The sequence below is a fragment of the Aeribacillus composti genome, assembly GCF_007827555.1.
Lineage (GTDB): Bacteria > Bacillota > Bacilli > Bacillales > Aeribacillaceae > Aeribacillus > Aeribacillus composti.
The window spans coordinates 57,672-115,342 of record NZ_VISS01000006.1; the positions used below are offsets into that span (position 1 = coordinate 57,672).

At 35.6% G+C, this 57,671-nt stretch carries 50 protein-coding genes and 1 pseudogene (1 of these 51 only partly in view); 42 read left to right on the forward strand and 9 right to left on the reverse strand.

What is annotated here, in order from left to right:
• Positions 1 to 211: 211 nt before the first annotated feature.
• The 4 genes from FB379_RS04775 to FB379_RS04790 all read left to right on the forward strand — a co-directional run bounded on the left by FB379_RS04775 (position 212) and on the right by FB379_RS04790 (position 3,028).
• On the forward strand, positions 212 to 796 hold the full coding sequence (locus tag FB379_RS04775) for a CalY family protein (RefSeq protein ID WP_094245059.1): 585 nt from the start codon (positions 212 to 214) through the stop codon (positions 794 to 796).
• A 66-nt stretch (positions 797 to 862) separates the two neighbouring features.
• Entirely contained in the window at positions 863 to 1,732 is an 870-nt protein-coding gene (gene tapA / locus FB379_RS04780) for an amyloid fiber anchoring/assembly protein TapA (protein WP_144597196.1), read from the forward strand.
• A gap of 63 nt (positions 1,733 to 1,795) precedes the next feature.
• Positions 1,796 to 2,383: a signal peptidase I SipW gene (sipW, locus tag FB379_RS04785; RefSeq protein ID WP_094245061.1), complete on the forward strand. Its 588-nt coding sequence runs from the start codon at positions 1,796 to 1,798 to the stop codon at positions 2,381 to 2,383.
• A gap of 12 nt (positions 2,384 to 2,395) precedes the next feature.
• Positions 2,396 to 3,028 (forward strand): LPXTG cell wall anchor domain-containing protein, encoded by a 633-nt coding sequence (locus tag FB379_RS04790; protein WP_144597198.1) that lies wholly within the window; start codon positions 2,396 to 2,398, stop codon positions 3,026 to 3,028.
• Between the two features lie 229 nt (positions 3,029 to 3,257).
• On the opposite strand, the gene FB379_RS04795 is transcribed toward FB379_RS04790, so the two are convergent.
• The 5 genes from FB379_RS04795 to FB379_RS04815 all read right to left on the reverse strand — a co-directional run bounded on the left by FB379_RS04795 (position 3,258) and on the right by FB379_RS04815 (position 5,745).
• Positions 3,258 to 3,605 carry a helix-turn-helix domain-containing protein gene (locus FB379_RS04795; protein ID WP_094246424.1) on the reverse strand — a complete coding sequence of 116 codons (348 nt, stop codon included), beginning with the start codon at positions 3,603 to 3,605 and terminating at the stop codon, positions 3,258 to 3,260.
• Between the two features lie 87 nt (positions 3,606 to 3,692).
• Complete coding sequence (locus FB379_RS18950; protein ID WP_094246425.1) at positions 3,693 to 3,887, reverse strand: transposase; 195 nt, start codon at positions 3,885 to 3,887, stop codon at positions 3,693 to 3,695.
• A 163-nt stretch (positions 3,888 to 4,050) separates the two neighbouring features.
• Entirely contained in the window at positions 4,051 to 4,365 is a 315-nt protein-coding gene (locus FB379_RS19175; RefSeq protein ID WP_144597200.1) for a transposase, read from the reverse strand.
• 174 nt (positions 4,366 to 4,539) lie between these two features.
• Positions 4,540 to 4,656 carry a transposase family protein gene (locus FB379_RS19180; RefSeq protein WP_144597273.1) on the reverse strand — a complete coding sequence of 39 codons (117 nt, stop codon included), beginning with the start codon at positions 4,654 to 4,656 and terminating at the stop codon, positions 4,540 to 4,542.
• Positions 4,657 to 5,397: 741 nt separating this feature from the next.
• On the reverse strand, positions 5,398 to 5,745 hold the full coding sequence (locus FB379_RS04815) for a bh protein (RefSeq protein ID WP_094245065.1): 348 nt from the start codon (positions 5,743 to 5,745) through the stop codon (positions 5,398 to 5,400).
• 335 nt (positions 5,746 to 6,080) lie between these two features.
• Here FB379_RS04815 and FB379_RS04820 point away from each other — a divergent pair, with 335 nt between their 5' ends.
• The 18 genes from FB379_RS04820 (at position 6,081) to FB379_RS04905 (ending at position 23,516) form a co-directional block, all read left to right on the forward strand.
• Positions 6,081 to 7,328, forward strand: coding sequence for an NAD(P)H-dependent oxidoreductase (locus FB379_RS04820; RefSeq protein WP_144597202.1), 1,248 nt, complete (start codon positions 6,081 to 6,083; stop codon positions 7,326 to 7,328).
• Between the two features lie 37 nt (positions 7,329 to 7,365).
• The gene (locus FB379_RS04825; protein ID WP_242009285.1) at positions 7,366 to 7,791 is read left to right on the forward strand and encodes a transcriptional regulator GutM; all 426 of its coding nucleotides are present in this window, start codon (positions 7,366 to 7,368) and stop codon (positions 7,789 to 7,791) included.
• 25 nt (positions 7,792 to 7,816) lie between these two features.
• Positions 7,817 to 8,344 (forward strand): PTS glucitol/sorbitol transporter subunit IIC, encoded by a 528-nt coding sequence (srlA, locus tag FB379_RS04830; RefSeq protein ID WP_066246929.1) that lies wholly within the window; start codon positions 7,817 to 7,819, stop codon positions 8,342 to 8,344.
• A 51-nt stretch (positions 8,345 to 8,395) separates the two neighbouring features.
• On the forward strand, positions 8,396 to 9,430 hold the full coding sequence (gene srlE / locus FB379_RS04835) for a PTS glucitol/sorbitol transporter subunit IIB (RefSeq protein ID WP_063386336.1): 1,035 nt from the start codon (positions 8,396 to 8,398) through the stop codon (positions 9,428 to 9,430).
• Between the two features lie 28 nt (positions 9,431 to 9,458).
• The gene (locus FB379_RS04840) at positions 9,459 to 9,818 is read left to right on the forward strand and encodes a PTS glucitol/sorbitol transporter subunit IIA (RefSeq protein ID WP_063386335.1); all 360 of its coding nucleotides are present in this window, start codon (positions 9,459 to 9,461) and stop codon (positions 9,816 to 9,818) included.
• A 68-nt stretch (positions 9,819 to 9,886) separates the two neighbouring features.
• On the forward strand, positions 9,887 to 10,810 hold the full coding sequence (locus FB379_RS04845) for a sugar-binding transcriptional regulator (RefSeq protein WP_232515658.1): 924 nt from the start codon (positions 9,887 to 9,889) through the stop codon (positions 10,808 to 10,810).
• A gap of 355 nt (positions 10,811 to 11,165) precedes the next feature.
• Positions 11,166 to 12,146, forward strand: a complete 981-nt coding sequence (gene pdhA, locus FB379_RS04850) for a pyruvate dehydrogenase (acetyl-transferring) E1 component subunit alpha (protein ID WP_066246927.1) — start codon at positions 11,166 to 11,168, stop codon at positions 12,144 to 12,146.
• Positions 12,147 to 12,166: 20 nt separating this feature from the next.
• Positions 12,167 to 13,150, forward strand: coding sequence for an alpha-ketoacid dehydrogenase subunit beta (locus tag FB379_RS04855; RefSeq protein WP_063386333.1), 984 nt, complete (start codon positions 12,167 to 12,169; stop codon positions 13,148 to 13,150).
• 17 nt (positions 13,151 to 13,167) lie between these two features.
• Positions 13,168 to 14,499, forward strand: a complete 1,332-nt coding sequence (locus FB379_RS04860) for a dihydrolipoamide acetyltransferase family protein (RefSeq protein WP_144597204.1) — start codon at positions 13,168 to 13,170, stop codon at positions 14,497 to 14,499.
• 14 nt (positions 14,500 to 14,513) lie between these two features.
• Positions 14,514 to 15,896 carry a dihydrolipoyl dehydrogenase gene (gene lpdA / locus FB379_RS04865; protein ID WP_063386331.1) on the forward strand — a complete coding sequence of 461 codons (1,383 nt, stop codon included), beginning with the start codon at positions 14,514 to 14,516 and terminating at the stop codon, positions 15,894 to 15,896.
• A gap of 230 nt (positions 15,897 to 16,126) precedes the next feature.
• The gene (locus FB379_RS04870; RefSeq protein ID WP_144597206.1) at positions 16,127 to 16,594 is read left to right on the forward strand and encodes a PTS sugar transporter subunit IIA; all 468 of its coding nucleotides are present in this window, start codon (positions 16,127 to 16,129) and stop codon (positions 16,592 to 16,594) included.
• A gap of 54 nt (positions 16,595 to 16,648) precedes the next feature.
• The gene (locus FB379_RS04875; protein WP_066246919.1) at positions 16,649 to 18,034 is read left to right on the forward strand and encodes a PTS galactitol transporter subunit IIC; all 1,386 of its coding nucleotides are present in this window, start codon (positions 16,649 to 16,651) and stop codon (positions 18,032 to 18,034) included.
• A gap of 25 nt (positions 18,035 to 18,059) precedes the next feature.
• Positions 18,060 to 18,344 carry a PTS sugar transporter subunit IIB gene (locus FB379_RS04880; RefSeq protein WP_066246917.1) on the forward strand — a complete coding sequence of 95 codons (285 nt, stop codon included), beginning with the start codon at positions 18,060 to 18,062 and terminating at the stop codon, positions 18,342 to 18,344.
• A gap of 77 nt (positions 18,345 to 18,421) precedes the next feature.
• Positions 18,422 to 18,850, forward strand: a complete 429-nt coding sequence (locus FB379_RS04885) for a hypothetical protein (RefSeq protein WP_133309084.1) — start codon at positions 18,422 to 18,424, stop codon at positions 18,848 to 18,850.
• 14 nt (positions 18,851 to 18,864) lie between these two features.
• Positions 18,865 to 19,890: a zinc-dependent dehydrogenase gene (locus FB379_RS04890; RefSeq protein ID WP_144597208.1), complete on the forward strand. Its 1,026-nt coding sequence runs from the start codon at positions 18,865 to 18,867 to the stop codon at positions 19,888 to 19,890.
• Positions 19,891 to 19,911: 21 nt separating this feature from the next.
• Positions 19,912 to 20,607, forward strand: coding sequence for an SDR family NAD(P)-dependent oxidoreductase (locus FB379_RS04895; protein ID WP_158640165.1), 696 nt, complete (start codon positions 19,912 to 19,914; stop codon positions 20,605 to 20,607).
• Positions 20,604 to 21,356: an SDR family NAD(P)-dependent oxidoreductase gene (locus FB379_RS04900; protein ID WP_066246911.1), complete on the forward strand. Its 753-nt coding sequence runs from the start codon at positions 20,604 to 20,606 to the stop codon at positions 21,354 to 21,356. Before FB379_RS04895 ends, FB379_RS04900 begins: the two co-directional genes overlap by 4 nt.
• A 1,212-nt stretch (positions 21,357 to 22,568) precedes the next feature.
• Entirely contained in the window at positions 22,569 to 23,516 is a 948-nt protein-coding gene (locus FB379_RS04905) for a sugar-binding transcriptional regulator (RefSeq protein ID WP_066246910.1), read from the forward strand.
• Positions 23,517 to 24,128: 612 nt separating this feature from the next.
• On the opposite strand, the gene FB379_RS04910 is transcribed toward FB379_RS04905, so the two are convergent.
• Positions 24,129 to 24,821, reverse strand: coding sequence for a response regulator (locus FB379_RS04910; protein WP_257790166.1), 693 nt, complete (start codon positions 24,819 to 24,821; stop codon positions 24,129 to 24,131).
• A 21-nt stretch (positions 24,822 to 24,842) separates the two neighbouring features.
• Positions 24,843 to 26,420 carry an ATP-binding protein gene (locus FB379_RS04915; protein ID WP_144597212.1) on the reverse strand — a complete coding sequence of 526 codons (1,578 nt, stop codon included), beginning with the start codon at positions 26,418 to 26,420 and terminating at the stop codon, positions 24,843 to 24,845.
• Between the two features lie 133 nt (positions 26,421 to 26,553).
• On the opposite strand from FB379_RS04915, the gene FB379_RS04920 reads away from it, so the two are divergent.
• The 3 genes from FB379_RS04920 (at position 26,554) to manA (ending at position 30,730) form a co-directional block, all read left to right on the forward strand.
• Positions 26,554 to 27,603: a DctP family TRAP transporter solute-binding subunit gene (locus tag FB379_RS04920; RefSeq protein WP_063386325.1), complete on the forward strand. Its 1,050-nt coding sequence runs from the start codon at positions 26,554 to 26,556 to the stop codon at positions 27,601 to 27,603.
• Between the two features lie 704 nt (positions 27,604 to 28,307).
• Complete coding sequence (locus tag FB379_RS04925; RefSeq protein ID WP_063386324.1) at positions 28,308 to 29,594, forward strand: dicarboxylate/amino acid:cation symporter; 1,287 nt, start codon at positions 28,308 to 28,310, stop codon at positions 29,592 to 29,594.
• 185 nt (positions 29,595 to 29,779) lie between these two features.
• Positions 29,780 to 30,730 (forward strand): mannose-6-phosphate isomerase, class I, encoded by a 951-nt coding sequence (gene manA, locus FB379_RS04930; RefSeq protein WP_063386323.1) that lies wholly within the window; start codon positions 29,780 to 29,782, stop codon positions 30,728 to 30,730.
• 100 nt (positions 30,731 to 30,830) lie between these two features.
• Here the strand turns inward: manA and FB379_RS04935 are convergent, their stop codons facing one another.
• Positions 30,831 to 31,691: an alpha/beta hydrolase gene (locus FB379_RS04935; protein WP_082829352.1), complete on the reverse strand. Its 861-nt coding sequence runs from the start codon at positions 31,689 to 31,691 to the stop codon at positions 30,831 to 30,833.
• 196 nt (positions 31,692 to 31,887) lie between these two features.
• On the opposite strand from FB379_RS04935, the gene FB379_RS04940 reads away from it, so the two are divergent.
• Positions 31,888 to 32,418, forward strand: coding sequence for a competence protein ComK (locus FB379_RS04940; protein WP_144597214.1), 531 nt, complete (start codon positions 31,888 to 31,890; stop codon positions 32,416 to 32,418).
• A 100-nt stretch (positions 32,419 to 32,518) separates the two neighbouring features.
• Here FB379_RS04940 and tagU read toward each other — a convergent pair whose 3' ends face one another.
• A complete protein-coding gene (tagU, locus tag FB379_RS04945; protein WP_144597217.1) occupies positions 32,519 to 33,469 on the reverse strand; it encodes a polyisoprenyl-teichoic acid--peptidoglycan teichoic acid transferase TagU in 951 nt (316 codons plus the stop codon).
• A 193-nt stretch (positions 33,470 to 33,662) separates the two neighbouring features.
• Here tagU and FB379_RS04950 point away from each other — a divergent pair, with 193 nt between their 5' ends.
• From FB379_RS04950 to FB379_RS05025, 16 genes and pseudogenes are all read left to right on the forward strand, one after another.
• A complete protein-coding gene (locus FB379_RS04950) occupies positions 33,663 to 34,451 on the forward strand; it encodes an SGNH/GDSL hydrolase family protein (protein ID WP_144597219.1) in 789 nt (262 codons plus the stop codon).
• 747 nt (positions 34,452 to 35,198) lie between these two features.
• Complete coding sequence (gene wecB / locus FB379_RS04955) at positions 35,199 to 36,326, forward strand: non-hydrolyzing UDP-N-acetylglucosamine 2-epimerase (protein WP_375338798.1); 1,128 nt, start codon at positions 35,199 to 35,201, stop codon at positions 36,324 to 36,326.
• A 329-nt stretch (positions 36,327 to 36,655) separates the two neighbouring features.
• Entirely contained in the window at positions 36,656 to 37,051 is a 396-nt protein-coding gene (tagD, locus tag FB379_RS04960) for a glycerol-3-phosphate cytidylyltransferase (RefSeq protein ID WP_066246898.1), read from the forward strand.
• Positions 37,044 to 38,273: a CDP-glycerol glycerophosphotransferase family protein gene (locus FB379_RS04965; protein WP_144597223.1), complete on the forward strand. Its 1,230-nt coding sequence runs from the start codon at positions 37,044 to 37,046 to the stop codon at positions 38,271 to 38,273. The genes tagD and FB379_RS04965 overlap by 8 nt, the downstream gene beginning before the upstream one ends.
• 4 nt (positions 38,274 to 38,277) lie before the next feature.
• Positions 38,278 to 39,429, forward strand: a pseudogene (locus FB379_RS04970) (CDP-glycerol glycerophosphotransferase family protein); the annotation flags it as partial.
• Between the two features lie 201 nt (positions 39,430 to 39,630).
• A complete protein-coding gene (locus FB379_RS04975; protein ID WP_144597226.1) occupies positions 39,631 to 40,455 on the forward strand; it encodes an ABC transporter permease in 825 nt (274 codons plus the stop codon).
• Positions 40,456 to 40,469: 14 nt separating this feature from the next.
• Positions 40,470 to 41,267, forward strand: a complete 798-nt coding sequence (gene tagH, locus FB379_RS04980; protein WP_066247023.1) for a teichoic acids export ABC transporter ATP-binding subunit TagH — start codon at positions 40,470 to 40,472, stop codon at positions 41,265 to 41,267.
• A 415-nt stretch (positions 41,268 to 41,682) separates the two neighbouring features.
• Positions 41,683 to 44,940 carry an N-acetylglucosaminidase gene (locus FB379_RS04985; RefSeq protein ID WP_144597228.1) on the forward strand — a complete coding sequence of 1,086 codons (3,258 nt, stop codon included), beginning with the start codon at positions 41,683 to 41,685 and terminating at the stop codon, positions 44,938 to 44,940.
• Positions 44,941 to 45,058: 118 nt separating this feature from the next.
• Positions 45,059 to 47,569 carry a GW dipeptide domain-containing protein gene (locus FB379_RS04990; RefSeq protein ID WP_144597230.1) on the forward strand — a complete coding sequence of 837 codons (2,511 nt, stop codon included), beginning with the start codon at positions 45,059 to 45,061 and terminating at the stop codon, positions 47,567 to 47,569.
• Between the two features lie 192 nt (positions 47,570 to 47,761).
• Positions 47,762 to 50,392 (forward strand): CDP-glycerol glycerophosphotransferase family protein, encoded by a 2,631-nt coding sequence (locus FB379_RS04995; RefSeq protein WP_144597232.1) that lies wholly within the window; start codon positions 47,762 to 47,764, stop codon positions 50,390 to 50,392.
• Between the two features lie 513 nt (positions 50,393 to 50,905).
• Positions 50,906 to 52,012: a polysaccharide pyruvyl transferase CsaB gene (gene csaB / locus FB379_RS05000; RefSeq protein ID WP_144597234.1), complete on the forward strand. Its 1,107-nt coding sequence runs from the start codon at positions 50,906 to 50,908 to the stop codon at positions 52,010 to 52,012.
• 26 nt (positions 52,013 to 52,038) lie between these two features.
• Entirely contained in the window at positions 52,039 to 53,547 is a 1,509-nt protein-coding gene (gene murJ, locus FB379_RS05005) for a murein biosynthesis integral membrane protein MurJ (RefSeq protein ID WP_130158272.1), read from the forward strand.
• A gap of 156 nt (positions 53,548 to 53,703) precedes the next feature.
• Complete coding sequence (locus tag FB379_RS05010) at positions 53,704 to 55,113, forward strand: O-antigen ligase family protein (RefSeq protein ID WP_158640166.1); 1,410 nt, start codon at positions 53,704 to 53,706, stop codon at positions 55,111 to 55,113.
• A gap of 10 nt (positions 55,114 to 55,123) precedes the next feature.
• Positions 55,124 to 56,302 carry a glycosyltransferase family 4 protein gene (locus tag FB379_RS05015; protein WP_144597238.1) on the forward strand — a complete coding sequence of 393 codons (1,179 nt, stop codon included), beginning with the start codon at positions 55,124 to 55,126 and terminating at the stop codon, positions 56,300 to 56,302.
• A gap of 61 nt (positions 56,303 to 56,363) precedes the next feature.
• Complete coding sequence (locus FB379_RS05020) at positions 56,364 to 57,116, forward strand: WecB/TagA/CpsF family glycosyltransferase (RefSeq protein ID WP_144597240.1); 753 nt, start codon at positions 56,364 to 56,366, stop codon at positions 57,114 to 57,116.
• Positions 57,113 to 57,671 carry the 5' portion of a glycosyltransferase family 4 protein gene (locus FB379_RS05025; RefSeq protein WP_066246874.1) on the forward strand. Its footprint extends 551 nt past the window's final position, so the window shows 559 of its 1,110 coding nt (coding positions 1-559); the start codon lies at positions 57,113 to 57,115; the stop codon falls past the right edge of the window. Before FB379_RS05020 ends, FB379_RS05025 begins: the two co-directional genes overlap by 4 nt.

Here is a 57,671-nt window from a genome sequence, read left to right on the forward strand (position 1 = left end):
TTTACTGATATACTTCTAATTTAATAGTTTTATTCAAGAGATAACTGCATTATTCTAACAATTCATTATAAAGAACGATTTATTTGTAAAAAAAAATAAAAATATTTTTAAAAAAGGGGTTTACAACATGATAGAGTTCAATTATATTTAAGTTGTGTTCGTTATAAAGAACACAGTCTTAATTATATTTCTTATGAGGAGGATTTAAAAAATGGGTATTAAACAAAAGTTGGGAATGGGTGTAGCAACTGCGGCTTTAGGTTTATCTTTAATCGGGGGAGGTACATATGCCTACTTTAATGATGTTGAAACCTCCAATAACACATTTGCAGCAGGTACATTAGATTTAACTCTTGATCCGCAAACAATTATTAATGTCAACAACTTAAAGCCTGGGGATTGGATGGAGCGTGAATTCACATTAAAGAACAGCGGAAGTTTGGGTATTTCTAAAGTTCTTCTTGAGACAGATTATACTGTAACGGATGCGAAAAATGACAATAACGGCGATGATTTCGGCAATCATATTAAGGTGCAAATTTTAAAGAATGTGAGCAATAAGGAAGTTATTGTTTATGAAAAAACGTTGGCACAGCTTAAAAATCTAAAGCCGGATTTAGTGCAGGATGAATGGCTCTGGTGGAATATTGGCGGTTTAGATCCAAATGAAACGGATAAGTTCAAAGTTAAATTCGTCTTTGTAGACAACAATCAAGATCAAAATCGTTTCCAAGGCGATTCTTTAAAACTAACTTGGAAATTTGACGCGAAGCAAGAAGCAGGTGAAGCAAGATAGCTATCAATATAGGGGAGAAGGCGGGGAACTGCCAACTTCCCTTGATTGCTAAAAGTTGAAACGGTGGTGAGAGAAATTCGGTACTCACGAGTAAAAAAATTTGGGCAAAAGAAAATGCATTTGATAATAATGTTCAAAATCGTCGCAATTTGTTACTTTCTTTTCATAACATTCAACTTTGCTAGTTCCTACACCGGGGCCAGTTTTAATAAAACAGTAGCCATAACCGGTTTTCTTGCTGCAACAATTCCTGAAGAGGACAAATCCATTCTGCTGCGCTTTGTGGACGATAAAGACAAGGTCATTCAATCGTGCGGGAAAGTTCGAATATCTTCTGTTGCTCAAAATGAAGGGGATGATTTAGCGGAAGCATTGCATTATGAAATATATTTCATTGCTCAAGGAGATCCAATGAATGGAGAAAAAATAAGTCAAGGAAAGATTCCAGCATTAAAAAGTAAGAGTCAATTCCAATTAGCATACAATGCCGAAAAACCTGGAAATTATAAATTTAACGTTTTAATGAATACAAATGATGATGTTTGGAGCAAAAACATTCAAGTAATTTGCAAAAAGAACGAACAACTTGATCAACCTGCGAATGACTCAGATCAAAACCTTAATGAAGATAAGGCAGCTCAACCATCCGAACATTCGAAACAAGAACAAAAACAACTTCCAGTGGAAGAACCTATACGGGAAAATAATGGGAAAGAAAACGAAGTAAAGAAAGAGCAATCCAACGAAACGTTAATGAAAGAAAATGAGAATCAAGAAAATCATTCAAAAGATGAAATGAAAGAAAATGGAGCGCAACAAATAGAACAGAATAAAACCGAAACAAAATCAAATGACATTCACCTGAAAGAACAGCAATCAGCAAAACAAGAACAAGTTTCAAATGCTTTAGAGCAAAACGAACCACCTTTACAGTAAAGTGATTACAATTATTTCATTACGTTTTGTGTCTTGAGCAAAGCGAAAGGAATGGGTAAAAAAATGAAAAAAGTTGTTAAATGGATCAGCAACACGATATCGGTCATGCTGCTGGCTTCATTAATCATCATGTTATTCACAGTCATTTCGTCAAAAGCTTCAGGCGGGGAGCCTAAATTTTTCGGACATCAATTAAAAATTGTTCTTTCAGGATCAATGGAACCTAGTATACAGACTGGTTCCGTGATCGTTGTAAAACCTGAAAAAGAAACGGAAAAATACAAAGAAGGCGACATCATTACATTTCAAGCAGATGAAAACGTGTTTGTAACACATAGAATTATAAAGGTTGTCAAAAATGGCAATGAAGTTATGTACCAGACAAAAGGGGATAATAATGAGGAAGCAGATTCCGAACTTGTGTTAAGTAAAAATGTTGTTGCTAAATATACAGGCATTACCATCCCATATATTGGCTATTTTATGAATTTCGCCAATTCTAAACAAGGAAGCGTTATTCTTTTAATCATACCAGGCATTATTCTGTTCAGCTACTCATTAATCAGCATTTTTCGGGCACTTGCAGAAATTGATAAAAATTTGAAGCAATCAACTGCAAAAGAAGACTTCAACCATTCTCAAAATCAATAATGGAGGAAATACATGGTCAAATCAATTGGACGATGTTTCATATGTTTTTTATTTGTCTGGCTCATAATGCAAGTTCAAAATTTCAGCGCTGAAACACAAATAGGTATCGCTTTAAAAAATCTTCATTCAAACCATATGCTATTTCAAGCAGAAAACATGAAACCAGGCGATTGGGCTGAAAGAACGGTCATTATCGAGAATGTTGAAAATGCTGATATACAATATAATACTTTAATTGAAAATATAAAAGGATCAAAAAAATTATTTGATGCTTTAACTTTAGAGGTTAAAGATGGTCAAAAAAATCTTTTGTTTAAAGGATTGTTAAAAGATTTTAAAGGTTTTACACCGCGAAATATCCAAAGTTCCAAAGAAGACCAGTTGACATTTTTAATCACATTTCCTGAACAGTTAGGAAATGAATATCAAGGGTTAGAAACTTCTTTTAAAATTGTTTTTCAGGCAAATTCTTCTTTAGGCAGTATTCAAACGTATGGCAGCGGGAATAATGAAGGTTTACTTTTGCCAAATACTGCGACAAACTTTTATGCATTTATTCTTGTTGGGATAATGTTTTTCGCGATGGGAGCCATTTTTTTCTTTCAAAAACGAAATAAACATAAAGATCAGCTTCATGAGTTATGAAGCGCTTGGAGGAAGCGGTGTACAAAAAATATTGTCCTAATTGTCTGCGTTTTTCATATAGCAGCTGCTCTGAAAGAAAATGGTTGTGCCCATCATGTCGTTCTGATCTTACTTCCATGGAAGGAATATTCTGTCGCAATGTATTAAAATATTCTGCCGCCCTTGCGGAATATAAGCAAAAAAATCATAACCGAAGAGAGGTTCATTTTTCTAAACAAATATAAAAATTTTAGTTAACATTTAGATCTTTCTTTTCCTGTAATTTCCATTTTTTTGTAAATTCTAAAAACTGACGGAATTCTTCTTTCGATACTCCGGAATTCATTGCTTCCTGTACTAATAACATCCATTCAGGATCAAGAACATTCGTATTTTCTTCATTTTCCCCATTTATTAATGTATTAACAGGAACATCTAAAACGGATGATATTTTTTCCAAGAAATGGACAGAGGGATTTGATTGAAGATTCCGTTCGATAGAACTTAAATAAGATTTTGCCACCCCTGCTTGTTCAGCCAGTTCAGATAGCGTAAGACCTTTGTTTTTTCTAAGCTGCTTTATGCGATCACCAATCATCATGATCATTTCACCTTCCTTTAACGGTTCTATGTCAATTATTGGGTGTACTTGATGTGAAGAGCACCTCTTTTATATGTATGAAAGTTAGATAAGTGAGCATAATATCTTATTTCTGAGTCGATCAAAGTTGCGAATACCATAAGAAATTCGTTTCATCACTTTAATTTTATTGTCAATCCCTTCTAAATAACCGTTGGTGTAGGGATAAATAAATGAATGGATAATTTCTTTTTCCCAGCTTTTAAAGATTCGTTTCTCATTCAGTCCCGATTTATCAATAGCTTAATACAGCAGTTCTAAGTTTGACCTTGCATTTCGCTCATTATTTTGTGTCATCTATTTTTTAAAGACTTCTATCACTTGGTAAGCTTTCCTTAAATCGGGGGCAACTCTAAATAATATTGAGAGTTCCTGTTTACGTGTGATGAGCTTCTTTTTCGATTTATGGAAGAGAAACCGCAACTTTTTCATCGAGTTTCGATCTTTGTCTTGGTTCGAGTGCCCAAAAGTTTTGGCGCGCATAATGGAATTGGTCCACGATGATAATCGAATTTTGAAAGAGTTGTTGGGCCAAAATTTTATACGGCTGCCACATATCCATGACTACCATTTGAATACGATAAATCGGTAAAGAGCGAAAATAATCTTTTAACTTGGACCAACTTTCAGTCTTGAATGACATCCAATACCTTGTAGCCTTGAGGGTCACCAATGACACATTGATATGTTCCTTTTTCGGTTGTCCACTTGATCTCATCAAGGGCTAAAATTCGTGGTAATGAGTGGCTTTCATAAGTATCATAACGGTCAAAATATCGAATAACCGTTGAGTATCATCATCCAATATCTTTAGACACTTCCTTAAAATTGGCCGTTCTCCTTTTGATAAGAAGAGCTTGAAGGACAAATTTCGTATGACGCTGATAACGCCCTAAAAGGCATATAATTCAAAGAAACGTTTTCCGCAAGATGTACATTTATAACGACGCTTTTTCAGAATGAGGTACGCATACATTCCACGAAACTTGATATCTCGAATCTTCTGCAGACATAATCATGAATGGATCTTGCCTCTTCCAGCATTGAGGGCCATGTTGATAACAAGGTTTGGTTTCGAGAAAAATTCAAGGTGCGTATCTGTCTCCACAATCTTTGACGCCATTACATTTTCCAATCCAATCAGCTCTGGGATGCAAATAGTCTTGCATTTACGAAGTCTCCTTTTTAATGAGGTTTTGCCACTTTCATTATAAAAGAGAGCATTTCGTAAATGCTTTTTTATTTTTTAAGAAATTTCTTCTACCTCAACATTTGGTATAGAACCCTTTTAACCCAAATGTTTGTTTTTATTTAGAAACAACATAATCGCAATTAAAAAAAGTAAACGTAAAAGTCCAATTTTAAATCAAATTCATTTGCAAATGCATGAAAATACAAAATATTAATAAGGGAAAGCTCCATTCCGAAGAAATGACTAGAAAACATGTTTCCCCTATTCAGAATCATTTTACATCACTAAGTCGAACCATGTCTACTTATGCCGAATAAATCTTTGGCTATTCATACTTATTATATTCTCTTCTAAAAGCTGCTACCCCTTTTTTATTAATTCAAAATTAACGTTTTCTGCTCGTCAAGCTAAATGGGGGAAAATGGAGAAAAATTTCGTTGAAATTGCCGTATTGCTTTTTTATTAACTACCGGCAATTAATCGGCATAAATCCAGGTAAAGAGGCTGTAAACATTTAAGGGATTCGGAGATTTAAACTGCATGGAAAGCCGAAAAAAGCTACTTTTTCCGTTTTTGCTTCTCTTTAAATGTTTTAAAAACATCTCGTGTTTGCTTCATATATTTATAAATGCTGTAAGGCTTTTTTATGATCCGGATCGGAAGGGAAAGCAAAAATTTACTGAGGTCATTCCGGTATTCTTCTGTAATCTCAGCTGGTTTATGAACAATTTTTTCATACACCTCATGGTAAAATTCGTTTAATAAGTCAATCTTTATTTCAACTGAGTGATGGCAGTTTGCACATTCAATCCTTGAAATTTTATCGTTAATGTAAGTAATGATATGATCTTGCTCCTCATTGCAATGAATGCAAAACAACGTTGCTTCCATTTCTTTTATTTCCATGTTTCTTCACCTCTTTTTATGAAGGATGAAATTCCCAAGATCTTTCTCTACACTAAGTATATTATTCAAACCTGCATTCATTTCCTTCTATAAAAATGTTTCCAACGCCAACAATTGATAAAACATCTTCGACGATTTAAATCATTATAACCAAATTTTAATATGTATTTCAAAGTATAAAAAGTTTGAAAAATACTTTCAAGAATTTATTGACTTTTTAAACATCTGGAATATAATAATGATTACAAACGATTAACAAATGTTATAAGTCGTAACAAATGTTACAGGAAACGTGCACATACGACGAAAAAAATTGCCTAGAAGGAGCTGGAAACATGTCTATTTATCAAGAATTGCTTTCACGGGAACGTGACGGCCAGCCAATTAAAGTAGGTGTTGTTGGTGCAGGTCAAATGGGATTCGGTCTGATTTCCCAAATCTCACGCATACCTGGCATGGAAGTCAGAGGGATTTGTGATGTCAATATTGAAGCGGCAGAAAGAGCTAGCAGCTATTATCAATCGAAATTAACGAAAAAACATCCTGTTCTTGTCAGCAGTGATTACCGAAAAGTGATTCAATCTGATGAAGTAGAAGTCATTGTAGATGCTACAGGGGTTCCTGAAGTTGGTGCAAACATTTCACTGGAAGCATTAAGATCTAGAAAACATTTAGTACTGCTTAACGTTGAAGTAGATATTACAATTGGATCAATTATGCACAATTTGTTTACATCAGCCGGATTAGTTTATACAGGATCTGCGGGAGATGAACCGGCAGCAACGCTTGAACTGTATGAGTTTGCGAAGACAATGGGTCTTGAAGTGCTTGTTGCTGGGAAAGGGAAAAACAACCCGTTCATACCAAACGCCAATCCGGATACATGCAAGGAAGAAGCTGCTCAAAAACATATGAGCGCCCATATGCTTGCAGCGTTCCAAGACGGCACAAAAACAATGGCTGAAATGAATTTATTAAGCAACGCTACAGGTCTCATTCCAGATAAAATTGGTATGCACGGCGTGGAAGCAAATTTGGAAACGGTTGCCGACAAGTTGAATTTACAAGAAAACGGCGGTGTTTTAAGTCAATTCGGAGTAGTTGAATATGTAAACGGATTAGCACCGGGCGTGTTTGTCATTGTGAAAAGCGAATTAGAACCTGTAGATGCAGAATTAAGATATTTGAAAGTTGGCAAAGGTCCTCATTACGTTCTTTACCGGCCTTATCATCTAGCAAGTTTAGAAACTCCTATTACGATTGCAAAAGCAGTATTGCATCACGATACATCGATTCATCCATTAGGGGCGCCAGTTTCAGAAACAGTCGCTGTTGCCAAGCGCGATATTCAAGCAGGAGAAGCCATTGATGGCATCGGCGGCTACTCTGTAAGAGGCGTGCTTGAAACTCATCAAGAGATGAAGAAAAATTCACACATCCCGATCGGTTTAATCAGTGGAAACATTGTTGCAAAACGTTCCATTAAACAAGGTCAATTTTTAACATTAGATGATGTTGAGCTAGATCCAACCACAACCGTTTGGAAATTAAGATCTCTTCAGGATCATCTATTTTCTAACTAAAAAATGCATTTGTGCAGCGCAAAGGGGGTGATTCTTTTTGAAGCTTGCAATCATTTTATCCATGATTTTGCTAGTTCAATATGTGGCGACAATTATACAAGTCAGACATTATAAAAAATATGTTGACAAAATTGTAAGCCATTACAAGGGTAAAGAAGGGTATTTTTTGTACTCAGGCATGAATCGGCGAAAATTTAGTCCCGGCGCTATGGCAATGATTGTAGTGAACAAAGATTATGTTATAGAAGATTGCTATATTCTAAAAGGTATTTCAGTTTTCTCAAAGTTTAAAAAATATGAAAAATACATTGGCCATCATGTAGCCAAAATTTTGGATGATCACCATGAATTCACAGAAAATGCTGCAGGAAAAAAGAGGCAAATCCCTTCATTTTTGGCGGCTTTATCAATGGCGGCCGAAAATGCTATCGTTTCCATTTCAAAGAAAAAGCTTTCAATATAAAATGCGCTGAAAGGAGAAGTGAAAGATGGAATGGTTGAAATGGATTGGTGAACATTTTATCGGAATGTTCCAGGCTGGCGGAGAAACGTTTATGGGTATGTTTACAGGCATTATCCCGACTTTGGTTGTTTTGCTTACATTTACTTATGCAGTTATTAAATTTATTGGTGAAGAGCGGGTTAATAGAGCGATACAATTTGCTTCGAAGTATATGCTGTTACGATATACTGTCATGCCGATATTATCAGTATTGCTGTTAACAAACCCGATGTGTTATACGTTCGGACGCTTTTTGCCAGAAAAACAAAAGCCGGCGTTTTATGATTCAGCTGTATCGTTTGTTCATCCGGTGACGGCGTTGTTCCCGTATGCAAACGCAGGAGAATTATTTGTCTATTTAGGAATTGCCAACGGAATAAAAGAAGCGGGCTATTCTATGTCAGAGCTTGCTGTTCGTTATTTTCTCGTAGGGATCGTAGTTATTTTATTGCGGGGAATTATTACGGAATATATAACAAAATTTTTGGCGCGCAGAATGGAAGCGAAATCTTAAATTTTGGACAAAGATGAAAGCGAGTTCAAATTTTAAAGAGGAGGAGAACATATGTCAAAACGAGCTGTTTTTGTTGCAAAAGGTTCTGGCGGCTGGGGAAAAGGCTTGCGCATTGAACCGAAAGGAAAGAAACAAAAAGTTGTATCCATTACAGGCGGCGGCATCCATCCTGTAGCAGCGAGAATAGCAGAATTAACAGGCACTGAAGCTGTAGATGGTTTTAAAAATTCAGTTCCGGAAGATGAAATGATGTGTGTCGTGATTGACTGCGGCGGAACAGCCAGAATTGGTTTGTATCCAATGAAAAGAATCCCGACCGTTGATATTCTTCCTTCTTCACCTTCTGGTCCATTGGCGAAACACATTACAGAAGATATTTTTGTATCGGGTGTTACTGTGAAGGATATTTATCTTGCGGACGAAGCAGAAGAACAAAACATTCAGACGGATGCTTCGGAAACGGAGCAGCAAGAAGACAGTCCAAAATTCAATGTGAATGATAAGGAAGCATTTAAAGCTCAATACGAACAAGTAAAAAAGGAACACCGTGAAAACAATGAAAATATATTAATGAAGTTTTCAAGAGGAATAGGAAAAGTAACTGGTACTTTTTATCAGGCGGGACGCGATTCTGTTGATATGCTGATTAAAAATATTATTCCATTTATGGCTTTTGTTAGTATGTTAATAGGTATAATTAATTATACGGGAATCGGTGATTTGATCGCTAATACTCTTTCTCCTCTTGCCAGTTCTTTATGGGGATTGATCGTCATCGTTATCGTATGTACAATCCCGATTCTGTCACCGGTGTTAGGTCCTGGAGCTGTTATTGCGCAAGTCATTGGGGTATTAATTGGAAGCCAAATTGCAGCGGGCAACATTCCGCCTCAATTTGCTTTGCCGGCTCTATTTGCCATTAATGGCCAAGTGGGTGCGGATTTTGTCCCTGTCGGTTTGTCTCTTGGAGAAGCGAAGCCAGAAACGATTCAATACGGTGTGCCAGCTGTATTGTACAGCCGTTTAATCACAGGAGTTCTTGCAGTTTTAATCGCATATGCCGCAAGCATCGGCATGTATCAATAATGAATAGGATTTCAAGGAGGATCATAAGATGTCGAAAACGATTATTCGTGAAATCGGTACTCTAGTCCCATCATTTGAAGAAGAAAAAGTTTTAATTCTCTTTGGACCTAATGCTCCTCAAGAGCTTAGAGAAGTATCTGTTATTCATGAATTTGAAGGCGATGTGTCGGATGAGCCGCTTGTTGAGGGCGGAAAAATTATATGGGGCGATCAAGAATATTTCATCACAGCAGTCGGCTCGGCAGCAAACAAAAATTTAAAGGAATTAGGCCATATTTCGATCTATTTTTCCAAACCAAATGAACATGTGCTTCCAGGAGCTGTTTTTGTCGAGCCTTTTACATTCCCACATATCGAAGTTGGAAAAGAAATTCGCTTTGAAAAATAACAATTTTCTTTCTGTTACCATTATAATTTAATACGAACCTAGATTTTATAGAAAGAAGTGGGGAATTATTGGAAGATAGAAGGCTGCTTGTGAAAATTTCTCATATGTATTATGCGGAAGGAGCTACTCAATCAGAAATTGCAAAAGTGTTCGGTGTAAGCCGGTCGCTGATCTCAAAATATTTATCAAAAGCAAGAGAATTGGGAATTGTTGAAATTAAAATTCATGACGGCTCCCATCATCCTCTCATGAATATAGAAGCAAGAATTGAAAAAAAATATGGACTTCGGGAAGTCATTTGCGTTCCGAATCTAGGAAACGGACCGGATTTGGAAAATATCGGGGAATATGCGAGCAAATATTTATTAAGGATATTGAAAGACGGACAAATTGTCGGGGTTTCTTCTGGCACGACATTGCTTTCTGTTGCGAAGCAGATGCCAGCTAACCTTAATTATTCCTCCACGACCTTTGTTCCGATTGTAGGAGGAATGGGGGATGAACGGGTCGATATACATGCCAATGTTCTTGTTTCGATGTTTGCTGAAAAATTGAAGGCAAATTATAAGCTTCTCCATGCCCCTGTGATGGCTGACAGCAAAAAAGATAAGGAATTGTTTATGACCCAAACATCTATACAAAGCATTTTTAACCTTGCCGAAAAAGCGGATATCATCCTTGTAGGAATCGGCGGTTCACCTAAACACTCAACCATTACGAGATCAGAGCTGGGAAAAAAATATAGACAATATTTTAATGAACTCGATGCTGTTGGCGATATTTGCTATAAGTTTATCGATGAAAACGGAAGCGCCCCTTCAAATATTTGGAATGATAAAATCATTTCTTTTAATATTGAAAAATTAAAAGAAATTCCGTTTGTGATTGGAGTGGCAGCAGGACTGGAAAAAGTCGATGCGATCAAAGCCGTTTTAAAAGGGAAGTTAATAAATGTGTTAATTACAGATGAAAAAACAGCGGAAATGCTTTGACCTAAAAAAATTAATCATATGTGTAAGATGGTGTTTGATAAGTCCCAAAATAAATCAAGTAAAAAACAATAAACCGTTTTTCTCTGCTTGATTTCGTATGTTTTCTATTTTGTCTAAAAGAGCTGAGCTGCCATAACTACAAATTGGCAGCCATTTTTTTTGCATAAAACATGGTTGCAGCCCCTCGATTATCTTTAGTTTACCAAACAAAAGAAAGAAGCTTGAGTACTTCCACTATTTTGAAAGACTCCAATAAATAAGCTTATATAGATATTCCTTGACTATTTTCGGAAAAAACTCTATATTTATTACAAAAGTAACTATAAAGAACAAATGTAAAGGAGAGGTGGAAGAAATGAGTAATCATGCACTTCCAGCATTTATAACGGATGAAAGATTAGTTGAATTGTATAAACAAATGTGGCTGATTCGATATTTTGATGAAAAAGTCGACCAATTTTTTGCAAAAGGGATGATTCATGGAACGACTCACCTTTGTGTAGGACAAGAAGCAACAGCAGCAGGATCAATTGCCGTTTTGCAAGAGAAAGATAAAATTACCAGCACACACAGGGGTCACGGCCATTGCATTGCTAAAGGTGCAACAGTCGATAGAATGATGGCCGAACTGTTTGGCAAAGTGACCGGATACTGTAAAGGGAAAGGCGGTTCCATGCACATTGCAGATGTAGAGAAAGGAAACCTAGGGGCAAACGGAATTGTTGGCGGAGGCATTCCTTTGGCAGTCGGTGCGGCATTAACTTCAAAGATGAAAAATGAGGGGTATGTTGTATTGTGCTTCTTCGGAGATGGTGCAGCAAATGAAGGAAGCTTCCATGAATCATTAAACCTTGCTTCCATTTGGGATCTTCCAGTTGTGTTCATTTGCGAGAACAATCAATACGGAATGAGCGGGTCTGTAAAAGAGATGTTCAATATTGAAAATATAGCAGATCGTGCACAGGCTTACGGTATTCCAGGCAAAGTAATCGATGGAAACGACATGCTTGAAGTGATGAATACAGTTTATGAAGCTGTTGAACATGCCAGATCAGGGAAGGGCCCTGTGCTGATTGAAGCAAAAACATATCGATGGAAAGGCCACTCAAAAAGCGATGCAAAAAAATACCGCACTCGTGAAGAAGAGCAAGAGTGGAGAAAAAAAGATCCGATCAAACGGTTTAAAGAGTACTTGATTGACAAAGGAGTATTAACAGAAGAAAAGGCTGAACAGCTGAGAGAAGAAGCATTCCAGGAAATTGAAGACGCTGTTAAATTTGCGGAAAACAGTCCAGAACCGTCTGTTGATACATTGCTTGAAGACGTTTATGCGTAAATTTAGGGAGGGGAAAAGCGATGAGAGAGATCACTTATTTAGAAGCAGTTCGAGAAGCAATGAGTCAAGAAATGAGAAAAAATGAAGATGTTTATATATTAGGCGAGGATATCGGGGTTTACGGCGGTGCATTTGGTGTCACGCGGGGGATGATCGAGGAATTTGGTCCGGAACGCGTGAGAAATACGCCAATTTCTGAAGCGGCCATTGCAGGTGCGGCTGTCGGATCAGCGCTGACAGGCATGCGGCCGATTTTGGAGCTTCAATTTTCAGATTTCATCACAATCGCTATGGATCAGCTTGTGAACCAAGCTGCAAAGCTCCGATACATGTTCGGAGGTAAGGGGAAAGTTCCGATGGTTGTAAGAACTCCTGCCGGATCAGGTACAGGCGCAGCTGCCCAGCATTCTCAAAGTTTAGAAGCTTGGATGGCGCACATTCCGGGGCTGAAAGTCGTACAGCCGTCAACAGCTTACGATGCAAAAGGATTATTAAAAGCAGCGATTGACGATGATAATCCAGTTATTTTCTACGAACACAAACTCCTTTACAAAACAAAAAGCCACGTTCCAGAAGAACAATACTCGATTCCATTAGGAAAAGCGGATATTAAACGGGAAGGTAAAGATGTGACGATTGTTGCAACAGCGATTATGGTGCATAAAGCATTAGAAGCGGCAAAAGAGCTTGAAAAAGAAGGAATTGACGTCGAAATTGTCGATCCAAGAACGCTTGTCCCGTTGGATGAAGAAACGATCGTCGAATCTGTGAAAAAGACAGGTAGAGTTGTAGTCGTCCATGAAGCTGTAAAACGCGGAGGATATGGCGGTGAAATCGCTAGTGTCATTGCAGAGAGCGAGGCCTTCGATTATCTCGATGCCCCAATCAAACGTCTTGGCGGGCTGCCTGTCCCTATTCCTTATAATCCGAATCTTGAAAAAGCAGCTGTCCCGCAAGTACCGGATATTATAAAAGCAGTAAAAGAAACGGTTCAATTTAAATAAAAAGGGGGGGAGAACCGATGGCAAAAGAAATTTTTATGCCGAAGCTGAGCAGTACGATGGAAGTCGGCACACTCCTTCAATGGTTTAAAGAAGAAGGAGAATCCGTTGATATCGGCGAACCGTTATTTGAGATAATGACCGATAAAATCAATATTGAAGTTGAGGCATATGACAGAGGAATATTGTTGAAAAAATATTTCCAACCGGATGACCAAATTCCGGTCAATCAAGTGATCGGATATATCGGCGAACCGGGGGAAAAGGTTCCTGACGAGCCGCCGGCTTTATCAGAGGAATCAAACGAACAATCCGGTGAAAAGACTGAACAGTCTGAAACAAACGAAGACGCTGTCGAAGTAAAAAGCAATGAGAATGGTAAAGTACGAGCCACACCTGCCGCAAGACGTTTAGCAAAAGAAGCGCAAGTGGATCTTCGAAACATTGTAGGAAGCGGGCCAAAAGGACGCATACACCTTAAAGATGTGAAGCAATATTTAGAAACAGAAAAGGCACAACCGAAAGCATCGCCGCTGGCAAGAAAAATTGCAGAGCATGAGAATATAGATTTGAAGGCGCTTCAAGGCTCAGGTGCAGGAGGCAAGGTGATGAAACAGGATGTTATCAACGCCATTCAAGCATCAAGTCAGAAAGCTCAGCAGTCTGAAGTTCGGAAGAAACTATCCGGATTGCGGAAAGTGGTTGCCGACAGAATGGTGCAAAGCGCATTTACTGCTCCACATGTTACATTGGCCAGCGATATTGATATGACAAAAGCAATCGAAATGAGAACAGCGCTTCTTCCGGTTGTCGAAAAACAAACTGGATTCCGCTTAACTTATACAGACATTATTATCAAAGCAGTCGGTACAGCTTTATCACGATTCCCTGAAGTGAACGTTCATTTGGAGCATGATGAAATCATTTATAAAAATGAAGTTAATGTTGGAGTGGCAGTTGCGGTAAAAGACGGTTTAATGGTGCCGGTAATTAAACAAGTTGAGCAGAAAGGATTGGCCGCTATTTGTGCAGAAGCAAAAGATTTAAGCAAACGTGCAAGGGAACAAAAACTCCGGCCTGACGAGCTTAAAGGCTCTACCTTTACGATCAGCAATCTCGGCATGTATCCGATAGATGTATTTACACCGATTATTAATCAGCCGGAAATAGCCATTTTAGGTGTTGGTAGAACCCAAGAAAAAACTGTAGTAGTCAACGGGGAAATCGTCATTCGGCCGATGATGACAGCCAGCCTGTCTTTTGATCACCGTGTAATAGATGGAGCACCTGCTGCAGAATTTTTGGCTGAAGTAAAACGCATTCTTGAAAACCCGTATGAAATGATCTTATAAGGAGGGGGCTCAATTTGACAAAATCGTATGATATTGCAGTAATTGGCGGTGGACCAGGAGGCTACATGGCAGCACTTCATGCAGCTCGGTTTGGAAAAAAAGTAATGCTAGTCGAAAAAGATTTTTTGGGCGGCACATGTTTAAATAGAGGCTGCATCCCTTCCAAAACATGGTTGAAAAACGCTGAAATTATTGAGGCAATTGAATTATCAAGAGAATGGGGAATTCAAACGGACAACATCACGATTTCATTAGACAAAATGAAAAAGCGCAAAGACGAAGTCATCTCCCGTCTCAGAAACGGTGTTATGTTTTTGTTAAAGCAAGGAAAAATTGATGTATATGAGGCAGAAGGCTTTGTAGAAGAAGGAAATATTGTAAAAGTAGTTTCGGATAAAAAAGAGGAACGTGTTCAAACAGACAAAATTATTGTGGCAACCGGTTCATCTCCTTCCGTTCCCCCAATAGATGGACTGGACTCTGCGTCTTTTTATACAAGCGATACCATTTTTGATATTGAAAAAATACCAAGCTCCCTAACCATAATTGGCGGCGGAGTCATTGGGGTGGAGTTAGCTACTATTTTTTCCAGTCTAAAAACAAATGTAACGATCATTGAAATGGGCGGACGGATTATTCCAACTGAAGATGCTGACGCCTCCAAAGCGCTTGCTAAATCGCTGCAGAAAAAAGGAGTCCAAATTTTAACAGATGCGAAAGTAACAAGCGTGAAACAAAACGGAGACAAAACCATTGTCGAATGTCTAAATGAAAAAGGCGAATCGGTATCGGTAGAAGGGGAGGCGCTTTTAGTAAGCGTTGGAAGAAAACCTAATTTATCTGCCGTTCAGGCATTAAAGCTAGAACAAAACGGGCCTTTTATTAAAGTGAACGAAAAAATGGAAACGAGCTATCCGAATATTTATGCTGTCGGCGATGTCATAGGAGGATATCAGCTGGCGCATGCGGCATATATGGAAGGAATTGTTGCCGCATCGAACGCAGCAGGCTGTGAACGGAAAATGGATGAAAAAGTTGTTCCCAGGTGCATTTTTACGCTTCCAGAAGTAGCTAGTGTTGGCTTGACAGAAGAGGAGGCCGAGCGCAAAGGGCTGCAAGTAAAGGCTGAAAGATTTGATCTTGCCGGAAATGGAAAAGCGCTTGTTTCTGGCGACACATCAGGATTTATAAAAATAGTGTATGATGAAAAATATGGAGAAATAATTGGAGTCACAATGGTTGGCCCACACGTGACTGAAATGATTTCAGAAGCTTCCTCTTTCATATCCCTGGAAGGCACTGTAGAAGAGCTGGCCAATATGATCCACCCTCACCCAACCATATCTGAATCGTTTTTTGACGTCGCAAGAAACATTATAGACAAAAGTAAAAAATAATAGCGTGATGTAAAAAGGGCTTATTTACAATTGTTATACTAATTAACATTTAGTAAAACAAATTTGTAAATAAGCTCTTATTTTTTCTAATTTAATTAAAAAGTATTGACTCGATAATTCGAACAATTTAAAATATTATTAACAAATGTAATATTAAAGAACTTTTGGAAAGGGGATGAGAATGTTCCAAATGATTGTCTTTCCTTATAAAGCAATAGGGAGATGGTTTTATGGAGAAGTTTGTACATCTAGATGAAGATATCATTTGCTTGGATGTCGACAAAAAAACGAATGAAGATGTAATTACTTATATGTTTGAAAAAATGAAAAAAAAGAATTATGTGAAGGAATCGTTTCTTAAAGCTGTTTTAAGTAGGGAAAAAGTATATTCTACTGGTTTACCTCTTGAAAATATGGGGGTAGCGATTCCACATACGGATCCCGAACATGTTAACATTCCAACTGTTGGTGTTGCAGTTCTTCGTGAACCTGTGACTTTTCAAATGATGGGAAATCCATCTCAATCTGTAGAAGTAGAAATAGTTTTTATACTAGCAATTAAAGATCCTAGTAAGCAGTTAACAATGTTAGAAAAATTGATGGAAATGTTTCAAAATAATGATGAAATGTTTAAATTAAAAAATGCTAGGGAAAAAGCTGAAATATACAAAATATTAGATAATAAATTCAATTTATAAAATTTTAAAATGTAAGCGTTTTAAATACCTTATTTATTACAGGGGGTGGGTGAAATGATTAAACAAGCTGTTGATTTTATTCTTGATTTAGGACCATCCATCATGTTGCCTATCATAATGACAATTTTCGGATTGATTTTAAAACAAGGATTTAAAAAATCATTTCGGGCTGCTTTGACAATTGGAATTGGTTTTGTTGGAGTAAACCTTGTCATTACTCTTTTAACTAATTCATTAGGTCCAGCTACAGAGGCAATGGTCAAAAAACTTGGTTTGGAGTTGGGAATTTTAGATGTTGGCTGGCCGATAGGTGCAGCTATTTCATTTGGTACTCCAGTCGCTCCACTTATGATTCCTTTAGTACTAATTTTAAATGTTATTTTATTGTCGATTAATTTTACTAAAACTTTAAATGTTGATATTTGGAACTTTTGGCATTTAATTTTTGCAGCTTCTGTTACTTATTATGCTTATGACAATATGATACTTGCATTGTTTGTGGGTTTAGTGGTTTCTGCGATTACATTAAAACTAGCCGACTGGACAGCACCAGCTGTTGAACACCATTTTGGCTTAAAAGGCGTGTCTTTAGCACACTCGGAAACGGTCAATTTTGCCCCAATCACTTACGCAACAAATAGAATATTGGACAAAATACCGGGAATTAACAAAATTCATGCAGATCCTGAAACTTTAAGTAAAAGATTTGGAATATTTGGGGAACCGTTGATGATGGGGCTAATTTTAGGAATGCTAATTAGTATCCTTGGAGGCTACGATTTAAAGGGAATTTTAACACTTGGCGTACAAATGGCAGCTGTGTTAGTTCTTTTGCCTCGGATGGTATCCCTCCTTATGGAAGGGCTGATCCCTATCTCTGAAGGCGCAAGAGATTACATTAATAAAAAATTTCCTGGAAAAAACGTATATATTGGATTAGATGCTGCTATTGTAATTGGTAATCCAGCAAATATGGCAGTAGCTTTAATTATGGTTCCTATAACGATTCTTTTGGCCGTGATTCTTCCATACAATCAAATGTTACCATTTACAGATTTAGCGGTTCTGCCTTTTACCGTCATTTGGGCTGTAGCAGCAGCTAGAGGAAATATTGTTAGGGGATTAATTAATGCTATCATTACGATCATGATTGTTCTTTTTATAGCAACGAATTTAGCGGAATTGGCAACAACAATGGGAAGAGCAGTAGGTTTTGATTTTCCTGAGGGAGCTTCGTTGATTTCTGGTATTGATTTAGGATCTCATGTTATTCCTTGGATCATCGTTCGTTTACTGGACCCAACAAATCCTTATTTTATTGCTGCAATTATATGCGCAGTACTATATGGGTTGATTTGGTATTGGGTGAGAAATGATATCAAAAAGCAATTCGCAAAGGAAATGGGAATCTTGGAAGAGAATAATAAAAATATAGAATAGCAAAAAATATGAGGGAGGAATAAATTTGGCACAGAAAAAAATTTTAGTATGTTGCGGAACAGCTGTTGCCACTTCTACTGTAGTTGCCAAAAAGATTGAAGAAGTTTTAAAAAATAAAGGATTCAATGTAGCTGTTGAACAATGCAAGGCTGCAGAAGTGCCTGTAAAAGCTGAAAATGCTGATGTAATCGTTACGACAACACCAGTAAGTAATGTTGGGGATGTGCCAGTTATTCAGACTGTCTCTTTTTTAACGGGTGTTGGGATTGATGATGATATTAACAAAATTATTGAATATTTAAACAAGTAACATGTATCAGGAAAAAGAGTTAGATTTCAAATTCCTTAAAAAAGAAATCTAACTCTTCTTTCAATTCGGAGGTTGTTATGAAAAAGTATAGGTATAGTAAATGGATGGTTTGCAGTAAAAATTTTGTTCCTTTGATTTTAATGGTTGGTTTGTTTGGTTATGGGATATATGGCTATCTTATTGATGAACATAATGAATTATATAAACTATTAATCGTTGTTATGCCTTTTTTAATATTATCCTCCGTTATTGGTTTACAATTTCCTTCTTCTATCACGGTAACGAAAGAAGGAATTTTATTTGAAGGATTTGGCAGACAGCATAAATATGATTGGAGTGAAGTTAAAAATGAAATGAAAATAAAAAAATATGATTTTGCTGGCCAAATATACATTCGCATAGGTAACCCGCGAATATTTGGCGGAAGATATTGGATTTCATATAAAATGGACGGTTACTCTGAATTATTAAGTGAATTAATAAATAGAGGTGCTCGCGTACTTTAGTGGAGGAGATCAATATGAAAGCTGCTGTCTTTTATGATAGGGAGGATATAAGGTATGAAGAAAGACCAATTCCTCAAATAGGTGAAAATGAAATTCTATTAAAAATGAAGATATGTGGTGTATGTGGAACTGATATTCATAAAGTAGTCGATAGAACTGTACCGCCTAATACAGTATTAGGGCATGAAGTAGCAGGGGAAATTGTACAAGTTGGTAAAAATGTTACACAATTTGAAGAAGGAGATCGTGTTTTTGTTGCCCATCATGTACCATGCTTCACCTGTCATTATTGTAATAGAGGAAATTACAGTTTATGTACTCAGTTTAAAGCAACAAATCTAGATCCTGGTGGTTTTTCAGAATATATTCGAGTCTCTGCTGTTCATGTAAAACATACAATGGGAAAATTGCCATCTGCTATGAGCTTTGAAACAGGAGCTTTTGTAGAACCAGTTGCTTGTTGTTTGCATGGATTTGAGTCCATTGCATTAAATCCTGGAGATACAGTTTTTATAATGGGGGCAGGTCAAATAGGGTGCATTCAAATTCAATTGGCAAAATATTTCTTAGCTGACAGAGTAATCGTAAGTGATATTAACCCATTTCGGTTAAACAAATCATTAGAATTTGGTGCGGACTATATCATAAATAGCAAGAATGAACATGTGAGGGACAGAATAATGGAAATAACAGATGGCCAAGGGGCAGATGTAGTTATTATTTCAGCTGGTGTTAATCATCTGTTGACGGAAGCAATGGAATGTGTAGGCAAAGGTGGGACAATATTAGTATTTGCTCCGTTTAAGAGGGACCTTGTCCCATTACGGGCGGATAGGTTTTTTCAAGACGAAATTAAACTTGTTGGCTCCTATTCATCCAATCCATATAATTACGATAAAGCATTACAACTACTTAAGATGGGTGTTGTAGAAGCGGATAAGATGATCACACATCGTTTCCATTTATCACAGCTGAATGAAGCCATTCAATGTGCACACAGTACTAAAGAGAATGTCCTAAAAGTATTGATTAAATCGTAATAAATGGTGGTGAAAAATCCTTTGGAAATAAAGTTAAAAAATAAAGTTGCGATCGTGGTTGGAAGTAATTTTATTTTTGGGAAAGAGATATGTTTAGCACTTGCTTTATCTGGCGCTGAGGTATGGATTCATCATTTTAACGAGGAGGACAAAATTGAGCAAATTTCTAAAGAAATCTCCTCACTCGGCGGAACAGCAAAGGTCATAACCGATGATTTAAGAAACCCGAAAGAGGTTCAAAATGTTATTTTAGAAATTGCAAAGAGTAGCGGCAAGATTGATATTTTGGTCAATAATATGCACGTTTTATCCAAGAAAACCATTGTGGATTTAGAACCACAGGATTGGATTGAAACATTGGAGTTCAACCTTGATATTCCGTTCTTATGCAGCAAGGAAGTGATTCCACACATGCTAAGAATTGGGGAGGGAAACATTATTAACATTTCAGCAACTGCGGCAGTCACCGGTGAAATCGGCCCCCATTATGCAGCGTCGAAAAGCGCATTAAATTCAATGACTAAAGGATTGTCTAGGGAATTCCGTGAATTTGGAATACGTGTAAATAGCATTTCTCCTGATATCGTTCAAACATCAACATCATTGTCTTCTCTCAGTAAAGCAGTTGCAAACACAGTTTTGTTTTTATGCTCTCCATATGCGACACATTTAAAAGGCGAAATAATTTTCCTTGGAGAGGAGGAAAATATTCATTGAATAGAGAGAATGTATTGGTAATTGGAGGAGCGGCGGGCATTGGAAAACAGATTGTTTTAGACTTTGCCGGAAGGGGAAAAAAAGTAGCAGTAGCTGATATTAATAAAAAAGCACTTGATCAACTAATCAATGAAAGCGGAAGACCAAATGACATTTTTAGTTTTGAAGTAGATGTATCGAACTGGGAAAGCGTTCAAAATATGATGACAAAAGTTAAAGAAACTTTAAATTCGATTGATATTTTTGTTTATTCTGCAGGGATTACGAAACAAGTTTCTTTTTTGAATATTGATTGGGCATCGTGGAAAAAAACAATAGCTGTAAATTTACATGGACTTTTTTTCAGTACAAAAGCAGTGTTGCCATTAATGAAAAATAAAAATGGGGGTAGTATTATAATCATTGGATCTGGTTCTGCCATAACCGGTTCAGGCGGAGGTATCCATTATGCTGCTTCAAAAGGTGGTGCTTTTGGATTTATGAGATCTTTAGTAGGAGAGCTAGGTAAAGAAGGAATTAACATAAATGTGATTGCTCCTCGTGTAATTGAATCGGACATGCTTGACCGCTTGTATCCTTCAGAGGGATCCAAAAATACTCTAAAAAAAGAAATTCCGATAGGCAGACTAGGTAAACCTTCTGATATTTCAAATCTCACTAATTTTTTGTCTAATGAAGAATCAGCATATATTCATGGACAAATCATTATTGCAGATGGCGGGAGAACATTTAGACCAAAAAGCGGTTAAGTTCACTTGATTAGTTTTGAACTTGATCATCTATTTCTTGAGCTTTACAAGAACCATTTTTTCATCTTAAAAATAATGGTCAATATTGTATTGGGGCAACTTTATGTTCAAAAAACAATAGCTATATGTGTTTTTCGTTCATAATTGTTTTTGCTCACATAAAATTGAGCCACTTCGCTCATGAAAACGTGAACCACTCCATTTCCATCTAAAAACACCATCTTGATATGGAGTGAGAGGCATGATAGGCTTGTTGCCTATCGAAACACTTTGATGTGTCGCGTTTCGAGTGAAATCATGCCTCTGGAGGCTCCATGTCAAGACACTCCAGATTTACCATTTGCCAATTTCGAAGTGACTCACAAGTATGTAATCGGAGTGGCTCAAAATTCAATTATCAAATACAATAATAAAAAAGATTAATAAGAATTTATATGGAAACAAGGGGAATGATAGTTAAATAGTCTAGATGGTCCCAGTTCACCTTCGTTAAATTGTTGTTAAAACATGGCGGATTCTTTTTTGTGTTTGACCTTTTTGATTAAAGAAATTGAATAAAGGAAAAGTCCTTTGTTTATTTCAATATAAAAGTGTGGAGAGGAATAAAGTGCTTATGCAGTGATATACACTGGGCTTTACATGGAGGAAGGCAATAAAAGTTTAACTGTTTTAACTGGTGATTGTTGGAAGAATTAAGCTGCAGCGGCTCCATGTCAAGCCTTTTATAACTGAATCGTTGAGTTATATTATTGCAAATTTTTAATGTTGACTCCACACTCTGCTTTTTTTCTTGCAGAAATAGTCCTTCTCAGCTCTGGCAACAACTTTCACCATTCCCCATTTTAGATCTTTCGTATGCTTTTCATTTAGGCTATCTAACTCAAGTGTAGAAACTTAAGGCCGTTAGTTTCTTAACGTGTTTGATGAATCAAATTGAACAACTCAGAAAATTCTTGCTTATTCATTTTACTTATTAGTTCATTTGTTGTGTTTTTTGTGTTATCCTTATCCATGGGAATTATCCTTATAATTAGAAATTCTAATTATAAGGATTTTTTATACTGATTAAAGACCATGTATTTTCCATATATTTAAAAATATTACAAAATTTTTTGAATATAACAACTTGAGGAATAAGATTAATTTAAGTCAAAGGTTAGTTAATATAAGTTATTTTTAACAATGCTGATGGTTAAATAAAGAGGTGAAGAAATGTTAACGTGGGAAGAAAGGAGACAACTTGTCAAGATAGCGACTTTATATTACACAGAAGGATGGACACAAGAGCAAATTGCCAAAAAGATTGGCGTGTCTAGACCGATTGTTTCGAAAATGATACAAAAGGCAAAAGAAGCAGGAATTATTGAAATATATATAAAAGATGAGAGTATCCATACAGTTGAATTGGAACAGAAGCTGGAAAAATATTTTAATTTAAAGGATGCAGTTGTTGTTCCTTCTGTAGGTTTAACTCCTGATTTGGTAAAGAGTGCAGTAGGACGAGCAGGTGCTTATTATCTTTCTAAAAATTTAAAAAACGTAAAACGTCTCGGAATTTCCTGGGGAACTACACTTGCCGAACTTGTAAAGGAATTTCCATATGTACGTAATGAAGATATACATATAGTTCCGCTCGAAGGTGGTATGGGAAGAAAATACGTTGAAATTCATGCAAATCAACTGGCATATGAACTGGCAAAAAAGTTAAATTGTACATGCTCTTATTTATACGCTCCTGCGATTGTAGAGACAGAAGAATTAAAAGAAAGATTATTAGCAATGCAGGATATAGAAGCAGTGCTTGAAGAAGGACGAAATGTCGATATAGCAGTCATCGGAATTGGTAACCCGCATAGGTCATCTACATTGCGGAAGTTAGGTTATTTGAGTGATGAAGATTTAAATTATTTACGCAAGCTCGGTGTAGTCGGAGATATCGGATTTCGTTTTTTTGATGATTTTGGAAATGTTATTATCGACTCTTTTACGAACAAAGTAATTGGCGTTACTTTAACAGAACTGAAAAAAATTAATCAAGTAATTGCTGTTGTTGAAGGGATACACAAACTTGAAAGTATAAAAGCTGCATTAAACGGTGGATTTATAAATGTTTTAATTATCGATGAACAGACTGCTGCAGCAATTGTTGAAAACTGGTAATACCCTGTTAATTCAATCCCATGGGCCGATTTATAGAAAAATTAAATAAAAATACTATGCTCCAACTCTCAAATCTTAAGTTTTGAAGTTGGAGTTTTTTTGATTTTGCTGAAATATTTTGCCGATTTAAAACGTCGACGCTTACTTAAAAAAATCACGCGTCTTTGTTTAGCATGGGGCATTTTGTAACGGATCATTACAAGGCAGTTATTCCACTAAAAAAAGTGGGGTAAAAAATTTAAAAGCAAAGTTGAAAATGGTAATGGCGAAGGAACAGATAAAGAGCGGACAATAGGTTGAAGGAAAGCAAGGGAGGAGAGGCAAAAGTTGAAAATTCAACGCATTGAAAGGCAAAGTCGGCGAAAAATTCTGAACTCGTTTTTAGAATAATCGTTGTTATTGAGAACTCATAATGTAGGTTCGAAAGCCTTTCTATGTCCCGATTAAAAAAGAAAATGTCCGTAAGAGAAAATTGACACCATTAGTATTCAACGTGCGATGACTGTTCCCCTGATAAAGCCAACATAGCATTTATTTGTCCTAGCAATTTAAAAATGAGAAAAGTGGTCCAGCTCAATGATTTTTTCGTTTGTTTTTCACCTCTAGCCAAGCTTAATCAGAATGAAACATATATCGATTGACAGGTCTTCCGATGCTGCCATACTGAACATGGATTGAGACTTTTTTGATTTTCGCCAGGTAGTCTAAATATCTTCGTGCAGTAACGCGTGCAATACCGATTCCTTCCGCAACTTCTTCAGCGGAAATCGGTTCTTTTTGATTTTGGAGGAAACGGATGATCTTATCAAGTGTTACTTGGTTCAACCCTTTAGGCAGGTCTGGATCCTCTGGCTTGTTCTTGAATTTATTGTTTAACAACATAGTGTCTACATCTTTTTGCGTTAATTTTTCTTTTTCCTTCAGCTGGCTATGATAAAGCAAATAGTTTTTTAATGATTGTTGGAGCCGTTCAAATTTAAACGGTTTCATAATGTAGTCAAAAGCGCCGTTTTGCAGGACACGGCGAACAGTTTCCATATCTCTCGCAGCGGTAATCGCAATGACATCTACGGAATGACCCTCTGACCGGATTTGCTTAAGCGTTTCTAATCCATCCTGATTAGGCATGTAAATATCTATAATAACTAGTTCAGGTTTCAATTCTCGAACAAGCTCTATGCCTTCTTTTCCGTTCCCTGCGATTCCAATCACAGTAAAGCCGTCGACTTTTTGGATAAATTGTTTATTCACCTCTTGAACCATGGGATCATCTTCAATCAACAATACACTAATTTTTTTGTTCAAATTTTTTGCCCCCTTTGTTTTTTACATATCAAATGTGATGATAAATGTAGTTCCCATACCTTTTTGCGACTCAACCTGAATGTGACCGTTTGTTCGGTCAACAATTTGTTTGACCAGATATAAGCCTATTCCATGATTTTGCTTGTTTTTTGTGGAAAAACCCTTTTCAAAAATGTTCGGTAATACAGAATCGTCTATGCCAGAACCGTTATCTTCAACTAATATCGTGCAAATTTCTTTATTTTGATCGATGCTGACGAATATTTCTTTGTCAGGATCAGTCGACTCTTGAAAGGCATCAAAAGCATTTTCAATTAAATTCCCAATGATGATCACCAGGTCGTTATGATCGATATTTTTTGGAAATCGCTCCAAATGGCTGTTTCTGTCAATGACTACTTTAATTCCGAGCTCTTTGCCCCGGCTGATTTTGCTGAGTAAAAGGCCCGATATGCTTTCATCTTTAATATGTTCAGTTAAAAAGTTTGTCAGCTCTTCTTGCTCTTCCGTTATTTTGAATACATATTCTAACGCTTTTTCTTTATGTCCAAGCTGAATGAGACCTGCTATCGTGTGCAATTTGTTCATATGTTCATGATTTTGAACACGAAGCGCGTGGACAAAAGCTTTCACTCCGGTTAATTCTTCTGCAAGCTTTTTGATTTCAGTTCGATCCTGGAAAATGGCGACAGCTCCGACCGTTTCGTTATTCACTCTGATCGGGATGCGATTGCTTAAAATGCTTAGATTCCTTACCTGCAATTCTTTGTTATAAATAGGACGGTCAATTACTAATATTTCCGGGAGTCGGGTGTCGGAAATAACGTCACGAATCGGCTTTCCGATCACATCTCCTTCAATGCCCATCATTTGTTTGGCACGGTCATTAAAAATAGTTATACGTTCATTTTTATCAATGGCAATGACTCCTTCGTGCATAGCATTAAATGTTTCAGTCCGTTCAACTAGCATTTTAGCTATTTCAAAAGGCTCCAAGTGAAACATCTGCTTTTTTATATGTCTTGCCAGGAGCCAGGCCCCCAAACCGCCTAATAGTAAGACAAGAAAAGAAATCGAAAAAATTTGCGATTTTAAATTTGCAAGCAGCTCATATAAGCTTGGAAGCTTATAGGCTGCGATGACGACTCCAACTTGTTTATGTTCTTTATTCATGACAGGTACAAAGGCGCGGATAACAGTGCCGATTTCTCCATTTGCTTTTGACGTATATGTGTGTTCGGCAAAGGCAGGACCTTCATCTTCTCCTTCCGATTTTGTTCCGATTAACGATTTGACCGGATGGGAAAGGCGGGTACGATCCATATCGAGCACAACAATATATTCTGTTCCGTTAATGATTTGAAGACGTTCAATCATCGAAGGAATCAGCTGGCGATCTTTCAAGCTTCCATTGAGCCCGTTTCTGACTTCAGGCAGCGCCGCAACCGTCCTCGCAGCTAATATAGATTGCTGTTTAAGCTCTTCTTCTTTTTGGTTTAAATATTCGTTTACAATAAATAATCCTCCGAAAAAAAGCGATAAAAAGACAATAATAAAAATTAAACCTGTTATTTTCCATATGATTGGTAATCGCTTCATAAGGCAACCTCTTTTAGCTAAACGTTCATACTTGCTTTATTTTATCACAGATTTGCTTTCCTTTACTTTAGAGAAAGAGCATGCTTGGTATAATTTATGTTAAAATGATCAAAAACAAATGGTGTGATGAATCATGAAGAAAAAAATCGTGAGGTATTTGGCTATAGTATGTGCCGGGTTAGCCTTTGCGTTATTTTCCTATAATATCATTATACAATCTCAAAATGATCCACCGGTTTACGATGATGAGCAAGAGGGGCTAAAAGAGCAAATTAAAATCTATTTCAGCCATGTAGTGGCGGAGGATACGCCAAAAGGCTTGGCTGCACAAAGGTTTGCAGATTTGGTCGAGGAAAAGACGAAGGGCCGAGTAAAAGTGATTGTGTTTCCAAACGGTTCATTATATTCAGATAAAGATGAAATAGAAGCTTTAAGAAAAGGCAAAGTGCAAATGATTGCTCCTTCCTATTCAAACGTGGCAGAATTGGTTCCGGAATGGGAAGTGTTAGATTTACCGTTTATTTTTCAAAACGATGATAATGTTGAAAGGGTTTTAACAGGAAAAATTGGCGAAGAGCTGCTCAGTATGTTAGAACCGAAAGGATTTAAAGGACTGGCTTTTTGGGGAAATGGATTCAAACAAATGGTAAATAGTCAAATGTTTATGAAAAATCCGGATGATTTCAAAGACCAAAGATTTCGGATCATGCCTAATAAAGTCATAAAAAAACAATTTAACATGTTAGGAGCGGAACCGATTGCCCTCTCATTTGATCAAGTTTATGAATCATTAGAAGAGGAAGCATTTGACGGACAAGAAAACACAATTTCGAATATTTATTCAAAAAGATTTTATCAATTTCATCCGTATGTAACAATTAGCAATCACGGTTATTTAGGATATGTCGTAATGGTCAATGAAACATTTTGGAATCAGCTACCTAAAGACGTTCAAAAACAAATTATGAAAGCAATAGAAGAAACGACAGCTTGGAATATGAAGCAATCGAAACAGCAAAATATAAGACAGCTTGAAGAAATGAGGCAAAATCCAAATATACATATTCATACGTTAACGGAAAAAGAGCGAAAGAAATGGCAGGAACGATTTGTGCCGCTTTACCAAGAATATGAAGCGAAATATGGAAAGCTATTAAAAGAAATAAGAAATGCAGCAAGCTGAACTAGCCATTGTTTCAGCAAAAAATGGACTGTCCGCGAGGCGGCAGTCTTTTTTTATGGAATTTGAGAGAAAAAAAAGAGGTGTTATATTCGCCGCTCTCATCCATTTTTACGCATGATACACCACAAGAAATAGTCCAACGAGCATTCGGTGGAAAGATGTAAGATAAAGTACATGGACATCACAGCGGCTGAACTTTCTTTACAGGAATGGCTGAAATAAAACCTTTCAGCTTATCGGCAGTAACTATTTGAAACGAATGAATGATTCTAAGAAACTCGATCTCATGGTTTATCGCCCGTTGTGTTTTGATTTTTTTTTGGGTTACAAATGGACAATCGGTTATGAAAATGGTCATCGTTGGAGTTACGACTGAAGCATGAGAGTCGTTGGGCAGTAGTTAACCAGCTCTGTTAAGGAAGGAGAACAAGCCGTTTACGTTTCTTTGGAGTGACAAGCTCGTTAGACTTTAAGCGGGAGTAGTTGAAAAGCAAAAATGAATCTATTAAGAGTTTCTGCTTCTGTTTCCCAGAATGACTAGGGAGGTGCTGATCCTTTCTCATTTTTGGCCATTCAAATTAATTTTGAGACCAAAAAGAACAAAAAGATTAATAAAACCATAATATTAAAACTTTTTGAACATTCTATTAACATAAATGTACGGACGTTTGAAAACGTTATCAAAGGGGAAAGGAGAGAGATAGATGCGAATAAACTTTAAAAACCTGACTGTACAAGTTATTATCGGTATCATTTTAGGGATTACAGTTGGATTTTTATTCCCTGAGTTCGGGGCGAAATTAAAGATTTTGGCAGATATTTTTATTAAACTAGTGAAAATGGTGATTGCACCAATTGTATTTTTCACCGTTGTCATCGGCATCGGATCGATGGGTGATCTGAAAAAAGTAGGCAGGATCGGCGGGAAAGCTCTGATCTATTTTGAAATTGTTACGACGATTGCTCTTGCTATCGGGATCTTTGTTGTAAACATTATGAAGCCAGGTGAGGGCTTTAACACCGATAGTGTGCAAGGAAGCGATATTTCTCAATATACGAAACAAGCAGAGGAAACAAGTCACGGTGCTTTAGACTTTATCATGAGCATTGTGCCAGAAAATGCAGTGGGAGCGCTCGCAAACGGAGAACTCTTGCCGATTTTATTCTTCGCAGTCCTTTTCGGATTAGCAGCGGCAAGACTAGGGGAAAAAGCAAAACCTGTTATGAATTTGTTTGAACAATTGACAAATATCTTTTTTGGCATCGTAAATATGGTTATGAAAATTTCACCGATTGCAGCTTTTGGTGCAATGGCCTATACAATCGGAAATTTCGGTCTGGGATCGCTTGTGTCTTTAGGAAAATTAATGGCCTCTGTCTACATGACGATGTTCTTATTTATCGTGATCGTTTTGGGACTGATCACAAAATTTTACGGGTTCAGCATTTTAAAATTTATCGCATATATAAAGGAAGAAATATTGCTTGTGTTAGGAACTTCCTCCTCTGAATCCGCATTGCCAAAATTGATGGAAAAGCTTGAGAAGTACGGATGTTCTAAGTCTGTTGTTGGTCTTGTTGTTCCGACTGGGTATTCTTTTAACCTAGATGGAACGTCGATTTATTTGTCAATGGCGGCTATCTTTATTGCACAGGCATATGGGATCGATTTAACCATTTGGCAAGAACTGACTCTACTTGGAATTTTAATGCTGACTTCAAAGGGCGCTGCTGGTGTGACTGGATCCGGATTTATTACATTAGCCGCTACTTTGGCTGCATTTCCAATGGTTCCGGTTGAAGGAATTGCACTTCTCATCGGTGTTGACCGATTTATGTCAGAAGCCCGTGCGATTACGAATTTAATTGGAAACGGTGTCGCAACAGTTGTTGTGTCAAAAATGGAAGGAGAGTTTCATCCGGAAAAAGCTTCTCAAGAAGAGCAGGTTTCCAGTCAGGCGACTGGCACTGTATATGCTAACGAACAGTGATCCGAAAATTTGATAACAAATCAAAAAGAAAAGGATGTTGAAAGAATTCGGCATCCTTTTCTGTTTTGATATTGAAGGTTTCTCTTCAGCGAACTCTGTATAAAAAATGAAAAAAGGTGAAAAAATTTCAAGAACTGCTTAATATAAATAATGGGGAAATTATTGCAGAAAGGGAGTGGAACAAGGTGGTGCAGTCTCCAATTTTTTTAAAGCCTGTTTTTAAAGATCGAATTTGGGGTGGAACAAACCTTCGCACTCATTTTCATTACAAAATTCCAACGGAGACAACAGGAGAATGCTGGGCGATTTCTGCCCATCCGCATGGTCAAAGCATTGTAGCAGAAGGAAAGTTTAAAGGAAAAACATTGGGTGAATTATGGGACAACCATCGAGAATTGTTCGGCGGAATAAAAGGGGATCGATTTCCTCTCTTAACGAAAATTCTTGATGCAAACAACGATTTGTCCGTACAAGTGCATCCAGATGATGAATATGCAAAAAAGCACGAAAATGGTGAATTAGGAAAAACGGAGTGCTGGTATATCATTGACTGCTCAGAAAATGCGGAAATCATTTACGGTCATCATGCCAAAACGAAAAAAGAGCTCGTATCCATGATTCAAAGCGGAAAATGGGATCAATTGCTGAGAAGAGTAAAAATAAAACCGGGCGACTTCTTTTATGTTCCGAGCGGCACCATCCACGCCATCTGCAAAGGAACGCTCATCCTTGAAACGCAGCAAAGTTCTGATACGACTTACAGAGTGTATGATTACGACCGTGTAGATGCAAACGGAAATAAAAGAGAATTGCATTTGAAACAAGCGATAGAGGTGGCGACTGTTCCTCATAAAGATTACACGATTGAACGTTCTGTGGAAGTAAAGGAAGGAGCAACGATTACCACATTTATCAAAAACGAATTTTTTTCAGTTTACAAATGGGAGATTGACGGCGAAGGGAAGTTTGTTCAAAATCATCCGTTCCTTCTTGCAAGCGTGATTGAGGGAGACGGGGAGCTTACTCATGATGGCCGTTCATACACACTAAAAAAAGGGGCTCATTTTATTTTGCCGAACCAAACAGGCGATTTCGCAATAAAAGGAAAATGTGTTCTCATTGTATCTCATGTATAAAACATTTATCCCGACTCTTCTTTCTCCTTTTAAAGGAGGGAGAAGAATCGGGGTTTTTATTTAAAAAAGGTCATTCGGTTGAAGAAATACTTTCCCCAACTCAATTGTACCCCCATAGAAATTCGCCGATATACTTGTCCACTTTCGGATGCTCATGAAGACCGCTGTGTGTGGCAAGTTTATCTTTAACAATGATTTCATGATAATTTTCTAACGGAACAATATTTCTAGCGCTGAGAGCGCTCTGGATGGAGACAACTCCATCACTGTCTTTATACTCGGGATTGATCCCTGCGATATTGAGAACTTTCGTTTTTTTAGAAAATTGATCCCGGTTGTTCAATATTTCTAGTAAAGCATGAGAATCTGGTTTTAAATCAATGATTGCTTTACCTGTATTTAGCTTATGGTAAGATTCCTGTTCTATTCCTTGAAACGGGCTGCCTATGACCACCATTTTGCGGACAATCGGGTAATCCTTCAAGTTGTTCGTGTCCTCGATATATTTTGTCGAAACGAGTCCTCCCATCGAATGAGCCACAATGTATAGCTCGTCTACCGAATAGTTTTCTTTTAATAAGCGCATTGCCTTTTTCAGAGAATTTGCCGTTTCCTCAATACTTGTGCGGTTTTCCTCAAAAACAATTTGTATAAAAGGATTTTTTAAGTTTTGTGGGATTGTTCCGGAAATATGGACAATGCCCATGCGATCAACTCGAATGACCATTGATTTTGTTCCCCAGCGGTAATCATATTCAAAACGATGCAGCATATGTTGGAACGAGCGCATTGTTCCTTTATAGCCATGGACAAAGATGGTCGGAATTTGAGGTTCAATGCTTGCAAAAGAGTCGTTTGAATCGACATGCTTCGAGCGCCACGTAATAAAAAAAACGCTTAAAAGAAAAAACGTAAATAAAAAAATAGATGCCATTCGCCCCATCGTCGATTTTTTTCTCACGATAAGTTCACCTCGTAATGATAATATTATACTAATTTTTTGGTTTTATCATGGAATTTTTTTCTTTTTTTACAAAAAAGTTTAGAAATTTACCAAATTTTCTTGAAATTCGTGTATAATATACATCGAAAGAACTAGTAAAAAAGTCTAATGTCATGCAAGGATTGTCAAATAGTGAAGAAAAAGGGGTGAAAGAGTGGAGCAGGTCAAAAATTATATTTTAACTTGTGACACGCTAGCATTGCTTCCTTATTTTAATAAGTATGGAGAATGTTGGACAATTGTTATTGAGAAGTATGAAAAGTATCTTGTGAAAGAGAGGCCGAAAGACATTTTGGCAGAGAGCTGCAGCTATTACGGTGTGTCTCTTAAAGGCATCATAGACGCAGCTAAGAAAATTCTGCCGCACCAGCGTATGCTTCCTGTATGCATTCCTGTCCTCGATCTTTGTTTTTTCCCTACTAAATCAATGGAGCATTTAGACTGCCAATGGATTGCGCATTCGGCTATTCGACATGTCGTTTCAAAAGGAAAGCATTCAACAATCGTTTTAATCAATCATGAGAAAGTAGTAGTGGAGAAGCATATGAGTATCATTTACAACAAAATGAAAAGTGCGTCTCATATCAATGATACATATAAGAGAAGGATCAATGAGGGGAAGGAATACCATTCCTTTATTTTATATGAGAAGCCATCTTGTTATGATTGTAAACGAAAATCATAATGCTGCTGAATTATTCTAGGCTTGCGGGGATTTTTTATTATAGGGAATGGCGGCAGTTCTTATAAAAATGCGGTCGAATGGTGAACTGCCGCACTATTTTTTATTTTTCAGCGGTTTCCTTCTTTAATTCCAAATGTTTTTTCAGCTCGTTGGAAAGGGAAAGACGTTCATCTTCAGGCACAATATAGTAGTAAATGCCGTTAATTTTTTTTCCGCTCCCTTTTATTTGATGCTGAATGACATTTTTTCGGGCATCTTTGTAATTTTCTTGAATTGCCCACATTTCATCAAATGTAAGATTTGTTTTTACATTGTTTTCAATGACTTTAAACATTTCTCCAAATTTTGTAATGGATGTAATGCTTGCTCCCTTTTCAATAACCGCCTCAATAATTTGCCGCTGTCTTTCCTGGCGGCCGAAATCGCCCCTTGGATCATCATATCGCATTCTTGAATACGCAAGAGCTTTTTTGCCATCCAAGTGAATGGTTCCTTTTTCAAAATGGTAGCCCTCGTAAGTGAAATCTAAATCATTTTCAACCGTCACACCGCCGACTGCATCGACAATATCGCGAAAGCTTTCCATATTCACTTTGACAAAATAATCAACCGGCACATCTAAGAAATTTTCAACCGTTTTAATAGCCATTTCTGTTCCGCCGAAAGCGTAGGCGTGGTTAATTTTGTCTTGAATGCCTTTTCCGACAATTTCTGTTCTTGTATCGCGGGGAATGCTGACCATTTCCATTGACTGTTCTTTTGGATTGACTGTCATCAAAATGAGCGAATCAGACCGTCCTCGGTCTCCTTTTCTTTCATCAACACCCATCAGCAATATGGAAATAGGATCGCGATTTTTAAAGTTGACTTGCTGATCGCGTTTGTCTGATTTATCCCGCCCGATGTTTTCTTGAATGTTGGCAATGGTCGATTGTGCTTTGTTCCAAATGTAAAAGGCATAGGATCCCGTGGCAATAATGAAAACTCCAATGACTGATAACAAAATCCAGAGCCATTTCTTTCTCTTTTTTCTCTGTCTATCTGATCTCATAATTCCATCCCTCATTACTAAATTTATCTAATCTGATTATAAGTTTCCAATTCTATTAAGACAATATATTTGTGAGGAAAATATTTTCGTATACACTTGTCAGCACCGCTTGAAAAAATGAATTGACAGCATGGAACGGCAGGGCATTTTCCGCTATAATAAAGTGAGAAATTTGTCGTTTGGAGGATTATCTGTGAAAAAAAGGATTATTGTTAGTAATGTTGTCGTTTTATGTATAGCATCAATTATTGTCGGCCATTTTTACTGGAAACAAAAAATTTCAAAACCGACAGCTGCTCATGTGGAATCGTCTGCAGAAAATATAAAGGAAGACAATAGTAAACAAAATGATACGCGAGAGGACTACGCCAAAAATTTACCGGAGGATGTTCAGAAAAAAATCCAAACAGCATTAAAAGAAGAGAAACAATTGAACTTTGTAATTTGGGGATCTGAATCAGTTCCTTCCGATCAAAATGGGTGGCCGGAAAAACTGAAAAAGGAGCTTCTTTCTGCATATGGAGATGAGCTCTTTAACATCTCGATTGTTTCCGATGCTGAGGAGACAACCCATAGTGTATTGAATAAAAAATTATATAAAAAAATTGCAGACAAAAAGCCTGACATCCTCCTTTTCGAGCCGTTTATTTTGAATGATAACGGCGTTGTCGGCATTGACAATACTCTAAGCAACATTACGGACATCTTGCGGAAAATTCAAGAAGCAAATCCTGGCGTATCGATTATGCTGCAGCCTGCGCACCCGCTCTATGGTGCAAAATTTTATCCTAAGGAAGTAGATGCGCTCAAACAATATGCCGAAGAAAACCATTTTACATATTTAAACCATTGGGAAAATTGGCCGGATAAGGAAGACGAACAATTGAAGCAATACGTTACAGAAGACCGATCCAAACCGAGTGAAAAGGGAAATCAGGTATGGGGAGAGTATTTAATTAAATATTTTGTCGCTGCGGATTAATGATAAATTTTTTCGGAAGGAAGTATATAATATAACATTTTCCGGGAAATAGTGATTTTGTCGATTTTTTTGTTGAGAATGGTAGCTTAGCCAAAGATCAACGTCAAGGCAAAACGCTGTCATTTTTTAGTTGTTGTTACCATAGTGTTGCTAGCTGTCGGTTCATAATATATGAAACAATAGTGAGGATTGTGCTAAATAAAAAAAAGCTTCATCCCTGTCTACTGATTTAGGCACATTTTTTTTGCGGCAACTAAGACATAGTCAAAAGAAATACTGCGAATTGCGATTGTTGACAAGCATTCCATAGGAAGCTGGCTGCCTTTGAATTCTTATCGGCATATGCAGAGAAAAACGAGAGGTTGGAGAACGTTTTTAAATTTGTATAGAAAAGTATAGGATTTGCTCCAAATTGTGCGACAGATCCTAAGCTTCGCCAATGAGTCGAAAGGGTCAACTTTATGAATCAAATTTATGAATCAAAACATTTATCGGCAGCGAGATGTTCGCTATTCTGCTAGAGCATCACCGACTAACTTGGTTACCCTGAGGCAATTGTATCCTTTATTCTAAGCCGAGATGAACTAAAGGAGGACTTTTTGGAATATTCGATTAGAAAACGGAAATATTAGGTAAAAAATAAGGGGAATCTCAAGAAATTTACAAATCAGTTTTATTAAAAATGTTAAGATATATTATGTTCGAAAAAAATTTGTGAAGGTGATGTTCTTGAAAAAAATTAAAGTAATGACGATTTTTGGAACTAGACCTGAAGCAATAAAAATGTCTCCGTTAGTGCTGGAACTCAAAAAACATACAGACAAAATCGAGTCATTTGTAACCGTTACGGCACAACATCGCCAAATGCTTGATCAAGTATTGGATGTTTTCGGTATCGTTCCGGATTATGATTTGAATATTATGAGGAATCGGCAAACGTTAGTTGATATTACGACAAGAGGATTAGAAGGCTTAGATGGCATAATGAAAAAAGTAAAGCCTGACATTGTTCTTGTTCATGGAGATACCACGACAACATTTATTGCTAGTTTAGCTGCGTTTTATAACCAGATTGCCGTTGGTCATGTGGAGGCGGGGCTTCGCACTAATAATAAATTTTCTCCATTTCCAGAGGAAATGAACCGCCAATTAACAGGAATTTTGGCGGATTTGCATTTTGCTCCCACTAAGAAAGCATTTGAAAATTTAATAAAAGAGAATAAGCCGGAAGATTCGATTTTTATAACAGGCAATACGGCAATAGATGCTTTAAAAACAACAGTAACAGATGATTATCACCACGAAATTTTTGATGAAATTGGAAATGACCGAATGATACTGCTTACTGCACACCGACGCGAAAACTTAGGGCATCCGATGAGAAGTATGTTCCGGGCCATTAAAAGATTAGTAAAAGAATTTGCTGATATCCAGGTTGTTTACCCTGTTCACCTTAATCCGGCTGTTCGCGAGGTAGCAGTTGAAATTCTCGGAAATGACAGCAGGATTCATTTAATTGAACCACTGGGAGTTTTGGACTTTCACAATTTTGCCGCCCGTTCCCATATTATCCTGACAGACTCCGGCGGCGTGCAGGAAGAGGCTCCGTCTTTAGGCGTACCTGTTTTAGTTCTCCGCGATACAACTGAACGACCTGAAGGAATTGAAGCAGGAACCTTGAAGCTTGCCGGTACTGATGAAGAACAAATATATCAATTAGCTAAACAACTGCTTACAGACGAAAAGGTATACCAGAAAATGTCGCAAGCATCCAATCCTTACGGAGACGGCAAGGCATCAGAACGAATTGTAAAGGGGATTCTGTATTATTTTGGTTTTGAAGATATAAAGCCGAATTCATTTGAGATTATTTAACAACAAATTTTTCAAAAAGGGTAAATTCCTGCAGGAAGACTTTTTTCAATGGATAGCATCTCGTCTATGTTAAAATATTAGTTTGAAATTAAATTTGTTAAGGCTTATAATGGATGATGTGCAAAAAAATGAAAGGCCTTTTATTTTGATTTGACAGTTCATTTGTAATGTAAAAATTAAATTTGATAAATGTTGTATTAAAAAGTTATAATAATGTAAATTAAATGTAAATCCTTTGTGGATTTTTTTGTTTATTATGATAATATAACAGAATTATATAAATATGAATGGTTCTTTGGATACTTTCCTTAAAATTAGGAGGGATAAGGGTGAAGAAAGTTATTACTTATGGAACATTTGATTTGCTGCATTGGGGTCATATCAATCTATTAAAAAGAGCGAAAGAACTTGGGGATTATTTAATTGTCGGTCTTTCAACAGATGAGTTTAATGAGCAAAAAATGAAAAAATCTTATCATTCATATGAAAATAGAAAATTAATCCTTGAGTCAATTCGATATGTCGATGAAGTTATTCCTGAAGAATCTTGGGATCAAAAAGTTCGTGACATCCAAGAACATGATGTGGATATTTTTGTAATGGGCGATGACTGGGAAGGACATTTTGATTTTTTGAAAGATTACTGCCAAGTAATATATTTACCAAGAACAATTGGCATTTCGACAACAAAAATTAAAAAGGACTTAATGATAAAAAATGGTTAGGGAATTAGCTATATGGCTTTACTTGATTATTTTTAAAACATTTTTTCAAATTTTTAGCCTTTTCCCGCTGAAAGATAAAGCGGCATTTGTTGTTTCGTTTGGCGATAATTCTTTATATGTTTATAGGGCTTTACGGAAACAAAATGTGAATATAGAAGTAATCTTTTTAGCAAAACAAAAAACTGATTTTTTAAAAGAAGTCGATGAACCTGTTTTATCTTTTGAAACGGCGAATGTCATAGACATGATTCAATCGATTTACCATCTCGCTACTTCAAAATATATATTTATTGACAACTACTACGGTTTCCTATCGGCTGTTTCGTTTAAAAAAGAAGTTCAATGCATCCAACTATGGCATGCTGTAGGAGCCTTAAAACAGTTCGGTTTAAAAGATTTATCTATTAAAAAGCGATCAAAAAGGGCTCAAAAAAGATTTTTAAAAGTGTATGAAAAATTTCATAAAGTTGTTGTCGGTTCGAATGAGATGGCCAAAATATTTATGGAGTCGTTTAATCTCACCTCTGATCGGATTTTAAAAACAGGGGTTCCACGTACCGACCTTTTTTTTGACTTAAAAAGCAAAAAAAAGATTCGAGACCATTGGTTTTCTCGTTTTCCGATAATGAAAAATAAAAAAGTAATCTTATATGCTCCGACATATCGAGATAACTTAATAGAAAATTTTCGGATTCAGTTAGACTTCAAAAAAATGTACGATGCTTTATGCGATGAATATATTATCATCATAAAATTGCATCCTGCAGTTCGCGAGCAGGCAAAAAATTTAGAATCAACCTATAACGGTTTTGTCTATGATTTGTCTGAATATGACAATATCAATGAATTGCTAATTATTACAGATATATTAATTACTGATTATTCTTCGGTGCCTTTTGAGTTTTCATTACTTCAACGGCCTATGCTGTTCTTTGTTTATGATTTTGATCAATATAGCCATACAAGGGGGATTATAGAAAATTATCAAAAAGAAGTTCCGGGGCCGATAGTCTATAACACGGATGAAATTATTCAGCATATTAAGAAAGGTGACTATAATATTGAAAGCATTGTTGAATTTTCGAAAAAATGGAATCAATATTCGGACGGAAAATCTAGTGAAAGGTTAGTTAGGGAACTGTTTCAATCGGATTATTTTATGTATAAGGGTGTAAGTTATGAATCAAAAATTCATGGGATTGGTAAAGAAATTCAAGGTTAAGTCATTGGTGGTAAAGCTGTACAAATTGATCTTTATGATCCTTTCCCAACTTCCCGTAAAAAAAAATCTCATTGTTTTTGAAAGCTACTTAGGAAAACAATATAGCTGCAATCCCAGGGCAATCTATGAGTATTTGCAGAAGCATCATCCGGAATTCAAAATGGTTTGGAGTGTACAGAAAGGGTATACAGATGTTTTTGTAGAAAAAAAAGTGCCTTATCTTAAACGTTTTTCTCTAAAATGGTTGATTGCAATGGCTAGGGCGGAATATTGGGTTTTCAACACCCGGCTTCCGCTTTGGATCCCGAAGCCAAAGCATACAATATACTTACAAACTTGGCATGGCACACCGTTGAAAAAGCTGGCAAATGATATGGAAGAAGTCCATATGCCAGGAACGAATACTGAAAAATATAAGCGAAATTTCACCAATGCAGCAAAACGATGGGATTACTTAATTTCACCCAATCAATATTCAACCGAAATATTTGCACGGGCTTTTAAATTTGAAAAAACAATTTTAGAAACAGGATATCCAAGGAATGATTTTTTGTATACACATAACACAAAGCAAATAATTGATCAATTAAAGAAAAAATTGGATATTCCAGTAAAGAAAAAAGTGATTCTCTACGCTCCTACATGGCGGGATGATCAGTTTTATCAAGTAGGAAAATATAAATTTGATTTAGCCCTTGATTTAGGAAAACTAAAAGAACGATTAAAAGATGATTATGTCATTCTGCTAAGAATGCATTATTTAATTGCAGAAAACCTTGATTTAAGTAATTTTGAAGGGTTTGCTTATGATGTATCTGATTATGAAGATATTCGCGATTTGTATTTAATTTCAGATCTTCTCATCACAGATTATTCATCCGTATTTTTCGATTATGCTAATTTAAAACGACCGATCATCTTTTTTGTATATGACATCGACAGTTATCGAAATAAACTTCGCGGTTTCTATTTTGACATTGAAAAAGAAGCTCCCGGTCCATTAGCATATACTACAGATGAGGTACTGCAACAAATTTCTTATTTTGAACGCAATAATTTTGAAGTTTCGCATTCATTTGAAATGTTCTATAATAAATTTTGTTATTTGGAAGACGGTGAAGCTTCCAAAAGGGTTGTGGAAAGTGTGTTTTTTTAATGATTTAAAACCTTGTGAAAGGATTAACTACTATAAAATAAAACGGCCGATCATTTTTTGATAATGAATAGAAAGTAGTAAAATTAAAATAGTATCAAGGTGAGGGTTATTAGCCTTGATTGTTTTTCAGCTTTATATTGAGTATAATTCTAACAGTAGTCAAAAAGTTGAATACTTATAGCTATTGAAAGGAATTTCTTCATGAAATCTGCTATAACCGTTATAAAAGAGCAAATAAATCATTTTTATTTAATTAGAAGACTTTCGTTATATGAATTAAAAAGCAAAAACAAAAATAATTACTTAGGAATGGCATGGGAAGTCATTAATCCATTAATTCAAATATTAATTTATTGGTTTGTATTTGGTAGCATCCAAAAAAGAGCTGATATTCAAGTAATACCTGGGATGGATGTTCCTTTTATTGCATGGTTAATGGGTGGATTTATTCTTTGGACCTTCTTTTATCAATCGACAATACAAGGTTCAAAATCGATTTACACTCGATTAGCCATGTTATCTAAAATGAACTTTCCGATGAGTGCAATCCCTAGTTTTGTTATATTTTCTCAATTCTATGTCCATTTATTCATGTTAATAATAGTTTTAATATTGCTCCAATTCATGGGATACTTTATAAATGTTTATTATTTACAGCTCATTTATTTTATGTTTGCTACTATTTGTTTATTATTTGCTGTATCTTTAATTATGTCTACATTGTCAACTATCATTCGGGACGTTCATATGTTCTTAAATGCGACATTACGAATGTTTCTCTATTTGTCGCCAGTTTTATGGCCAATTTCAGCTGTTTTAGATAATGCTACAATCATAACAATTTTGAAATTAAATCCTTTATACTATTTAATTGAAGGATATCGTTCTGCTTTCTTTGGAACTGAGTGGTATTTCATAACGAATTGGGAATATACACTTTATTTTTGGGGACTGGTCATAGTATTGTTCTTATTTGGTTCAATGCTACACATGAAATTTAGAAGACATTTTATCGATTACTTATAAAGGCTTGTGGTATGATGGAGAAGGCAATAATAGTTAAAAACGTAACAAAAAAATATAAATTATATAACGGAATGAAAGAAAGAATTTTAGACCTAATTACGCCTAAATCCTATGGTGAGGACTTTTATGCTTTGAGAAATGTAAGTTTTGAAGTTGAAAAAGGGGATGTTGTTGGGTTTCTAGGAATAAATGGTTCGGGAAAATCGACTTTATCAAATATCATTGCAGGCATTGTTCCTGAAACATCCGGTATTGTTCAAGTCAATGGCGATGCTGCTTTGATTGCTGTGTCAGCTGGTTTAAAAGGTGAGTTAACAGGAAGAGATAATATTGAACTAAAGTGTTTAATGCTTGGATTTAGCAAAGAAGAGATCAAGCGAATGGAACCGGATATAATCGAATTTTCTGAGCTAGGGAAATTTATTGATCAACCGGTAAAATCTTATTCAAGTGGAATGAAGTCACGTTTGGGTTTTGCTATCTCTGTCAATATAAATCCGGACATATTAATTATAGATGAAGCGTTATCTGTCGGAGACAAGGCGTTTGCTGAAAAAAGTTTTGAAAAAATGAAAGAATTTAAAAAACAAGGGAAAACGATGATTTTTGTCAGCCATTCGATCGGACAAATGAAACAGTTCTGTGATAAGATTTTGTGGCTTGAATTCGGAATGGTAAAAGACTTTGGCGAGGTGAACGAGGTTATCCCTAAATACGAAGATTTCATAAATAAATGGAAGAAAATGTCTAACGAAGAAAGAGAACATTACAAAAATGAAGCATATAAAAAACATCAAAAATGTGCAAATTAATTTAAAAACGGGGAGTGATGATTTATAAACACTTCCCGTTTTTTTATCAGTTCAAAATATTACATTACAGTTTAACTCCTTTATTCTCTAGCATTCACACTAATTTCGTTTCTGAAAAATTGCAATTGTATATTTAAGAGAATAAAGTGAACAATTGAATACATTCCGATTTTAGTAAATTTATAGAGAGTTGCAACGGCATATATATGCCTTGTCAATATGTTTTGTTTTATTTTAGAAGAAGGCATAATTCTCAACGACACACATATTTTTCTGTAAAAGAAATAACATGTATGGTTATGTTTTACTTTAATTATTATATTTAGTAAAAATTCAATTTAAATCATAAGATATTATGTTATAATAATAAAGGCTTTTAGCGCAATGTTGTTATTTTGATGGAAGGGAGGAAACAATGAGAAAGTTATCAATTTCATGTATTGTTTTATTGATTTTGTCTAGCTTTTCTTCGGCAGTTTTTGCGGATCAAAGCTTAGCAAATCAAAATAATGCTTCCATTAATAATGAAAGTGAGCAAGATGTAAATTCCATGGAACAGGAAGCGATTAATGAAGGGGAACAGGATTTAAAACCTCCAGATCAGGATATAAATTCTGAAAACGAATCAGCTTCAAATGATGAAAGTATTCTAGATGAAAGTCAACAAAACATAAGATCAGAACAAACAAATAATATTGACGAAAATATTGTTGAAAAATCTAATAACATTGATAGTCATGCTGTGAAAAATGAGGAAAATGAAGAGCAGCAAGAAAAAGATGAGACAGTGAAAGAGACAGTAGAAAACAAATCATCTATTAAAATGGGTTCCTTTTCTATTAGTCAAACTGCAGATTCAAATGTTGTAAATGAAACTGCAACTAGCAAACTAGGACACATAAAAACAAGATCAGTAAAAATTTATAAGAATTTAAATGATTTTACTCAATCATTTGAAGCTGGGGAAGAGTATACAAATCGGGTTTACTACATAAAAAAACAAGCCTCTGTTAATGGAGAACTATTTTATTTGCTAAGTTTAAGAGCTAGTAGTACCATTGGTGTTGTTGGTTGGGCAAAAGCAAGTGATATATCATCCCATGATCATAAGACAATAGACAGCAGAAGCAAATTGCTTTATATCAAAGGAACAGGCAGTGCTTATAGCAAGGCTTGGGGTGGAAAGAAAGATTTAGTTTATGAGGATCTTTCACAATTTAAAAATCAGAAGTTTCAAGTAGACCTAACTGAAACAGTTGGCAACAATGTATGGTATAGAGGATGGCTAAATGGGGAAAAGGTATTTATACATTCAAGCTATGTGAGTTTGGAATCGGTAAAAGAGAGTGCAACAAGCAAGCTAGGGCATATACGGACACGAGAAGTAAAAATTTACAAAACATTAGGAGACCCATCGACAGCTTTTACATCCGGTGCGGAATATACCAACCGAGTATACTATATTAAAAAACAAGCAACGATGAATGGTGAACTGTATTATTTACTTAGCCTCCAACCAAGTAGTACATCAGGTTTAGTGGGCTGGGTGAATGAAAAGGATATGTCAGTTCATCCTCATACATCAGTTGATAAAAAATCAAAAGTATTTTCCATCAAAGGAACAGGCAGTGCTTATAGCAAGGCCTGGGGTGGAAAGAAAGATTTAGTTTATGAGGATCTTTCACAATTTAAAAATCAGAAGTTTCAAGTAGACCTAACTGAAACAGTTGGCAACAATGTATGGTATAGAGGATGGCTAAATGGGAAAAAGGTATTTATACATTCAAGCTATGTGAGTTTGGAATCGGTGAAAGAGAGTGCAACAAGCAAGCTAGGACATATACGGACACGAGAAGTAAAAATTTACAAAACATTAGGAGACCCATCGACAGCTTTTACATCCGGTGCGGAATATACCAACCGAGTATACTATATTAAAAAACAAGCAACGATGAATGGTGAACTGTATTATTTACTTAGCCTCCAACCAAGTAGTACATCAGGTTTAGTGGGCTGGGTGAATGAAAAGGATATGTCAGTTCATCCTCATACATCAGTTGATAAAAAATCAAAAGTATTTTTCATCAAAGGAACAGGCAGTGCTTATAGCAAGGCCTGGGGTGGAAAGAAAGATTTAGTTTATGAAAATCTTTCCCAATATAAAAATCAGATCTTCCGCGTTCACTTGACGGAAAATGTAGGAAAAAATGTTTGGTACCGCGGGACATTAAACGGAAAAACAGTATTTATCCATTCAAGCTATGTGACAAATGCTCAAGAAACTGCCACCAGCAAGCTAGGACATATACGGACACGAGAAGTAAAAATTTACAAAACATTAGGAGACCCATCGACAGCTTTTACATCCGGTGCGGAGTATACCAATCAAGTGTATTATATTAAAAAACAAGCGACGGTGAATGGCCAACTCTATTATTTGCTCAGCCTTCAACCAAGCAGTACATCAGGGTTAGTTGGATGGGTTAAAGAAGAGGATATGTCAGTGCGTACTCACAATACAGTTGATAAAAAATCAAAAGTATTTTTTGTGAAAGGGACTGGAAGCGCCTATAATAAAGCCTGGGGCGGAAAGAAAAATTTAGTCTATGAAGATTTATCTCAGTATGAAACAAATCTTTTTAGAGTTCATTTGACTGAAAAGGTAGGCAATAACACTTGGTATAGAGGAACGCTAGATGGAAAAACCGTTTGGATCCATAGTTCTTTTTTATATACAACGTTGTATAAAAATTACAATATTACCCTTGATGAGATGGTTAATATTCAAATGAAGGCCAATCCAGTAACAGATAAGTACGGTATAACTTATAAACTGTGGATTAGAGAAGATGCCTTTGAAAAAATTTATACGAAAAACGGTCAAAAATATGGACTTGTTAAAGCAGATGCAAATTGGAAAATTAGAAGAGGTCCAAGTACGAGTTATCCTGAATACGAGCGAGTAAGAAATGTAGACCTTCCTATTTATGGTAGCGCTAAAAGTGAGGATAATGACGGAAAGATTTGGTACCATGTGAAAAACACTAGATGGGGACTTGCCAGCAAAGCTGATGTAAAATATTATTTGGATCCAAACAATTTCACAAACGATCTTCGGGGATTGTTGCAGTTTTTGAAACTGTCTGCTAGTGCTAATCTGAATGCGGCAGAGGTTAATAATAAAATTTTATATAATAAAGGGATTTTAAAAGGCAAAGCAAGTTCTTTTATAGAAGCTGGCCAAAAATACGGAATAAATGAAATTTATTTAATCTCCCACGCACTGCTGGAGACAGGAAATGGGACATCTGCTCTTGCAAATGGTATAAAATACAACGGAAAAACTGTGTATAATATGTATGGAATAGGTGCTTATGATAATTGCGCAGTAGAATGCGGTGTTAAAAGAGCATATGATGAAGGATGGTTTACACCTGAAAAAGCTATTGTTGGCGGTGCGAAGTTTATTGCTGAAAAGTATGTTTACGATGGGCGGGACACTTTATATAAAATGCGATGGGATCCTGATTTTGCTGATGTAAACAAAAGATACGGAAAGCAATATGCTACAGATATCGGTTGGGCATATAAACAAACAGCTAGTATGTATAATATGTACAAATTACTAGATTCGTATACTTTGGTTCTTGAAATACCGGAGTATAAAAAATAAGTGATAAAAAAAGCTATTCAAAAGTATTTCCTTTTGAATAGCTTTTTTTAGTTCTTTATTTTTGGGAAAATTGGCCGATAAGATAATATAGAGTAAAAGTTGGGAAGTAGGAGGTAATATGAAGAATTTTGTTATAGCATTCTTTTCAATTTTTATTGTAATTATTTTTAGTTTTATAACTCCATCTTATGCAGAAGCTAAAAGCTATCCAGACGTCAATCGTTACATTAATTCGAAAAAATTACCTGTAGCTAGAACAGAATATAATCATATCATGATATTTCCTAAAATGAATTATCGTTATGGCTATGGTCGAGTAGAAGGCGTAGTGGCTCATGAAACAGCAAATGATAATTCGTCAATAACAAATGAAATTAATTATATGGTAAGACACTATAATAATGCATTTGTCCATGCTTTTGTTGACCATTCAAGAATTATTGAAATTCATCCAACTGACTTAAAGGCTTGGGGTGCAGGAAAATATGCCAATCCTCGCTTTGTTCACGTAGAATTAGTAAGAGTTAAGACCTTTGATCAGTTTGCTAGATCTATTAATAACTATGCTAGCTACATTGCAAATATCTTATATAGATATAATTTAGGTGTTACAAGTGCTGAAACCGCTGGCCAGGGAACATTATGGTCACACAGAGCAGTCAGCATCCATTTAGGCGGTACGGATCATGTTGATCCCCATGGATATTTTCAAAAGTGGGGATATAATTGGAATCAATTTGTAACACTTGTTAAACAAAAGTATAATGAGCTAACTGCAAAGAGAAAGCAATATACTAGCAAACTAGGACATATTCGATCACGAAACGTGCGTATCTACCCTAATCCACTTAATCCAGCAAATTATATGGTTGCTGGAGAAAAATATACAAATCAAGTTTACTATATTAAACAAGAAAGCAGCTTAAATGGAATAAAATATTACTCATTGAGTTTAAAACCAAGTAATCGAGAAGGATTAGTGGGTTGGGTCAAGGCACAAGATCTAACTGTTCAAGAACATGTGGGCATTAAAAATAATAAACAGGAGTTTGTAGTTACAGGTGCAGGCAAAGCTTATAATAAGGCTTGGGGAGGCCAAAAAAATATCATATATAATACGTTATCTGCATTTGAAGGGAAACAATTTGTCGTCAATTTAACAGAAAAAGTTGGAAACACGATTTGGTTCAGAGGAAGTTTAAATGGTAAACAAATATGGATCCAATCAAATTATTTATCTAAACAATATGCAACAAGCCTGCTCGGACATATCCGCAATAGTAATGTGCAAATTCACAAAAAAATAGGGGATAGTACATCAAGTTTTAAAGCTGGATCACAATATACAAACCAAGTGTATTATATTAAAAAGCAAGCAATTGTCAGTGGTCAAAAATACTATTTGATAAGTTTAAACCCAAGCAGTACATCAGGAGTAGTTGGCTGGGTAAGGGCAGAAAACATGGCGGTTAACAGTCATAAAACAGTGGATAAACAGGGAAAAACTTATTATCTCAAAGGAACTGGCAGCGCTTATCGGAAAGCTTGGGGAGGAAAGAAAGATTTAGTCTATGAAAATCTTTCCCAATTTACAGATCAGGTTTTCCATGTCCATTTGACGGAAAATGTAGGGAAAAATGTTTGGTACCGCGGAACATTAAACGGCAAAACGGTATTTATTCATTCAAGTTATGTGACAAAAGCTCAAGAAACAGCCACCAGCAAGCTAGGGCATATTCGGACACGACAAGTGAAAATTTATAAAACATTAGGTGATCCATCGACAGCCATTACATCAGATGCAGAATATACTAATCAAGTGTACTATATTAAAAAACAGGTGTCTGTAAATGGCCAAGTGTACTATTTGCTTAGTCTAAAACCGAGCAGCACCAATGGTGTAGTCGGATGGGCAAAAGCAGAAGATGTTTCCATAAATACCCACAAAACGGTAGACAAACAAGCAAAATTGTTTACAATCATAGGGAATGGTAGTGCTTATAATAAAGCTTGGGGAGGAAAGAAAAATATTGTTTATACAGACTTATCAGATTATAAGGGAAAAGAATTCAAAGTTGACCTTACAGAAAAAGTTGGTAACAATACTTGGTACAGAGGTCTTTTAGATAATAAAAAAGTATGGATTCACTCGGTCAACCTAGCTGATACAAGAACCACAAGCAAGTTGGGGCATATTCGGACACGGCAAGTGAAAATTTACAAAACATTAGGTGATCCATCGACAGCCATTACATCAGGCGTAGAGTATACCAACCGAGTATACTATATTAAAAAACAAGCGACCTTTAATGGAGATTTGTATTATTTGATAAGTTTAGAACCAAGCAGTATAAATGGTGTAGTCGGATGGGTACAAGCAAAAAATATGTCCGTAAATACCCACAAAGCAGTAGACAAACAAGCAAAATTGTTTACGATCAAAGGAACCGGTAGCGCCTATAGCAAGGCTTGGGGTGGAAAGAAAGATGTAGTTTATGAAAATCTTTCCCAATATAAGGGGAAGGTTTTCGAAGTACATTTGACCGAAACCGTTGGGAAAAACACATGGTACCGTGGAAGGTTAAATGGAAAAATAGTTTGGGTACATGAATCTTTCATAAAAAGGTAAATGGCTCAACCTACAGAATTTATGTTGATTCTGTAGGTTTTCCCTTTTTTATTCTCAATTAACCCGTTATAAATATATCTTTTAATGAATAGACATGAACCATTTACTTTTAAATAGTTAACAATTATAATAATTTAGGTAAGTCTATCTGAAACTTTCTTTGCTAACATCTAGGCAGAAAGGTAGTAAAATATGATTACTGAAAAATTAAAAAAGAAAATTAAAAACTTTAATAGAAACAAATATTTATATTATTACCAAAAATATTATAAAAAGCTAAAAATTCAACAAAACTGCGTTCTAATTGAGTCTACTCATGGGGCAAATATTTCTGGTCATATGTTTTACATTTTGCAAGAACTGGAAAAAAATTATAATCATTTAAATTTATTTGTTGCGGCAAAAAATATTGAGTCAATACAAAAATTTTTAAACGATCAAAATATAAAACGTGCAAAGGTTGTTAAGCACCTTTCTAAGGAATATTGCAGGTTGCTTGCAAGTGCCAAATATCTGTTCAATGATACTACTTTTTATCCTTTTTTCAATAAGAAAGAAGGACAAATTTATATTAATATATGGCATGGCACCCCATTAAAAAAACTTGGGAAGGATTTAGAAAATGTCACTGAAGTTGGCAATGTGCAAAAAAACTTTTATATGACAGATAAAATTATAGTGAATAATGAATATACAAGAAATATTATTGAACATGCTTTCAATATTTCTGGTGTGTATCAGGGGAAAATGGTTGTTGGTCCCTCTCCTAGAAACTCTGTAATGTTTGATGAAAAAATACGCCAAAAAATTCGTTCTGAACTAGGAGTAACGAACGAAAAAATATATTTCTATATGCCCACTTGGAGAGGAAGTGTCGGGCGTGTTAATCATGACCACAGCAAAATCCTCTCTGATTTAGAAGAAATTTCCGGAAAACTCCAAAAAAATGAAATATTTTTTGTGAAATTACATCCTTTTCAAGCGAATATTGATCTTTCTGAATTTAAAAACATATATTCAATGCCTGAAAAATATGAAGTCTACCAATTTTTAACTGCGGTTGATGTTTTGATTACTGATTATTCATCAGTAATGTATGATTTTCTTGTTACAGGGCGAAAAATTGTGCTTTACACATATGATAAAGAAGATTATTTTAGTACACGTGGTGTATATGAAGATATTGACGATTATCCATTTGTTCAAGCAAAAACAGTTGACGAATTATTAATTGCTTTAAGAGATAATAAAACTTTTTCATACAAAGAAATGCAAGAAAAATTTTGCCCATTTGACAATATTGAAGGCACTAAAATTTTATGTGATTATTTGTTTAATGATACAACTTACGAATGTATTGCAGAAACGGATATCTATAACGGCAAAAAAACAACAGCTATTTTTTGTGGTGGTTTATGGGATAATGGAATAACGTCTGCCTTGTTAAACACGTTAAATAATATTGATACTTCTCAAAGAAACTACATCTTATTTTTTGAACGTAAACGACTAAAAAAAGAACATTTTTATAAAGTGCGGGATCTACCAGAGGGAGTTTTGTACTATCCAATCCCAGGCGGACTAAATGGTACTTTTATCGAACGTATATTTTATAAATTTTATTTTAAATATGAATGGTTTAAAGGGCCAGTTGTACAACATTTTGTCAAAAACATGTTTTTGCCTGAGCAGAGGCGTTTTTTTGGTGATTTAAAAATAGATGATTACATTCATTATACTGGCTTTGATCGGAAATTTGCGGAATTACTTTCGCACTTAGATGAAAATATCAACAAAATTATTTTTGTCCACACCGATATGTTTAAGGAGTATGAAGCAAAGAAAAGTTATAGTAAAAAAATTATTTTTGGAGCGTACAAGAAAGCGGATAAGATCGCTATTGTAAATGAATCGTTAAAGGATGATTTGGAAAATAATTTGCCCTTTACAAAAGGAAAGATTTTCACAGTAAATAACTTTTTTGGTGAAAAACGCGTGCGTGAACTTGCAAAAGAAAATATTTTTGCAACGATCTTTCCAACTTCTATTACGTATGCTTATGTTCCGACAGAAAAGATGAATTTCCAACATTTGAATAAAAATATTAATCTTTTTTTACAGAGCCATGAAAGATTTCAAGAATACAATAATCTAAACATACGGGATGATTTGGATCAACTAATGAAAGAAAACCATGTTAAAATTGCAAAAAGAATCGAGGAAAAAATAAATTTAGCAAATGAAATCATAATAGAAAAAACTATTGGCAAAAGTAAATCTCGATTGCTAAATGAATTATTTGACGAAAATATTAAATTCTTCATTAACATTGGGCGTTTTGCGTATGAAAAAGGGCATGAACGGCTAATTGAAGCTTTTGAAAAAGTTAATAAAGAAAATCCAAATACAAGATTAATTATTATTGCTCCTCATGGTCCATTAAAGAATAAAACCGTTCGGCAAGTAAGTAACAGTTCAGCAAAATCGTCTATTTATATTCTTGGAAGAATGAGCAATCCGTACGCCTTACTAAAATTATGTGATGCCTTTGTATTATCTTCTTATTATGAAGCATTAGGTCTGGTAGTATTTGAATCTCTCGCTGTTGGAACGGCTGTCATTACAGTAGATTTAGAAGGAACAGTAAAATATTTACAAAATAATGAGGCTATTATTGTAGAAAATAGTACGGAAGGGCTTTATCAAGGAATGCATAAGTTTTTATTGAACCCTTATAATTTCAATTCGTTCAATTTTGAAAAATATACAAAACAATCTATAGAACAATTTAATTCTTTATTAAATCATTCCCTTATTAGGTAGTAATTCTCCTAATAAGGGGATTTTTTATTATATAATTTCTATTTTTCGGGATCGATGATAGTAAGCGCCAAATCTAAACATCTTTTAACCTACATTATAATGAATATAATGAATGGAAGATAAAGTTGGAAGAAACATAAAAAGCAGCGTGACAGAGTGGTGCACCGCAAATGAAGTGAAAAATCACCTTTTTTTTAACTGGATTTAGAAGGTAGTCTCATCGTTTGAGGAAATGAAAAGGTTCTTATAAAACTTGCGAAAAAACTATTGGATTTAATCAAGTCATTTAAGAAAATCACAAATAACGCTTAAAATACAACAATTGAACATTTAAACATTTATTTATAAAAAGGATTACCATTTCTTTTGAAAGGCAATAATGAATCATAATAAATTTGCGTTTACATTAAGTTCATGTAAAAAATGTTAAAACCCCATATTTTGAGCGTTCTTCATTGTAAAATAATAATATCATATCGGCATCTCTATTCATTCTTGGGGGAGGTTTATGAAGTGAAAGTCGTGATATCAGGGTTTTTCGGTGCGGGGAATACGGGAGATGAAGCTATATTGGAATCAATGATCGATAATTTAAAGGAGGAAATTGATCCGATTAATATAACTGTTTTTTCACTGTCCCCTGAAGAGACCTCACGGAAGCATCAAGTAAAAAGTATATATAGAGGCTGGCGTCGTGATTTTCTAAAAAAGATTCAGGCACTTCGCGAGGCTGATCTATTGTTAAGTGGAGGCGGAGGGCTTTTGCAGGATACATATTCGACAAAATTTTTATTTGGACCTTTGCCATATTATTTATTAATTGTGTTTTTAGCGAAGCTGTGTGGAACGAAGGTAATGTTTTTTTCCCAAGGTATCGGGCCGATTGAAACCCGATGGGCAAAAATTTTAATGAAAATATTTGCAAATATGGCAGACTTTATAACAGTAAGGGATGAGTTTTCAAAGGATTTGCTTATAAAATTGGGGATAAATAAGCCGAAAACAGTCGTAACGGCGGATATTGTGTTTGCTTTTAAAATAAAGCAGGATGATGCCTGTTATAAAAGTTTACCGTTAACAGGTAAAGAAAAAATTATTGCTGTCTCAGTTCGTCCATGGTTTCGTCATCATCAGGCATTTCAAGTTTTAGCGGACGCGCTTGATGAATTAATTGAAAAGGATCAATTCACGCCCGTCTTTGTTCCAATGGAGGGAGAACATGACAGGATACAGTCTGAAAAAGTGATGGGTTTAATGAAGAACCGTGATAAGTGCTATATTTTGAGCACTGACTTTAAACCGCATCAATATTTATATTTTTTTAGGCATGCCAAAATTGCGATTGGTATGCGGCTTCATTTCCTTATCTTTGCCGCCAAAATGGGGACACCGCATATTGGAATAAGTTATGATCCGAAGGTAAAAAACTTTCTGGAAAGAACCGGATTGTGGTGTTATTCTTTTTCAATGGAAAATCTTGAAAAGCAGCGCTTACTGGAAAACTTCCGGGCAATATTGATGGAGAAACAAAACGTTAAAATGAAATTAACAAAAAGTATTCAAGATTTGCAGCAGGAAGCAAAAAGGAATATTTATCTCATGAAAGAAAACTTTTTGTAAATGTTTATGGTAAAGAAGGTGTCATGATGTCAACACTCAAAAAAGCGGCGATTTGGTCAACGATCTTGGCTATTGTTTTGAAGCTTTCCGGTTTTTTAAGAGAAAGTATCATGGCCAAGGAGTTTGGAGCAAATGAATATACGGATGGCTATTTAATAGCTTTTTCTTTCATAACATTAGTCGTAGCAATGATTTCTAGCGGATTTAATCATGCCTTTTTACCAATATATATAAAAGAGAAGAACAAAAATAGCCAATTAGCAGATCAAAATGCAAATGCTGTATTAAATTATACAGTTTTCCTTTTTTTATGCTTATCGATTGTTGTATTTCCTTTCTATCCAATCATTTTGAAAACTTTATTTCCAGCTATGAATGCAGTAACAGAACATGTAGCTGTAAAAATAACCGCGATTTTCCTGCCTTTTATAAGTTTAATTGTATTAAGCGGAATTTTGGATACGTATTTGCAAAGCAAAAGAAGTTTTATTCCTGCTCATGTATCAAAATTGCTGCCAACGTTGTTTGCTGCAATATTTGCATTGACATTATCGGAAGTATTAGAAATTTACAGCTTAATTTACGGGTTTATTATCGGTACCCTTTTGGGTGTGTTCATTCAATTTTTTTATTTAAAAAAAAATGGCTATCATTGGGCATTTACTTTTAATATAGAGAGGCAATTTCGAAAAAGCATCATTGTATTATTTCTCCCTTCAGTCGCCAATTCGGTAGTCGGTCAAATTAATATGTTCGTTGACAAAATGTTTGCTACAAGTACAATTAGCGGAGCTGTCACATATTTAAACAATGCTTCATTAATTGTAAGCATTCCCTTCACTATTTTCAGCACAACGATTGCGGCCATTATATTTACGATTTTGTCTGAAAAGGTAGAGGACGATCGAAGCTTTGAGAGAACCGTATTTCTTGGCGTTGAATCATCCGTGCTATTATTATTGCCTGTAACAATCGGTGTAATGTTGTTGGGGGATTTAGCCATTTCATTTGTATATGAAAGAGGAGAATTTACCAGTGCGGATACGAAAAAAACGTTTGCCGCCTTAATTTATTATGCACCATTAATTTTGTTACAGGGTACACAATCGGTAGTTTCTAAAGCGATCTATGTAAAAGAAAAGACAGTATTTCTGTTTATAGTTAGTGTAAGTACAATAGTGCTCAATGTTATTTTAAATTATTTTTTTGCAATAAAACTTGGATATATTGGTTTAGCTTTATCGAGCTCCATTGTTTCATTATACTATCTTGTTTTGACAGTCATTTACGTTTATCGCCAATTTCACGTTAGCGAGCAAAAAAAACTTTTGCAGCTTTTAGTAAGGATTGTAGTTCCATGTGTAATGATGGCTGCCGTTATTATTTTGATAAGAAGAGCGGCATTTTTACAAAATGTTTATTCATTATTTCAGCTGCTGGTCATTTCTATAGTTGCAGCTATTGTCTATGCAATTGGCATATATTTTTTCTATCGAGACGGATATAACCGTTTTAAAAAGCTGCTAATGAAATAATAATGGTGAAATCTTTACGATATTTTAATACTCTGTTTGCAAAAATCAATAATTTCTTAAAAATGGTTTGTTATGATTACTGGTATTAAAACATAATAAATTAGAAAAGATGATGATTGGGTGATAATGATGGAACGGTTAAGGAACTCGTCGTTCATGATTTCGCTAATATTATTGGTAGCAGCTTTATTTACCTCTAATCAATATATTGGCTATTTCATTTCCTTGCTCATTATTGCATTAATTTCGGTAAATTGGAAATCTGCCATTTTTGTTTTGATCATCTATTTCCCTATTCGCCCATTTTTAATTGAAATGAACCCGGGATTGAAATATTTAGGGGACGGAATCATTTGTGTGTTATTTTTCCTTATTGTCATACAAAAAGTTATCATACATAAAGAACGATTTGGACGCACTTTTTTATTTTCAGTCTTTTTTCTTCTCTTTTGTTTAATTGGTGTTGTTTCAGCATTCATAACAGGAGTGGAGATAACTTCCATTATTTTTCAAATCAGGGCATTCGTACTTACTTTTTTATGTATGATCATTGTTAGTGAATTGAAAATTACTGAAAAAGACATTGCACAATTTTTTCTTGTTACTGTCTGTTTAGCAACTGTTTTATCTGTTCATGGCTTAATTGAAAAGCTATCATTACGCACATTGCTTCTTCCAGAAGCGTGGGTTCAAATGGATTTGGCAGAAACAAACCGAATTCGCATTTATGGACTTGCTGGAAATCCGAATATTTTAGCGACTTATTTAATGATATCATTTTTTTCGATTTTTTATTTAATCAAAAAGTTTGATCGTTTTAAACCACTTTTATATGTGATCGCAACGCTAATTTTTGGCGTTGTATTATTGACCTATTCAAGAGGTACGATTCTTTCATTCGCAATTGCTTATCTTGTTTTTATAGCTGCAACACGTCAGTGGAAATTAGTGAAATCACAAACCATTGTGATTGCGGCTGCATTATTTATCATATTTTTGCCGACTGCTTATACTGCTGAATATATAGAAAATCATTTTAATGACAAGCAGCTGGCAGAGCAATCTCAGAAAAAGATACATAAAGAGAATCGTTATTTTGACATGTTTTCAGATGATACCATTTCAAAAAGCACAGAAGGTGGCAGAATTTTTATTATTAAAAAGGGAATAGAAATTTTTAAAGAACATCCGCTGATTGGAACCGGCTTTGGAACTTACGGCGATTCAGCCTCATGGGCGTTTGGTTCTCCGATTTTAAAGGCTTATGGAATTCAAAATCCAATCTACTCCGATAATCAATATATACAAATTTTAGTTCAATCAGGTGTAGTTGGCGCTTTGTTTTTCTTTCTTTTTTTTGTAATGGTAATCATAACGATTATTCGCAGTAATCGCGAAAAAATGGAAAAATGGATAGTATTAGCATTTCTAATTGTTGGTGCAACAGCCGCAGTATTTTACAATATTTTAGAAGATAAAACATTTACACTTTATTTTTATATTGTCTTGGGCTTCTTATTAAACAAACACAGGAAATTTTCGCTTCCATTCAATCAAAAAATGTAGGGGATGAGTTATGAATATCTTAATGACAACAATTTTTGACATTCCACATGAGGGTGGTTTATCAACACATGTTCTAACTTTAAAAAATGGATTAGAAGAGCTTGGGCATAACGTCGATATATTGTCATTTTCTAGTATGAATCCCATTTTGAAAAAAATTTATGCACAAGCGCCAGGATATTTACTTAATAAGATTCAAAAAGGAAAAGGACAGGTGATCAATGATGGCCAACGGAAAAAAATGTTGAAATCGATATTGAAAAAAACAAAAAAGCGTTATGACGTCATCCATTGCCATGATGTGTACGCTGCTCTTGCAGCTGTTGAAACAAACATGCCAACGGTTGCGACTGTACATGGATATTTTTCATATGAAGCGATCAGCAGGGGAGCAATTTTGAAGGATAGTAAAGAAGATCAATATATTCAGCTGATTGAAAAGGAGGCATATGAAAAAGCGGACCATTTAATAGCAGTTGACACAAGAATTCAACAATATATTTTTGATAAAACAAATAAAAAAGCGACCGTTATAAAAAATTTTATCAATACAAATGAATTTAAGCCGCAATTATATCATAAACAAGAAGTTCGAAAACGTTTGGGCCTTCCAGAAAACAGGAAGATCTTATTTGTACCACGAAGATTGACGGAGAAAAACGGGGTCATTTATCCAACACTCGCACTCCCTAATGTATTAGAAATATTTCCAGAAACGTTTTTAGTTTATGCTGGCACAGGAGAGCAAATGGAAAATATTTCAACAAAAGTGCAACAATTACAATTAGAACATCATGTTCAGCTACTAGGCTCTGTTCCTCATGACCAAATGATGCAGCTTTATTCCGCGGCTGATGTTGTGCTAATACCCAGCGTTCACTCCTATGGAGTAGAAGAGGCGACATCGATTTCGGCCTTGGAAGCGATGGGATCTGGTTCTCCCGTCATAGCTTCAGCTGTCGGTGGATTGAAGGAAATAATTAATGATCAGAAGGATGGTCTATTAGTAGAAGAAAAAAATCCAGAGGAGCTTTCGGCAGCAATTATAAAATTGCTCAAAGATCCGCAATTAAGCCAAAATCTTGCTAAACATGCAAGGGAAAAAATTGAACGAGAATATTCGCATATTGAAGCAGCCAAGAAAGTTTCTGAAATATATAATCAAGTACAATTGAAAAAGATTTGTTAAAAAAGAATAAAATGATTCCTATACTTTCCTAAGAAGGGGTTATGAGAATTTGGGGATGACTATGAAAGAAAAAGTAAACATTTTAGGAATACCTTTTATAAAAACTAAAAGAGAAGAATTAACAAAATTGCTTATTGATAAAATGGATTATCAAGAAAAATGCTTTGTTGTGACGGCCAATCCGGAAATTGTTATGCATGCCCAAAAAGATGCTGAATATCAAAAAACTGTTCTTTCAGCAGATTATATCGTACCGGATGGAATTGGAATAATTATTGCTTCACGGATAATACGGGATTATTTGCCGGAGAGGGTGGCTGGCTTTGATTTGATGATGGATTTGTTAAGTGAAATTAACAAACGGAAGAAAAAAATTTTTTTACTTGGGGCAGAAGTTGCAGTTGTAAAAAAGGCGGCTCAAAAAATTTCTGAAAGGTTTCCGCAAATTCAAATAGTCGGTTATCATCATGGATATTTTCAATTGGACGATCTAGAAATAGCACAAAAAGTTCTTCATTCGGATGCAGACTTAATTTTGGTTGCATTAGGTTTTCCAAGACAAGAAATGTGGATTTCTAAATATTATCAAATGTTTACTAAAGGCGTTTTTATTGGTGTTGGCGGCAGTTTCGATGTTTTGGCTGAAAAAGTAAAAAGAGCACCTGTTTTATGGCAAAAATTAAATATTGAATGGCTTTATCGGCTCATTCAACAACCTTCCCGTTGGAAGCGCATGATAGCATTGCCGCAGTTTCTTATCAAAATTATATGGTTAAAATTCAAAAAAAATGTGAGGATGAGGTTAAATTTATGAAAGTCCTGCATTTAAATGCTGGAAATGAAACAGGCGGAGGCATGGTTCATATTTTGTCATTATTGAAAGAATTCAATAGGGACGAATTCATTCTAGGCGTTTTTGAAGAAGGGAAGCTTCTTGAGAAAGCAAATGAATTGGGGATAAAGACAGTTTTATTTCCACAAAAAACGAAATGTGATATTACTATCGTAAAAAATATCGTACAATTTATCCGTGAGCATCACATCGATATGTATCATACCCACGGTCCGAGAGCAAATGTAATAGGGGCACTAGTACGCTTATTCACTCCCTGTAAATGGATTGTGACTGTTCATAGTGACCCAAGACAAGATTTTATTGCCAAGGGGTTTATCGGAAAAATGCTTTCAAATTTAAATATATTCTCCTTTCGCAGAGCTGATCATATTTTTGCGATTTCCGAACGTTTTAAAAAAATATTAATTGATTTACAAATCGAAGAAAGAAAAATAACAACGATCTTCAATGGAATAGATTTTTCGAAAACGCTGGAACCACCCTATAAGCGGGAGGAGTTTAATTTAAGCAAAG

Excerpts from the sequence above, each read along its gene's own strand:
- FB379_RS04885 (WP_133309084.1), top strand. The coding sequence starts at position 18,422 with ATGAAAAAGTATAGGTATAGTAAATGGATGGTTTGCAGTAAAAATTTT.
- FB379_RS04905 (WP_066246910.1), top strand. The coding sequence starts at position 22,569 with ATGTTAACGTGGGAAGAAAGGAGACAACTTGTCAAGATAGCGACTTTA.
- murJ (WP_130158272.1), top strand. The coding sequence starts at position 52,039 with ATGTCAACACTCAAAAAAGCGGCGATTTGGTCAACGATCTTGGCTATT.
- FB379_RS04795 (WP_094246424.1), bottom strand. The coding sequence starts at position 3,605 with ATGATTGGTGATCGCATAAAGCAGCTTAGAAAAAACAAAGGTCTTACG.
- FB379_RS04855 (WP_063386333.1), top strand. The coding sequence starts at position 12,167 with ATGAGAGAGATCACTTATTTAGAAGCAGTTCGAGAAGCAATGAGTCAA.
- wecB (WP_375338798.1), top strand. The coding sequence starts at position 35,199 with ATGACGATTTTTGGAACTAGACCTGAAGCAATAAAAATGTCTCCGTTA.
- FB379_RS04875 (WP_066246919.1), top strand. The coding sequence starts at position 16,649 with ATGATTAAACAAGCTGTTGATTTTATTCTTGATTTAGGACCATCCATC.
- FB379_RS04840 (WP_063386335.1), top strand. The coding sequence starts at position 9,459 with ATGTCGAAAACGATTATTCGTGAAATCGGTACTCTAGTCCCATCATTT.
- pdhA (WP_066246927.1), top strand. The coding sequence starts at position 11,166 with ATGAGTAATCATGCACTTCCAGCATTTATAACGGATGAAAGATTAGTT.
- FB379_RS04860 (WP_144597204.1), top strand. The coding sequence starts at position 13,168 with ATGGCAAAAGAAATTTTTATGCCGAAGCTGAGCAGTACGATGGAAGTC.
- FB379_RS04915 (WP_144597212.1), bottom strand. The coding sequence starts at position 26,420 with ATGAAGCGATTACCAATCATATGGAAAATAACAGGTTTAATTTTTATT.
- FB379_RS04990 (WP_144597230.1), top strand. The coding sequence starts at position 45,059 with ATGAAGAATTTTGTTATAGCATTCTTTTCAATTTTTATTGTAATTATT.
- FB379_RS04820 (WP_144597202.1), top strand. The coding sequence starts at position 6,081 with ATGTCTATTTATCAAGAATTGCTTTCACGGGAACGTGACGGCCAGCCA.
- FB379_RS04995 (WP_144597232.1), top strand. The coding sequence starts at position 47,762 with ATGATTACTGAAAAATTAAAAAAGAAAATTAAAAACTTTAATAGAAAC.
- FB379_RS04965 (WP_144597223.1), top strand. The coding sequence starts at position 37,044 with ATGGTTAGGGAATTAGCTATATGGCTTTACTTGATTATTTTTAAAACA.
- tagH (WP_066247023.1), top strand. The coding sequence starts at position 40,470 with ATGGAGAAGGCAATAATAGTTAAAAACGTAACAAAAAAATATAAATTA.
- FB379_RS04975 (WP_144597226.1), top strand. The coding sequence starts at position 39,631 with ATGAAATCTGCTATAACCGTTATAAAAGAGCAAATAAATCATTTTTAT.
- FB379_RS05010 (WP_158640166.1), top strand. The coding sequence starts at position 53,704 with ATGATTTCGCTAATATTATTGGTAGCAGCTTTATTTACCTCTAATCAA.
- sipW (WP_094245061.1), top strand. The coding sequence starts at position 1,796 with ATGAAAAAAGTTGTTAAATGGATCAGCAACACGATATCGGTCATGCTG.
- FB379_RS04985 (WP_144597228.1), top strand. The coding sequence starts at position 41,683 with ATGAGAAAGTTATCAATTTCATGTATTGTTTTATTGATTTTGTCTAGC.
- FB379_RS04925 (WP_063386324.1), top strand. The coding sequence starts at position 28,308 with ATGCGAATAAACTTTAAAAACCTGACTGTACAAGTTATTATCGGTATC.
- srlA (WP_066246929.1), top strand. The coding sequence starts at position 7,817 with ATGGAATGGTTGAAATGGATTGGTGAACATTTTATCGGAATGTTCCAG.
- tagU (WP_144597217.1), bottom strand. The coding sequence starts at position 33,469 with ATGAGATCAGATAGACAGAGAAAAAAGAGAAAGAAATGGCTCTGGATT.
- FB379_RS04920 (WP_063386325.1), top strand. The coding sequence starts at position 26,554 with ATGAAGAAAAAAATCGTGAGGTATTTGGCTATAGTATGTGCCGGGTTA.
- FB379_RS04790 (WP_144597198.1), top strand. The coding sequence starts at position 2,396 with ATGGTCAAATCAATTGGACGATGTTTCATATGTTTTTTATTTGTCTGG.
- FB379_RS04775 (WP_094245059.1), top strand. The coding sequence starts at position 212 with ATGGGTATTAAACAAAAGTTGGGAATGGGTGTAGCAACTGCGGCTTTA.
- FB379_RS04815 (WP_094245065.1), bottom strand. The coding sequence starts at position 5,745 with ATGGAAATAAAAGAAATGGAAGCAACGTTGTTTTGCATTCATTGCAAT.
- srlE (WP_063386336.1), top strand. The coding sequence starts at position 8,396 with ATGTCAAAACGAGCTGTTTTTGTTGCAAAAGGTTCTGGCGGCTGGGGA.
- FB379_RS05015 (WP_144597238.1), top strand. The coding sequence starts at position 55,124 with ATGAATATCTTAATGACAACAATTTTTGACATTCCACATGAGGGTGGT.
- FB379_RS19175 (WP_144597200.1), bottom strand. The coding sequence starts at position 4,365 with ATGAGATCAAGTGGACAACCGAAAAAGGAACATATCAATGTGTCATTG.
- FB379_RS04870 (WP_144597206.1), top strand. The coding sequence starts at position 16,127 with ATGGAGAAGTTTGTACATCTAGATGAAGATATCATTTGCTTGGATGTC.
- FB379_RS04890 (WP_144597208.1), top strand. The coding sequence starts at position 18,865 with ATGAAAGCTGCTGTCTTTTATGATAGGGAGGATATAAGGTATGAAGAA.
- FB379_RS05020 (WP_144597240.1), top strand. The coding sequence starts at position 56,364 with ATGAAAGAAAAAGTAAACATTTTAGGAATACCTTTTATAAAAACTAAA.